Source organism: Polaromonas sp. (assembly GCF_029945685.1).
In the GTDB taxonomy this organism is placed as follows: domain Bacteria; phylum Pseudomonadota; class Gammaproteobacteria; order Burkholderiales; family Burkholderiaceae_C; genus Polaromonas.
In genome coordinates, this window is the sequence record NZ_JAQSDA010000011.1 from 97,126 (window position 1) to 152,104 (window position 54,979).

Genomic DNA, 54,979 nt, shown 5'->3' on the forward strand with positions numbered 1-54,979 from the left:
CAGCACACGAAGTGGCAAGCGTGGGGGCCCTATTCGCCAGCACCGTGGTCACGCGCGGTGTGGGACTGGCCGAGGTCTGTGCCATCGCTGCCAACACGGCGGTTGGGCGCATAGGCGCTGACCTGGCCGCCACCACCGAGCCGCCCTCGGCGCTTCAGCAGCGATCGCGCAAGTTGGTGCGCCAGCTCGGCGTGGCCGCGCTGCTGCTGGCCAGCGCCCAGGTGCTGCTGGGCTGGTGGTGGAACGACCGGCCGCTGCTGGAGAGCCTGCTCTCCGGCATTGCGCTGGCCATGGCCATCCTGCCGGAGGAAATCCCGGTCATCCTCACCGTGTTCCTGGCCTTGGGCGCGTGGCGCATCTCCCGGCACAAGGTGCTGACGCGGCGGGTCACCGCCGTCGAGGCGCTGGGCGCCATCACCGTGCTTGCGGTGGACAAGACCGGCACGCTGACGCTGAACCGCATGGCGGTGGCCGAGATCGCCACGGCCGACGCGAACTTCCGGCCGGAGGGTGCCGACAGCCTGGCCGAAGAATTCCACCCGCTGGTGGAATTTGCCATGCTGGCCACGCCTGGTGATCCGTTCGACCCGATGGAAAAGGCGATCCAGCACTTTGGCCACCAGTGGCTGGCCGGCACCGAGCATGTGCACGACGGCCGCGAGCCCGAGTTTGAATACGCGCTGTCGGGCGAGATCCTGGCCATGACACGTGTGTTTGCCAGTGACTACCCTGCGCAACACCTGCTGGCCACCAAAGGCGCGCCCGAGGCCGTGGCCGACCTGTGCCACCTCGACGTGGCGCAGCGTGATGCCATCGCCCGGCAGGTAGAAGCCATGGCAGAACGCGGTCTGCGTGTGCTCGGCGTGGCGCGCGGGCGCTGGAGCGGGCAGGCCACCGCACCGGACGCGGCGCCGCCCTGGCCGCCAAGCCAGCACGACTTTGATTTCGAGTTTCTCGGCCTGGTCGCCCTGGCCGACCCGCCGCGTCCCGAGGTGCCTGCCGCGCTGGCCGAATGCCGGCAGGTCGGCGTGCGTGTGATCATGATGACCGGCGACCACCCCGCCACGGCCCTGGCCATCGCGCGCCAGGTCGGCCTGTCGGAGCGCCCCGACTTCATCACCGGCGCCGAGATCGAAACCCTGGACGATGCCGCCCTGCGCCAGCGGCTGCGCCATGTGGACCTGTGCGCGCGCCTGAAGCCCCAGCACAAGCTGCGTCTGGTGCAGCTGCTGCGCGCCGATGGCGAGGTGGTGGCCATGACCGGCGACGGCGTCAACGACGCGCCCGCACTCAAGGCCGCCGACGTGGGTATTGCCATGGGTGAGCGCGGCACCGACGTGGCGCGCGAGGCTGCCGCGCTGGTGCTGCTCGACGACAGCTTTGCCCGCATCGTGGCCGCCATCCGCCAGGGTCGGCGCATTGACGACAACATCCGCAAGGCCACGCGGTTTGTGTTTGCCGTGCATGTGCCCATCATTGCGCTGGCGCTGGTGCCCACGCTGCTGCACTGGCCGGTGTTGCTGCTGCCGGTGCACATCGTGTTGCTGGAACTGCTGATCGACCCGGCCTGCTCCATCGTGTTCGAGGCCGAGCCGGAGGGCCGCGACCTGATGACGCGCCCGCCGCGCCCCGTTTCGGACTCGCCGTTTGGCGCTGTGCCGCTGCTGCAGGGCGTGTTTCAGGGCCTGGGCGTGGCCGGGGTGCTGCTGGCCGGGCAGACCTGGCTGGCGGGGCAGGGCTGGAGCGCCGCACATGGCCGTGGCGTGGTGTTCAGCACGCTGGTGCTGGCGGTGATGCTGCTGATTCTGGCCAACCGCGATCCGTCGCGGCCCGTGTTGCTGGGGGCCGCCGCCGCCAACCCCTGGTTGTGGCGCATGGCCGCCGGTGTGCTTGCGCTGCTGGTGGCGGTGCTCGGCCTGCCGTGGCTGCGGGACCTGATGGGCCTGGCCCTGCCGGGCGCCCGGGAACTGGTGCTCACCGCCGTGCTGCTGGCACTGAGTCTGGTCTGGCTGGAGCTGGTGCGGGTGCTGGGGCAGCTCCTGGGTCGTGCAGGCCCGCTGTCATGACCACCATGGTCAGGTCCGCGCCGGTATGCCCAGGCCTTTGACAACCGCCGGCCGCGCCACAAACGTTTCCAGCACACGCAGCACGTTCGGAAAGTCGGTGATGCCGACCAGCTCACCGGCCCCGTAGAACCCGATCAGGTTGCGCACCCAGCCGAAGGTGGCAATGTCGGCGATGGTGTAGTCGTTGCCCATGATCCAGTTGCGCCCCTCCAGGCGCTTGTCCAGCACACCGAGCAGGCGTTTTGCTTCGGCCACGTAACGGTCGCGCGGGCGTTTGTCTTCATACTCCTTGCCGGCAAACTTGTGGAAAAAGCCGAGCTGGCCGAACATCGGGCCGATGCCGCCCATCTGGAACATCAGCCACTGAATCGTTTCGTAGCGCCCTGCGGCATCAAGCGGCAAAAATTTGCCGGTTTTTTCGGCCAGGTAGATCAGGATGGCGCCGGACTCGAACAGGCCCAGCGGCTTGTCGCCCGGGCCGTCCGGGTCGAGGATGGCGGGGATCTTGTTGTTGGGGCTCAGCGAGATGAACTCCGGCGTGAGCTGGTCACTTGTCGCAAAGTCCACCAGATGCGCCTCGTAGGGCAGGCCGGTCTCTTCCAGCATGATCGAGACCTTGACGCCATTGGGCGTGGGCAGTGAATAAAGCTGGATGCGCCCGGGATGTTGCGCAGGCCATTTCCGGGTGATGGGGAAGGCGGAGAGATCGTTCATGGCGGGGTGGTACTGTGCAGGGTGGGCTGTTGTTTGAACGGCAACTGTAGCCCAAGCCCGCGACACGCGTATTGCGCGCGGCGGCAAGACCGCAGGCCGACCATCACCCCGCAGTCAAGCGACAGTCACCGAGCGGACGGGCCGCAAGCCGGGCGCCGGTTAGCATGAGGAATGCCTGAAGTCACTCCTTCCTCTTCGTCCGCCATCCCCGATGGTTTTGTTCCTGTGCGTGTTGGCGGCCCCTTTATCAAGGTCAACGGCCCGTTCTACGCACGGCTGGAAGGCCAGCGCCTGCTGCTGGGTTTTCGCGTCGAGGAACGGCACAGCAACCCGCTGCAGATGTGCCACGGCGGCATGCTGGCGTCGTTTGCGGACATGCTGCTGCCGTGCGCGGCGATGTACCAGAGCGACAGCGACAGGCGCTTTCTGCCGACCATCAGCCTGCAGATCGATTACCTGGCGCCGGCCATGCTGGGCGCCTGGGTGCAGGGCCAGGCCGACATCCTGCGCAGCACGCGCAACATGATCTTCATCCAGGGCCTGGTGACGGCCGACGGCGAGCCGGCCTTGCGCATCAGCGGCATCTTCAAGCAGGGCCCGCTGATTGGCGACGGCCAGGATCGCGATCCATTTTTTGCTACGAAGTTGATAGCTGCCGGCGCAAGCATTTAAAGGGCCAGGGCCGTTTTTTGCTTGAAATTATTCAGGCGGCCTCGGTCATCAGCCCGGCGGCGCGCTGCACCTCGATACGGATCTCCTCGGTCAACCGCGCCTTCAGTTCCATGAACACCGGCGTGGTCTTGACCGAGTAGTGGCGTGGATGGGCAATTTCTACCTTCAGGTCGCACTTGATGCGGCCGGGGCGGGCACTCATGACCACCACGCGGTTGCCCATGAAGATGGCTTCGTCGATGTCGTGGGTGACAAACAGCACGGTTTTTCGCTCGGCTTCCCAGATGCCCTGCAACAGTTCCTGCATCAGCTCGCGGGTCTGGTGGTCCAGCGCGCCGAAGGGCTCGTCCATCAGCAGCATGCGTGGATCGTTGGCCAGCGCGCGTGCCAGCGCGGTGCGCTGCTGCATGCCGCCCGAAAGCTGCTTGGGAAAATGGTTCTCGAAACCCGTCAGGCCCACTTTCTGGATGAAGGGTTGCGCAATCGCATGCTGCTCGGCCAGGGGCAGGCCTTTTTCGCGCAGGCCGAAGCAGACGTTCTCGAGGATGCTGAGCCAGGGAAACAGGGTGTAGCTCTGGAACACCATGCCGCGGTCGGCGCCGGGGCCGGTGACCGGCTTGCCGTCCAGCGTGATGTTGCCGGTGCTCGGTATGTCCAGGCCAGCCACCATGCGCAGCAAGGTGCTTTTGCCGCAGCCCGAGGGGCCGAGGATGGTGATGAAGTCGTTCTCGGCCACGCTGAGATCGGTAGCCTGCAGCGCGACCGTGCCGCCATTGGCGCCGGCGAAGGTCTTGGAGACCTGGGAAATTTCAAGAATGTTCATAAGGGCTTACAGCCTTGCCCAGGGGAAAAGTTTGCGGTTCAAGGCTTTAAATGCGAAGTCGGTGACAAGGCCAATCACACCAATCACGATGATGCCAAAGATGATCTGGTCGGTGGCCAGCAGCGCCTGGCTGTCGGTGATCATGTGGCCGATGCCGCTGGAGGCGCCGATCAGCTCGGCGACGATCACATAGGTCCAGGCCCAGCCCAGCACCATGCGCAGCGTCTCGGCAATCTCGGGCGCGCTGCTGGGCAGCAGCACCCGCGTGACGATGCCGCGGTCCCCTGCGCCCAGGGTGTAGGCGGCTTCGACCAGGTCGCGCCGGGTGTTACCCACGCTCACCGCGAACATCAGCACCAGCTGGAAAAACGAGCCGATAAAAATGACGGCGAGTTTTTGCGCCTCGCCGATGCCGGCCCAGAGGATCAGCAACGGAATGAAGGCCGAGGCCGGCAGGTAGCGCGCAAAACTCACGAAGGGTTCAAAAAAGGCCTCGACCGGCTTGTAGGCGCCCATCAGAACCCCCAGCGGCACGGCCAGCACGGCGGCGATCAGGAAGCCGCCCAGCACCCGCCACACCGTCATGCCGATGTCCTTGATGAAGCCCTGGTTGGCCAGCAGGTCGTAACCCGAGCGCACCATGGTCACCGGGTCGGCCAGAAAGGTCTTGGACACGTAGCCGCCGAAGGTGGCGAAGGCCCAGACCGCGAAGAACAGGATAAAAAAGGAAATGCCCAGCGCGATGCGGACACCGGGGGCGACAGGTTGGAGAGGGCGCATCGTTGTGTGTATTTGGGCCTGTCATGCCGGACTCGATCCGGGATCCATGACCCGAACACCTGCAATCAGGCACTCAGGCATGGATGGCGGGTCCAGCCCGCCATGACAAGTTGGTTATTTCAGGAAGCGGGTATCGGCCAGCTTGCTCATGTCGGGCAGGGCCTTGATCACACCGGCTTCGAGCAGCAGCTCGGCGGCTTCCTTGCTGAAGGCGGCGTGTTCACCGGCAAAAAACTTCTGGTTGGCGGCACGGTCCTGCCAGCGCAGGTATTTCTGGCTGGCTTCGAACTTGTCGGCCGGCTGCTTCACGTCGGCGCCCATGATTTCAAAACTCTTCTGCGGCTCCTTGCCGATCATCTCGAGCGCCTCGAAATAGCTGTCGGCCAGGGCCTTGGCGGCTTTCGGGTTGTCGGCCAGGAACTTGGGAGTGCAGCCCACGGTGTCCATGATCATCGGGTAGTCGAGGGTGGTGGCGATGATCTTGCCGGCTTCGGGCTTGGCACGTACGGCGCCGAGGTAAGGCTCGTAGGTCATGGCGGCGTCGATGCCGTCGGTGCCCGCAATCATGGCGTTGGCAGCGGCTTGCGGCTCCAGGTTGACGATCTTCACGTCTTTCGGGCTCAGGCCGTTTTTCTTGAGCATCCAGGCCAGCGTGAACCACGGGGCGGTGCCGGGCGCACTGGCAGCCACAGTCTTGCCCTTGAGGTCGCTGATTTTCGCGATGTTGGGTTTGACCACCATGCCGTCGGCACCGTAACTCTTGTCGAGCTGGAAGATCTGCGTGGTGGCCACGCCGTTGGCGTTCCAGACAATCCAGGTCTCCACCGTGGTGGCGGCGCACTGCACGTCGCCCGAGGCTATCGCGAGGTGGCGGTCTTTCTGTGGAATTTTCTTGATCGTCACGTCGAGGCCGTTTTTCTTGAAGATGCCAGCCTCCTTGGCCAGGGTCAGCGGCGCAAAGCCGGTCCAGCCCGACATGCCCAGCGTGATTTTGGTTTCCTGCGCCTGCGCGGACAGGCAGGCGAGGGCGACGAGGGACAGGGTAAGCAGCTTTTTCATGGGGACTCCTGGTTGACGGTGGAAGGGAAGGGTGGACGGAAGGTATGCAGTGTTCATGCCAGGGCCATGGGGGCCGGCGCGATATGGGCCAGTCGCAAGGCGTGCAACTCGGGCAGATCGGCATCGAGCGCCGCCGCCATGTCGCCGCTGGCCACCAGGTGCTGCACCGCCTCGATGTCGCGCGCCAGGCTGCGGTCTTCCATCATGGCCGGCGAAACGATGCGGATCAGGCGCAACACACGTTCGAGCGGCACCGAACTTTTGAGCGGCCGCAGGAATTCGATGCCCTGGGCTGCGGCCAGCAGTTCGATGCCCACGATGTAGGCGGTGTTGCGCAGCATGGGTTGCAGCCGGCGCGCCGCAAAGGTGGCCATGCTCACATGGTCTTCCTGGTTCGCCGAGGTCGGCAGGCTGTCCACGCTGGCCGGGTGCGCCAGCGACTTGTTCTCGGACGCCAGCGCCGCCGCCGTTACGTGCACGATCATGAAGCCGGAGTTGAGCCCCGCATCCGGCGTGAGGAAAGGCGGCAGGCGCGAGACCACGGTGTCGACCAGCATCGCGATGCGGCGTTCGGTGATGGCGCCGATTTCGGCAATCACCACCGCCAACGCGTCACAGGCCAAGGCTACGGGCTCAGCGTGGAAATTACCTCCGGAGAGCAGGCTGCCCTCGTCGGCAAACACCAGCGGGTTGTCGGTCACCGCGTTGGCTTCGATCATCAGCACCTGCGCGGCGTAACGGGTCTGGTCCAGGCAGGCGCCCATGACCTGCGGCTGGCAGCGCAGGCAATACGGGTCCTGCACACGGTCGTCGTTTTCAAGGTGGGAGCGGCGGATCTCGCTGCCGGCGGTCAGCGCACGGTAGGCGGCCGCGCAGGCGATCTGCCCCGGCTGGCCGCGCACCGCATGGATGCGCGGATCAAACGGGCCGTCGCTGCCGCGTGCCGCATCCAGTGTCAACGCGCCCGAGATCACCGCTGCTTCCAACAGGCGCTCTGTGGCAAAGAGCGCGTCAAGGGCCAGCGCGGTCGAGACCTGGGTGCCGTTGATCAGCGCCAGGCCTTCCTTGGCCGACAGCTCCAGCGGCTTCAGGCCGGCCTGCGCCAACGCCTTCGCAGCCGGCAGGCGCTCGTCCTGGTAGAACACCTCGCCCTCGCCAATCAGCGGCAGGCACAGGTGGGCCAGCGGCGCGAGATCGCCTGATGCACCGACCGAGCCCTGGCAGGGAATCACCGGGCAGATGCCGTGGTTGTTCAGATCGAGCAGCGCGTCGATGACCTCTTCGCGCACGCCCGAATAACCGCGTGCCAGGCTGGCGGCCTTGAGCAGCAGGATCAGGTGCACCACGCGCACAGGCAGCGGCTCGCCGACACCGACGGCGTGCGAGCGCAGCAGCTTGAGCTGCAGGATGGCCAAGTCTTTCTTTTCGATACGGGTATTGGCGAGTTTGCCGAAACCGGTGTTGACGCCGTAGACCGCCGCGCCGCCGCTGGCCGCCTGGTGCACCAGTGCGGCGCTGGCGCGCACACCGGCGCGGCAGGCGGCTTCGAGCCGCACCGGCGGGGGCACGGCCGCGCAAAGGCGGCGCAGCTGGGCCATGGACAGCTGGCCGGGAATCAGGAGTTCCTTGTTTGGCATGGGGTGGATGTCCGAACCAGGGCGGGTTCAGCCGATCATCGGCAGGTTCAGCCCGTTCTCTTTGGCGCTGGCCTTGGCGATGTCGTAGCCGGCATCGGCATGGCGCATCACCCCGGTGGCCGGATCGTTGAACAACACACGTGTTATGCGTTCGGCCGCCTCGGGCGTGCCGTCGCAGACGATGACCACGCCCGAATGCTGCGAATACCCCATGCCGACGCCGCCGCCGTGGTGCAGGCTGACCCAGGTCGCGCCGCTGGCGGTGTTGAGCAGGGCGTTGAGCAGTGGCCAATCGCTGACAGCATCGCTGCCGTCCTTCATGGCTTCGGTCTCGCGGTTCGGCGAAGCGACCGAGCCGCTGTCCAGGTGATCGCGGCCGATCACGATGGGGGCCTTGAGTTCGCCCGACCTGACCATCTCGTTGAAAGCCAGGCCCGCCAGGTGCCGTTCACCCAGGCCAATCCAGCATATGCGCGCCGGCAGGCCCTGGAAGCTGATGCGTTCTTCGGCCATGTCCAGCCAGCGGTGCAGCGGCTTGTTGTCGGGGAAGAGTTCTTTCATCTTCGCGTCGGTCTTGCGGATGTCTTCCGGATCGCCGGAGAGCGCCACCCAGCGGAAGGGTCCGACACCGCGGCAGAACAGCGGCCGGATGTAGGCCGGCACAAAGCCGGGGTAGTCGAAGGCATTCGCCACACCGAAATCCTTGGCGACCTGGCGCAGGTTGTTGCCGTAGTCAACGGTGGGAATGCCCATGGCGTGAAACGCCAGCATGGCCTTCACGTGGGTGGCACAGGATTCGCCGGCGGCTTGTGTGAGCGCCGCGTGTTGCGCCGGATCCTTTTGCGCGGTCTGCCATTGGGCGACGCTCCAACCGGCGGGCAGGTAGCCGTTGATGATGTCGTGCGCCGAGGTCTGGTCGGTCACCAGGTCGGGGCGCATGCCGCCGGCTGCGGCGCGGCGCGCCAGCTCGGGCACGATTTCGGCCGCATTGCCGCACAGGGCAATCGACACCGCGTCCTTGCGATCGGTGTGTTCCTTGATCATCGCCAGCGCTTCGTCCAGATCTTTGGCCTGCTTGTCCACATATTTGGTGCGCAGCCGGAAATCGATGCGCGACTGCTGGCACTCGATATTGAGCGAACAGGCCCCGGCAAAAGTCGCTGCCAGCGGCTGCGCGCCGCCCATGCCGCCCAGGCCGGCGGTCAGCACCCAGCGGCCGGCCAGATCTCCATTGAAATGTTGCCGGCCGGCTTCGACAAAAGTCTCGTAGGTGCCCTGCACGATGCCCTGCGTGCCGATGTAAATCCAGCTGCCGGCCGTCATCTGGCCGTACATCATCAGCCCGGCGCGGTCGAGCTCGTTGAAGTGTTCCCAGGTCGCCCACTTGGGCACCAGATTCGAGTTGGCAATCAGCACACGCGGAGCGCCGGTGTGGGTGCGGAACACACCGACCGGTTTGCCCGACTGCACCAGCAGGGTTTCGTCGGGTTTGAGCTTGCGCAGCGTGTCGAGGATGGCGTCGAAAGCCGGCCAGTTGCGCGCCGCCTTGCCGATGCCGCCATAAACCACCAGCTCGTCGGGGTTTTCGGCCACCTCCGGGTCCAGGTTGTTCTGGATCATGCGGTAGGCCGCTTCAATCTGCCAGTTGGCGCAGGACAGGGCGCTGCCGCGCGGGGCGCGCACCGGCCTGGCCTTGCTGTTGAGGAAAGGGGTGTGCGAAAGGTCTGACACGGGTGGCTCCTTCATGGCTGTCTTGCCGGGCGGGATGGGACACGCAAGATTCGTTCCGGCAAATGCTAGTTGTCTATACAACTTGTGTCAACTGGGGTAATCTAGGGCCATGGCAAAAGTTGTATTGCCTGCCTACGAGCAGGTCAAGGCCTTCATCAAGGCCCGTATCAGCGCCGGGACCTGGAAGCCGGGCGACCCGGTGCCCAGCGAGGCGGCGCTGGCGGCGCAGTTCGGCATCAGCCGCATGACGGCCAACCGCGCCCTGCGCGAACTGACGGCCGAGGGGATGGTCACACGCATCCAGGGTTCCGGCACGCGGGTGGCAGAGCTGCACCGCATTTCCTCGCGCCTGACGATTCGCGACATTCACGAAGAAGTGGTCGAGCGCGGCCATGTGCACACCACCCGGGTATTGATGGTGGAGGCCGAAAAGGCCAGCGTCGACCTGGCCCGATCGCTGGGGCTGCGCACCGGCACGCGCGTTTTTCACACCATGCTGGTGCATCTGGAAAACGGCGTTCCCATTCAGTACGAAGATCGCTACGTGAATCCGGCGGCAGCGCCCGATTTTCTGGAAACCGACTTCACCCGGACAACCCCGACCCACCACCTGCTGCAACATGCGCCGCTGACCGAGGCCAGTTATTCGATCGAGGCCTGCCTGCCCACGGCGCAGGAAGCCAGGCATCTGGGCATCAAACGCGGCGAGCCCTGCCTGGCCATGATGCGGCGCACTGTCAGTGGGGCCCACGTGGCCAGCGTCGCCCGGCTGATTTATCCCGGCACGCGTTACAGCTTTGCAGGACAATTTCAGGCATGAGTGGATATCCATTCCCCCCACGAACCCGTCAAGCGGAGGGCACCCCATGAGCTGGCAAATCATCCCCCTGGAAGAGGTGGCGCCCACGGCCTGGCGCAACGGCGGCGGCATCACGCGTGAACTGCTGGCCTGGCCTGTGGCGCAGGACTGGGACTGGCGCATCTCGGTGGCCGAGGTCGAAAAAAGCGGCCCCTTTTCGCCTTATGAAGGGGTGCAGCGCTGGTTTGCCGTGCTCGGTGGCGCGGGGGTGCGGCTGACCCTGGGGGAACAAGTGCATGAGCTCACGGCGCAAAGTTCGCCGCTGTGTTTTGACGGCGCCCAGGCCTGCGCCTGCGAGCTGGTCGACGGCCCCACCGAGGACTTCAACCTGATGCTCAAGGACGGGCGTGGCAGCGCGCGCCTGGTCCGTGTGCTGGGGGCGCTGGATGTCAAGGTCAAACCTGGCACACGTGTCGCCGTGTATGCCTGGGACGAGCCGGTGACCGTGCAGGTCAACAGGAAGTTTGTAACGGTGCCGCCGCACACCCTGGCCTGGCGCGCGCTGGCCGATGGCGCCTCGGTGCGTATCGAGGCAAGCACCGCACTGTGGATGGAAATGGCGCGATGACGGTGCAGCTCTGGACCCACTGTGACATTGCCACACTGCAGGCCGGTCATGCCGTGCCTTACGGCCTGATCAAAGACGGCGCGCTGCTTGTCGAAGATGGGCAGATCGCCTGGGTGGGCCGCCGCAGCGGGCTGCCGGCCGACCAGGCGGCACGTTGCACGCGTGAACACAACGCCGGCGGCGCGCTGATCACTCCCGGTCTGATCGATTGCCACACCCATATTGTTTATGCTGGTGACCGCGCCCAGGAGTTCGAGTTGCGCCTGCAGGGCGCGAGCTACGAAAACATCGCGCGCGCCGGCGGCGGCATCGCCTCGACGGTGAAAGCCACACGCGCCGCGAGCGAAGCGGAGCTGCAAGCGCAAAGCCTCAAACGGCTGCAGGCGCTGATCGCCGAAGGCGTGACCACGCTGGAGATCAAGTCCGGCTACGGCCTGGCGATCGAACATGAGCGCAAGGCCTTGCGCGTGGCGCGCGCGCTGGGCCGCAGCCAGCCGGCGGAGGTGCGCACCACCTTTCTGGGCGCCCACGCAATCCCCCCCGAGTTTGCCGGCCGTCCTGACGCCTACATCGACGAAGTGGTGCGCATGCTGCCGTTGCTGCATGCGGAAGGGCTGGTCGATGCGGTCGATGCGTTTTGCGAGCGCATCGCCTTCAGCGCGGTCCAGACAGAACGGGTGTTTCTGGCGGCCCACGCGCTCGGCTTGCCGGTCAAGCTGCATGCCGAGCAGCTCAGCGACAGCGGCGGCGCCCAGCTCGCGGCGCGTTATGGCGCCCTCAGCTGCGACCACCTCGAGTGGCTCAGCGATGCCGGCGCGGCCGCGATGGCCCAGGCCGGTAGCGTGGCGGTGCTGCTGCCGGGCGCGTTTTATTTCCTGCGCGAAACCAGGTTGCCGCCAGTGGCCCTGTTGCGCGAGCACGGTGTCCCGATGGCGATCTCCACCGACTGCAATCCCGGCAGCTCGCCTTGCAGCTCGCTGCTGCTGATGCTCAGCATGGCCTGCACGCTGTTCCGCCTGACCCCCGAGGAGGCGCTGGCCGGCGTGACGCGCCATGCGGCCAACGCGCTGGGGCTGGCCGACCGCGGCGTGATCGCTGCCGGCAAACGTGCCGACTTTGTACTCTGGGATGTTGCGCACCCGGCCCAACTGGCCTATGCCTTCGGCTCCAACCCACGCCTCCAGACTGTTTTCAAGGGTGACCTTGTATGAGTTATATCCTGCACCGGGGCAGCGCGCCCCTGCTGGTCAGCATGCCGCACACCGGCACCGAGATTCCCGCAGAGCTGCGCGGCGATTACGCCGAACGTGCCCTGGGTGTGGAAGACACCGACTGGCACCTGCAGCGGCTGTACGATTTCCTGCCCGCGCTGGGCGCCAGCGTGATCACGCCGCGGTATTCGCGTTATGTGATTGACCTGAACCGCCCGCCCGACGATGCGCCCATGTACCCTGGCGCGTCGAACACCGAGCTGTGTCCGACGCATTTTTTCAACGGCGACGCCCTCTACAAGGAGGGCCGGGCCCCCGATGCAGCCGAACGCCTGCGTCGGCGAGAAACCTACTGGCAGCCCTACCATGCGGCGCTGGCGCAAGAGCTCGCGCGCCTGAAGGCCGAGCACGGGTTTGCGCTGCTGTGGGACGCGCACAGCATCCGTTCCGAGATCCCCTGGCTGTTCGAGGGCCGCTTGCCCGATCTCAACATCGGCACCGCCAATGGTGCGGCGGCGGATGACTCCATCACCACCGCCGCGGCTGCCGCCTGTGCCGGCATCCCCGGTGTCAGCAGCATCGTCAATGGCCGCTTCAAGGGCGGCTACATCACGCGGCACTACGGCCGGCCGGACCAGGACGTCCATGCGGTGCAGCTTGAAAAGTGCCAGAGCCTGTACATGCAGGAAGTGGCGCCGTTTGCCTACGATGAGATGTTGGCGCACAGGATTCAACCCGTGCTGAAAAATCTGGTGACAAGCAGTCTGGCTGCTACCCACAAGTTGTATGCGCGGTGAAGTGACGCGTTACGTCGCGCCCCAGGCCTGGGTGGACGGCGCGTGGACGCAGGAGGTGCTGCTGGCGGTGGCGGCCGACGGCACCTGGGCCAGCATCGAACCCAACGCGGTGGAGCAAGCGCAGGCCGGCGCGCTGCGCCTGGCCGGGCCGGTGTTGCCGGGGCTGGTCAACGCCCACAGCCACGCTTTCCAGCGCGCCATGGCCGGGCTGACCGAGCGCTCGGCTGCAGGCCAGGACGACTTCTGGCGCTGGCGCGACCGCATGTACAGCGCTGCGTTGCGCATCGCGCCCGACCAGCTCGAAGCCGTGGCGGCGCTGCTGTACGCCGAGCTGCTGCAGGCCGGCTACACCCAGGTCTGCGAGTTCCACTACCTGCACAACGCCAGTGACGGCCAGCCGTATGCCGACCCGCTGGCCATGTCGCTGGCGCTGGTGCGTGCCGCGCAGCGCGTGGGCATGGGTCTGACCCTGCTGCCCACCCTGTACATGCGGTCCGGCTTCGCCGCCGCCGGCCTGCGCGAGGACCAGCGGCGTTTTGCCTCCACGCCCGATTCGGTGCTGCGTCTGGCCGAGGGCGTGGCGCGCCAGGGTGGCCGCCACGTCAACACTGGCCTGGCGCTGCACTCGCTGCGCGCCGTGGACGCGTCGGCGCTGCGCGAGGTGGCAGCGGCAGCCCATGCGGGCGGCATGGCGGTGCACATCCACATCGCCGAGCAGGTGCAGGAAGTGCAGGACTGCGTCGCCGCTTTGGGCGCCCGGCCTGTCGAGTGGCTGCTGGCCCATGCGCCGGTTGATGCGCGCTGGAACCTGGTGCACGCCACCCAGTCCACCGTGGCCGAACTGCAGGGTGTGCAGCGCAGCGGCGCGGCGATTGTGATTTGCCCGACGACGGAGGCCAATCTCGGCGACGGCGTGTTTGACCTGCCGGCTTACGCTGCGGCGGGCGGCCACTGGTCCATCGGTTCGGACAGCCATGTCACGCGCAGCTGGCAGGAAGAGCTGCGCCTGCTCGAATATTCGCAGCGGCTCACTCTGCGCCGGCGCAACATCGCGGGCCGCCTGCTGGCCGGCACCAGCAGCGCGGACAACCTGTTCAACGCCGCGCTGGCCGGCGGGCACGCCGCCACCTCGCTGCCGCTGGGCGGCATCGCGCCCGGCCAGCGCGCGGATTTTGTCGTCGTCGATACCACGTCGCCGGCGCTGCTGGGCATTGCGGCCGATCACCTGCTGGACGCTCTGGTGTTTTCGAGCCCGGACGCGCGTTTCAGCGAGGTGTTTGTGGCGGGGCAGCGCGTGGTCAGTGGCGGGCAGGTGGCCGGCTGGCCGCGCCTGGCGGGGGATTTCGTCCAGGCGATGAAGGCCTTGTGGGCTTGAGACTTGTGATTCCGCACGCGGTCCGGGATTCATGCCTGCAAACCGGATCCGCATGATCGTCACCATGGATTGCGGCTCAATCCGCCATCAAAAATCGGCGTCTGCGCGCCAGCCCCCGAAGATGCCGGCCACGCCTGTGTCGGCGCGTCACTATTAAATCAATAGCTGACACCGCAGGCGCAGAAAGGGCTGCCAGCCGATCTGGATGTCATACGGGCGCGTGACGCCTTAATGCCCGGCGAGCAGACTTTCAAGCGCCGCGCCCAGCGCCAGCAATTGCCTGTCCTGCCCACGGCGGCCGACCAGCATCAGCCCGACCGCCAGCGCGCCGCCGCGCGGCAGCGGCAGGCTCAGTGCCGGCAGGTCAAGGAAGTTGAAGACCGAGGGGTTGCGCAGCAGCAGGGTGTTGGTGCGCAAAAACACACCTTCGTCCTGCACATCGGCGATGCGCGGCGCCAGCAGCGGCACGGTGGGCAGCACCAGGGCATCGAGCTGTGCCATACGTGCATCGAAGGCCGGCAGCAGCGCGGCGCGCGCCTGCTGGATGCCGACATAACTCGCCGCATCCAGCGTCTGGCCACGGCGGATGCGGCCCAGCACGATGGGGTCGTAGTCGTCGGGCCGGCTGTCGACCCAGTCGCGGTGAATCCACGCGGCTTCGGCGGCCACCAGGGTGCCGCGCTCCTGGAGGTGAAAGGGTTGACTTAGCAGATCGTCAAGGGCTTCATCCCGGACCTGGGCACCGGCGCCTGCGAGCTGCGCCAGGGCCTGCTCGACCGCGGCCAGCACCTCGTCCTGCGCCTGGCTGAACAGCAGGCCGCGCGGCACGCCCAGGCGCAAGCCGCGTACATCGCGCCGTGGCAGAGGCTCATCGGTGATGCCGGCCAGCACGCTGTCGGTGGCGGCCGCGTCGGCCACGCTTCGGCACAGCGGCCCCAGCGTGTCCAGGGTGAAGGACAGCGGAAAGGCGCCTTCGCGCGTGACCCGCGCCTGGGTCGGCTTGAAGCCCACCAGGCCGTTGAGCGCCGAGGGAATACGCACCGAGCCGCCGGTGTCCGAGCCGATGGCGATGTCGGCCATGCCGCGCGCCACCGACACGCCCGCGCCCGAGGACGAGCCGCCCGGGATGCGGCTGACGTCCAGCGCGTTGCCTGGCGTGCCGTAGTGCGGGTTGATGCCGATGCCCGAGAAGGCGAACTCGGTCATGTTGGTTTTGCCGATGATCACGGCGCCGGCCGCACGCAGGCGGCTGACCACCACGGCGTCTTGGGCCGCCGGCGCGGCCTCGCGCAGCAGGGCCGAGCCGGCGGTGGTGGTTTCGCCGGCCACGTCGAACAGGTCCTTGATCGAGACGATGCGGCCGTCCAGCGCGCCCAGCGACTGGCCGCTAGCGGCGCGCCGGTCGGCGGCGTTCGCGGCCGTGCGGGCGGTCTCAAGGTAGAGCCGCGTGAAGATGCGCCGTCCTTCATCGCCGGCGGCAGCGATCGCGGCCAGCGCCGCCTCAAGTTTCTGGGTGGAAGAGGGGGTGTTCATGGGGCCTTACCTTAACGCATTGCGTTGGTGCTTGCTGTGCGGGGCGGACTGCGCAGCACTGCCGGTCGCTATGAAGTTGATAGCTGCTTGCGCGCGACTGGAAAGGGCTGGAGGTACTTTTTGCTTGCAAAAATAGGTTGCCAGCCCAAATACTGTTCATATACCGTTCGGGCTGAGCCGCCTGTCCTGAGTTCGGTCGAAGGGGTCGGAGCCTTGCAGCCCTTCGACAGCCTCAGGGTGAACGGAGCTAACCAAATAGCCTGTTGCAGCCTATCATCGCCGGATGAACGCCACCACCACCCCTGCCGCCGTCACCGAACTTTCCCTTCGTTCCCTGTTTGACGCCCAGCACAGCGCCAGCCGCGCCCAGGTCGAGGTGCCGCTGGCCTTGCGCCGGGACCGGCTGCAGCGCATGCGGCGACTGCTCGACGAACACGGCGCGGCGCTGGCGCTGGCCGTGCAGGCCGACTTCGGCGTGCGGTCGCCGCAGCTGACCGAAATTGCCGACATGTTTGTGCTGCGCACCTTGCTGTCGCACACGCTCAAACACCTGCCCAAGTGGGTCAAACCGGTGAAGGTGTCCACGCCGCTGTACCTGCAGCCGTCCAGCGCTTATCTGCAGCGCCAACCCGTGGGTGTGGTCGGGGTGATCTCGCCCTGGAACTACCCGGTGCAGCTGGCACTGGCGCCCGCCATCACGGCCCTGGCCGCGGGCAACCGCGTGTTGCTCAAGCCGAGCGAGCTGACACCGCGCACCTCGGCCCTGATGGCGCAGCTGATCGGCCAGGCCTTTGCCGCCGACGAGTTCTGCGTGGTCGAGGGCGACGCAGCGCTGGCGGCGGCCTTCACCCGCCTGCCGTTTGACCACCTGGTGTTCACCGGCTCCACCGCCACCGGGCGCAAGGTGGCCGAGGCCGCCGCCGCCAACCTGACGCCCACCACGCTGGAGCTGGGCGGCAAGTCGCCGTGTATCGTCGACGCCTCCAGCGACCTTGACAGCGTGGCCCTGAAAATCGCCCACGGCAAGCTGCTCAACGCCGGCCAGACCTGTATTGCGCCCGACTATGTGCTGGTGCCGCAGGGCAGGGAAGCCGCTTTTGGCGAAGCCTTCACGCGTGCGGTGGCCAAACTCTTTCCGACGATTGCCGGCAACCCTGATTACGCGGCCATCATCAGCCCGCGCCACCACGAGCGCCTGCAGGCCTTGCTGGCCCAAGCCGAAGGCGAGGGCGCGCGGCTGCAGGTGGTGAACCCGGGTGGCGCTGCGTCCGGAACCACCAGGCAGATGGCGCCGGTGCTGGTGTTCGGCGCCACACCGGCCATGAAACTGATGGACGAGGAAATTTTTGGCCCGGTGCTGCCGGTGTTGCCTTATGCCACGCTGGACGAAGCCATCCGCTTCATCAACGACCGGCCACGGCCGCTGGCCCTGTACTGGTTCGGCACCGACACGGCTGCGCGTGACGCGGTGCTGGCGCGCACCGTGAGCGGCGGCGTGACGGTCAACGACACGCTGATGCACATCGCCCACGACAACCTGCCCTTTGGCGGCGTTGGCGACAGTGGCTGGGGCGCCTACCACGGTGAAACCGGGTTTCTGCGTTTCACCCAGCAAAAGCCGGTGCTGGTGTCGTCGAAGTGGGCACGTGGCGACCTGTTCTACCCGCCCTATGGCAAACGCTTCGACCAGATCATGGGGCTGCTCAAACGCTGGTTGTAAGACAGCAGGGCGGTCGTTCCCGCAGCGGTCCTGTCGGGCAGGCGGGAAAGGGATAATCAAACAATGTTTTTGAAAGCACTTCCTTGAAAGCACTCATCACGACCCTGTGCCTGTGTGCCGCCATGGGCCTGGGCGGCCTGCCGGGCCGGGCGCAGGCGCAGCCGGTGGTGGTCGCGGCGTCGGACCTGAAGTTCGCGCTGGAGGAAGTGGCCGCCCTGTTCGAGAAGGAACAAGGGCAGAAGCTTCGCCTGGTGTTCGGCTCTTCGGGCAACTTTTACTCGCAGATACTGCAGGGTGCGCCTTTCCAGATGTATCTCTCGGCCGACGAAGATTTTGTCTTCAAACTGGCGGACGCCGGCAGGACGCGTGACCGCGGCCGGCTGTATGCGCTGGGCCGCATCGGCATCCTGGTGCCGCATGGCTCGGCCCTGAAGGCCGACAGCGAACTGAAGGATCTGGCGGCGGCACTGAAAGACGGGCGGCTGCAGAAGTTCGCCATCGCCAACCCTGATCACGCCCCTTATGGCGCCCGGGCCAGGGAGGCGCTGCAACACGCCGGCCTGTGGAGCCCGTTGCAGCCGCGGCTGGTGCTGGGTGAAAACATTTCCCAGACGGCGCAGTTTGCCAGTTCGGGCGCAGCCCAGGGCGGCATCATTGCGCAGTCGCTGGCGCTGGCGCCCAGCGTGGGCCGGCTGGGCACGTTTGCGCTGATTCCCGACAGCTGGCACCAGCCGCTGCGCCAGCGCATGGTGCTGCTGAAAAATGCCGAACCGGCCGCGCAGGCGTTTTACGCCTTCATCGGCACGCCGGCCGCGCAGGCCGTGATGGGCCGCTACGGCTTCGTGATGCCGAAAGAGTAAGCACAAGCCGCCGCCATGGACTGGTCCGCTCTTTTTCTCTCGCTCAAACTCGCCGCCGCCACGCTGGTGATCCTGCTGCCCGTCGGTGTGTTGACCGGGCGCTGGCTGGCCTACACCGGCTTTCGCGGCAAGGCCTGGGTCGAGGCGGTGGTGGTGTTGCCATTGGTGCTGCCGCCCACCGTGCTCGGGTATTACCTGCTGGTGTCGCTGGGCGGCGGCTCGCCCATCGGGCAGTGGGCGCGGCAGTGGCTCGGCGTCGAGTTGAGCTTCAACTTCCTGGGCCTGCTGATCGCCTCGCTCGTGTTCAACATTCCCTTCATGGTGCAGCCGGTGCAGCGCGCCTTCGAGGCCGTGCCGCGCAACCTGGCCGAAGCCGCCGCCGTCAGCGGCCTGGGCGGCTGGCAGACCTTTCGCCTGGTGGAGCTGCCGCTGGTCTGGCCTGGCGTGTTGTCGGCCATGGTGCTGACCTTTGTGCACACGCTGGGCGAGTTCGGCGTGGTGCTGATGGTGGGCGGCAGCATCCCGGGTGAAACCCGCACCATCGCCATTGCCATCTACGACCAGGTGCAGGGCTTCAACCTGGCGGCGGCCAACCAGATGTCGCTGGCTTTGCTGCTGCTGTCGCTGCTGGCGGTCGGTTTTTCCTTTGTCGCGTCGGCCCGGCTGGTGCGCCGTCCATGAGTGCACCGGCAAGCCGGGCGCTGGTGGTCGAGGTCGAGCAGGCCCAGCCCATGGCCCTGTCGGCGCAGTTTCGCTGCGCGCCGGGTGAGATGCTGGCCCTGGTGGGGCCGTCGGGTGCGGGAAAAACCTCCATGCTGCGCATCATGGCCGGGCTCATGCGGCCGGCGCAGGGGCGCGTGCTGGTGGGCGAGCAGGTCTGGTGCGACACGGCCGGCGGCGTGTTTGTGCCGCCGCAACAACGCCATGTTGGCCTGGTGTTCCAGAACTACGCGCTGATGCCGCACCTGAGCGCCCTGGACAACGTGGCGCTGGCGCTTATGCACCTGCCGCGCGAGCAGCGCCGCGAGCGCGCGCGGCGCTGGCTTGACCACGTGCGCCTGACACCCGGCCAGCAGGCGCGCCGACCCGCGCACCTGTCGGGCGGTGAGCAGCAGCGGGTGGCGGTGGCGCGGGCGCTGGCGCGCGAGCCGGCGCTGCTGCTGCTGGACGAACCTTTTTCCGCGGTGGACCAGATGAGCCGCCACGGCCTGTATGCCTTGCTGGCCGAACTGCGGCGCGAGCTGGACATCCCCATCGTTCTGGTCACACACGACCTCAACGAGGCGCGCCTGCTGTGCGACCAGCTGGTGGTGATTGACGCCGGCCGCGTGTTGCAGCAGGGCGCGCCGGCCAGCATCCACCGCGCGCCGCGCAACGCCCGCGTGGCCGACCTGGTGGGTATCCAGAACCGCTTTGACGGTGTGTGGCTGGGGCCCGACGCATCATCGGGCGAAACATCGGGCGAAACGTCGGGCGAGGGGGGCTGGGGCCTGCTGCGCTGGACCGACGGCATGCCGGGCGGCGCGACGGAGGAAGGGCGCAGCAGCGTGCTGCGCGTGCGCGACAAGGGCCGTCTGGCGCCGGGCCAGGCGGTGAGCTGGGTGATTCACGGCGAAGGCATTCACCTGCTCGACGCGCCGTCACAGGCGCCCGGTGACTTCTGCGCCAGTGTCGCCGAGCTGCGCCACCTGGGGGAAATCACGCTGGTGACCCTGCGGCTGGAGCAGTCCCCCGGCGCCTGCCTGCGGCTCACCCTGTCCGGGCCGCAACCCGCGCCGCTGGCGCCCGGCCAGCGCATCTGTGTGCGGCTGGACATGGCGCTGGTGCATGTGATGCCGGTGCGCAACGCCGGCTAGGCGCCGCGTCCCGGGCGAGGCCGTGCACGGGCTGCTACGCTCGGCTTCTGGCAGACACCTGAAAGGACGCCATGGCCTACACGCAGCCCCTGGCGGGCACCTCCACCGCGACGGGCACCGCGCCGGATGCCCCGGTCTGGCAATGGCTCGCCGACATCGTGCTCACGCTGCATGTGGCCGTTGTGGCCTTTGTGGTGGGCGGCCTGCTGCTGGTTCTGGCCGGCAACCTGCGGGGCTGGCGCTGGGTCAACGCCCTCTGGTTCCGGCTGGCGCACCTGGCGGCGATTGTGTTCGTGGTGGCGCAAACCTGGCTGGGCATGGTGTGTCCGCTGACCACGCTGGAGATGTGGCTGCGTGAGCGGGCCGGGGTGGCCGGCTACGGTGGCGGCTTTATCGAACACTGGTTGCAGCGCGTCCTCTACTACGAAGCGCCGTGGTGGGTGTTTGCCATCGGCTACTCGCTGTTCGGTCTGCTGGTGGTGGCTGCGTGGATTCGTTTTCCTCCCGAGCGCCGGAGACCTTCGCCCGAGAGCCGTCGCGGCAGCAGACCTTAGCTATTTTTTTGATAGCTGGCAGCGCCCGTTGCATCAGGGCGGATGCCGCTTTTGTTTCAAAAGCCCGGCTGCGCGCAGGGGGCGCCAGGCCGGTCCGTTATCGGGCTGCGCCGAACACCTTCACCCAGTAAATGCCTGCGCTGCTGTTGTTGTTCACTGCAAAGGCAGCGCCCATCTCGGTGTAGGCCGGTGACATCACGTTGGCGCAATGTTCCGGGCTTTGGAGCCAGTCCTGCATGGCGGCTTCGGCCATGGTGTGGCCGGCGGCGATGTTCTCGCCGATGGCGCGCCAGCGGTAGCCGCTGCTGCTGGCGCGTTCTTCCACATGGTTGCCATCACGGCCGGCGTGGTCGAAGTAGTTGTAGCGCGCCATGTCGGCGGCGTGGGCGGCTGCGACGGTCCGCAGTTTGGCGTTGAAATGAAGCGGGCGCGTTGCGGGGAAAGTCTCGTTGCCGCAACGGCGTGGTTGGGCGCGGGCCTCGTTGACCAGGGCCAGCACACGCGATTGCAGGTCATCGGCCTGCGCTGCGCCGGGCGGCATGAAGGGTGCGGCCACCACGATCCAGGTCTGGGCGGCATGGTGGTGAAAACCGGCTTCGGTCAGATCGGCCTGGGTCAGCACGCTGCATGAGCTGCCCAGGCTGGCCCGCGTCAGCAGGGTGGCGCCCGCGCCGCGCAGGATGATCTGCGCCCCGTTGACAGCGCGGTAACCAGCGCTTTTCAGCGCTTCGTCCAGCCGGTCACCACTGGCCAGGCGGGCCGCGGCGGCCGACAGGGCGGCGTTCTCGCGCAGGGGCGCGGCCTTGCCGGCTTGCCCTTCGCAGCCTTGCTGCCGCACGGCGTTGATGTCGCGCAACAGACCCGGTTGACGGTCGCTGTCCGACTGGGCCTGTACCGGTCCCGTGGCGGCCAGCAGGGCCAGCGCCAGACTCCCGGCGGCGTTCCGCCATGATTCACATTTTTTCGTCAGGGGGGTGCTGCCAGAGTTCATGCCGCATGGTAGCAACTTCGGCCTTCAAAGCCTGCCCCGGGGTTGTTCGAGGCCCGCAGGCTTCCTGTTTTGATAGCAGTCAGCGCCCGCCGGCAGGGGGCTCAGGCCGGTTTTTGATGCTCAGGAACGGCCGCTGGGGGCCGGTCGCCGGGCAGGTGTTCGGCCACCAGCTCCACCAGACTGGCAATGCGTGTGGGCCATTGGTCGGTTTCCGCGCCGGCCATGAAGTTGAGGCGGCAGCTGGCGCAGGAGACCACCACCGTGGCAGCGCCGGTGGTGTCGATCTGCTGGCGCTTGATTTCCCAGGCCTTGTGGCGCAGCGGGGCGGCGCGGTTGATCAGGAAGGCGCCGGCACCACCGCCGCAGCACCAGTTGAGTTCGGCCGTCGGCGCGGTCTCGCGGAACTCGCCGCCCAGCGCGCGGATGGCGGCACGCGGCTCGTCGATCACGCCGCCGTGGCGTGCCAGCTTGCAGGCGTCGTGGTAGGTGTAGGTCTGGCCGGCATCGCCAGGCTGCAGCTGCAGCCGGCCGCTCTGGATTTCGCGGCCGACAAATTCGGAGGCGGCCAGCACCTCGAAGGGCAGTGGTTCGCCGCCAGGCAGGCGCGCTTCCCAGCGCAGCGCCGGGTAGGCGTGGCCGCACTCGGGCAGGATCACGGTGTGCGCGCCTATGGCCAGTGCCTCCGCGATCAGCCGCTGGCTGGCCGCTTTCTGCAGGCCTTCGTTGCCCGACAGCAGGCCGAAGTTGGCCGCCTCGAAGCCGGCGCTGCGCAGCGTCCAGCGCAGGCCGAGCTGGTTGAGAATACGCGCCGTGGCCGCCAGCGCATCCTGGTACAGCAGCACGTCGATGACCGTGGTGACCAGCATCACGTCGGCGGCGGCTTCGTCCAGCGGAATGGGGATGCCTTGCGCGCGCAAGGCCTCCACGGTCTGGACGAGTTCGGCCGGACCGACGCCGAACACCGTGCCGCGCCCGGCCTGCTCCTGCGCCACCGCCATCAACTCCAGCGGCACCAGGCCGGCTTCGGACAGCGCCTCGCGCATGACGTTGACGCCGCGCGCGATGTTGATGCCCATGGGGCAGACCATGCTGCAGCGGCCGCATTCGGTGCACGCGTCGTACACCAGCTCCTGCCATTCCTGCAGGTCGGCCACGGTGATGTCGGGTTTGAACAGGCGATGCAGGGGGGCAAACGCCGAGGTCTCGCGCATGTGCACGCGCCGCAGCAGGTCGAGCTTGCGGGTCGGCGTGTACTTCGGGTCCTGGGTGCTCTGGTAGAAGTGGCAGGCCTCGGAGCAGTAACCGCAGTTGACGCAGGACTCCAGGTCCATGGCCAGCGCGCGGTCGGTCTTGCGGTGCATCACGGCCTTGGCCCGCGACAGCCGGGCGGCATCGGTGAGTTGCTCCGGCTGCGCCATCTCGCCCAGGTGGCGGATCGCCTCCTGGAATTGTTTGAAAACGGCCATGTCGATCATGTGCGTACTCCACGGCGTCCGAGAAAGCGGGCCAGCTGCATGCGGTTGGGCAGCACCAGAAAGGCGTGCATCAGCTTGCCGAAGGGAAACCACACCAGCAGCAGCTCCAGGCTCAGCAGGTGCACGGCCAGCGGGCCGCGGTACAGCGGGCTGGCTTGCGCGAGCAGGGCCGACGAGGGCTCACCCACGACGGCCATGCCGGTCATCAGGGGCAGCATGGTCAGCGCCCAGGTCAGCATGTCGTCGGCGCGGGATATTTTCTTGAGCACCGGGTCGGTGAGCCGGAACAGCAGGGCGATGAGCAGCGACACGATGGTGGCCGCAGCGGCGATGTAGATCGCCATGTCGGGCAGTGCCGGCCAGCCCAGGCCGGTCAGGCGGCGGATGAAGGCAATGTGCGGCGCGTAGCCGAAGAAGACCAGGGCCAGTCCGATGTGAAAGACGTAGGGGTTGATCGTCACCAGCGTGGCGCTGGGATGAAAGCCGCGGTGCGGCGCCATGCGCAAAAGGCTGGCCCTGAGAGCATCGGTGGTGCCGAAGGCCTCGCGAGCCGGTGCCGGCCGGCCTGCGGGCGCCGGCAGGCGCCACAGCGAAAAAAGCCGCCATGCCACGCCAACCCCAAAAACGGCGATGGCGACCGCGAGCAGGGGGCCGCGCGCCCAGTCGAGCAAATCCATGGTGTCCTGCCTTTTGTTAGGTTGTGTGTTGTGTCGGCGGGGAAAGGGTTCAGGCTAGCGCTCCGGCTGCGGCGCTGACTTGATGCATGTCAAGGAGGTGACACGCGGCCGCTCAGGGCTTAAGTGCTATTGAACCAATAGCGCATGATGCACAAATCTTGAGGGCTAGTACTGCAGCACGGAAGCAGCGAAACAAAATGAAAGTGATGACTTCGTGCCCAGGGCAAGGCGCAAGCCGCAGCGAAGACTGTGCGCCTTCGCAAGGGTTGCAACGCCGCCATGGGTGCGAAGGCGCGCTTTCATGTTTCGATATTTTCGGGTTGCACTAGGCATGAACGGTCTTCAAAAAGGCGATGAGTTCCCGGTTGACTGTTTCTGGTTGCTCCTGCTGAACCCAGTGGCCGCAGTTCGGGATCAAGACTGTTTTGGCAAGCTTGGGAACCGTGGAGGCGAGACGGTCAAAGTTCGCACGGGTGCTGCGCAACACCGGGTCCTCCGCGCCAGCGATGAACAAGGTGGGTTGGACGATGGTCGCGCCGGCGAATTGCTCCATTTGCGACCAGTTGACGTCGAGGTTTCGATACCAGTTCAAAGGACCAGTCAAACCGTTGCGCGTAAATTCGGCAACGTAAAAATCGAACTCCCTGGGGCTCATCCAGGTTGGAGGGCGTTTAGGGTCAATCAGGGTATCCATCAAACCAGCGGGATTTGTGTGTGCAACCCGCCGCGTGAGTTCTGCCACTCCCTCTGCCGAAGCCGAGTAGTAAAACGCCCGTAGAAATGCCGATATGTTGGGATTGAGTTCGGCCTCGGCAACACCTGCTTGCTGAAAGTAAACGATGTAGTTGAATCTGCCGCCGACGGCACGGCGCAGCCCTGCCACGGGTGGTGTGCTGCCGCGCTGGTTGTAGGGCACGCTCAAGGTCGCCAGGGCATGAAACCTTTGAGGAGCCAGCAGGGCGGCGTTCCATGTGAGGACTGCACCGAAATCATGCCCTACCAGAACGCATTGCTTTTCCTGGAGTACGTCCAGAAGTCCCGTTAGATCGGACGTGAGTTCTCTGATGGCGTAGGCATCAACCTGTTGGGGTCCGCCGGTGCGGCCATAGCCTCGCAGATCAGGGGCGACGACCCGGTAGCCGGCGGAGGCAATTGCAGGGATTTGATGGCGCCACGAATACCATGACTCGGGAAAACCGTGGCACAGCAGAACCAGCGGCCCTTGGCCCTGTTCAACGTAGTGGAGTTGAATCCTGCCAAGGTCGGCTGTCTTGCTGGTCCAGGCGCCCGGCGGCAAGTCGGCCTGGGGCTGCGCTTGCGCCGATGCGAACCCCGGGAAAAACGAGGCAAGACCTGCAAGCTTGACTATTTCCCGCCGACTGAGTCCAGCGCTTTGTTTTGGTCGATTGGTGATCAACATACAGTTTTCCCTGAGGAGTGAAACACATGAAGCCTAACGCTCAGAAACCCGCGTCGCAAGATCCTCGATCTGAAGGGACTGCAACTCCAGAGGACTGCAATGTGCCTTGAATCTGCCAGCCCACAATGCACCTGCATTGCACGCTGCTATGAAGTTGGTAGCAGCTTGTATCGGCTATTTTGGGCTACAGCCCGTTTTTGTTCTGAAAATGGCTCGGCGACTGGCCCATGGCGGCCTTGAACATGGCCGAAAACGCGCTGTCGCTGGCATAGCCGCTGGCGGCGGCCACCTGGCTGACGGACTGGCCGCGCGCCAGCAGGGGCAGGGCGTGGGCCAGGATGGCCTGCTGGCGCCACTGCTGGTAGCTCAGGCCGAGCTCATCGCGAAACAGCCGCGCCACCGTGCGTTCGCTGGCGCCTATGGCCCCGGCCCACTCGGCCAGCGTGGCGCGTTCGGACGGGGCGCGCAGCACCGCCTCGCACAGGGCGCGCAGGCGCTTGTCGCCGGTCTGCGCATTCGGCAGGGGCACGCCCAGCGCCTGGGTGTCGGCGTGGATCAGTTCGTCCAGCACCAGGCGGGTCAGCAACTGCTCACGAGTCTGGCTCAGCGGGCCTGCGTCGAGCGCGTGGATGGTTTCACGCAGCAAGGCGGAGACGACGATCACACGGCAGCCTTGCCAGTTCTCAGGTGTGGCGCTGGCGTCGATGTACAGCGTGCGGAACTCCGCCGCCTCGAGCACGGTGATGTGGTGCCGCGCGCCCGGCGCTATCCACACCGCGCGTGAGGGCGGCACGATGTAGGTGACTTCATCGGCCTTGTGGTGGCCCTGCTCGGCCGTGACCTGCACGATGCCGCTGGCGCAGTAGGCCAGTTGCGCCCAGGCATGGGCATGCGGCTCGAAATGGGTGTCCACCGGCATGGAGCGCGCCCGCACGCGCACCGGACGCTCGCGGCTGGGCGTGAAGGGGTCGGTGTCGCCGACCGGCATGAAGTGGAGCCGGGAGCTGCGTGCCATGGAGGAATGATGAAACCGTGGTTTGTCTGAAATTCGCCGAAGAATGGCTTTTTGTCGCATTTCAGAAGTCAGCGCCGATACTACGATGGCGCCATGAATACATCAAGCACCCATGCGGGCCCCGGCGTGGTTCCCCTGCGCAGCGACGCCAGCGTGATTGGCCTGGTCGGGCTGGCGCACCTGATCAGCCATTTCAGCCAGCTGCTGCTGGCGCCGCTGTTCCCCTGGCTCAAGGACGAGTTCAGCGTCAGTTATGCCGAGCTCGGTTTTCTGATGACCATCTTCTTTGTCGTCTCATGCGCGGTGCAGGCGCTGTCGGGTTTTGTGGTGGACCGCTTCGGCCCGCGACCTATCCTGTTTGCGGGCCTGAGCCTGCTGGGCATCGCGGCCTTTGGTTATTCGGTCAGCACCAGCTACTGGATGATGGCCGGCTTTGCGGCGCTGGCCGGTGTCGGCAATGGCGTGTTCCACCCGGTGGACTACACGCTGCTCAACCGCAAGGTCAGCGCGCCGCGTCTGGGCCACGCCTACAGCGTGCACGGGATCACCGGCAGCCTGGGTTGGGCGCTGGCGCCGGCGCTGGTGGTGACGCTGACGTTTGCGTACTCGTGGCGGGTGGCGCTGGCGACGGCCGGTGTGCTGGCGTTTGCCGTGCTGGCCGTGCTGGTGCTGCATCGCGACAAGCTGACAATCCGGATTGCACCGCCCGTCCAGGGCGCGCCGGCGGCCGACAGCTCGCTGGGTTTTCTGAAGATTCCGGCGGTATGGATGTGTTTTGCCTTTTTCTTCTGGTACGCGATTGTGCTCAGCGTGGTGCAGGCCTTTGCGCCCGAAGCCGCACGCCAGCTGCACAAGGTGCCGCTGGCCCTGGTGGCGATGTGCCTGACGACTTACATGGTGTGCAGCGCGGGCGGCATGGTGCTGGGCGGTTTCCTCGCGTCGGACCCGGCGCGCTGCGAGCGCATTGTGGGTGCCGGCTTCGGGTTGGCGGCGGTGGTGGCGCTGTTGCTGGCCCTGGGCAGTTTTCCGGCCTGGATGGTGCCGGTTCTGTTTGGCGCCATGGGGTTTGCCTCGGGCATCGCCGGGCCGTCGCGCGACCTGCTGGTCAAACGCTCGACGCCCGACAACGCCTCGGGCCGCGTCTACGGCGTGGTCTACGCGGGCCTGGACATCGGGCAGGCGGTTTCGCCGCTGATCTTCGGCGTGATGATGGACCACGGGCAGTTCCGCGGCGTGTTGCTGGGCCTGGCGCTGATGCAGGGCGTGCTGATTGCCAGCGCCTTCAATGTGCGGCGGGTGCGCCGCACGCCGCTCGGGCAGGCGCCCGGGACCGTAGCCGGCTAACGCGTCGCTGGTGCCGGTCCCGGCAGCCACAGTGGCTTGAGGCCTTTGGGTCCGAGGGCTTGAAACACCCGGTCCGGCCGGTCGCTGACAATGCCGTCCACACCCAGATCCAGCATGTTGGCGATGTCGGACGGCTCATTGACCGTCCAGGCCAGCACCTGGAGTCCCAGTGCCTGCGCCTCTTTCACCTTGGCGGCGGTGAGGTCGCGGTGAAACGCCGACCAGGTGTGGCCGCCGGCCGCCTTGATCATCCGGGGGACCGACCCATGGTCCCGGTAACGCAGCCCGGCGGTCCAGGGCGACGCCTCTGCCTGGTCGGCACCGATGTTGTCAAAGCCGCGCTGCTGCATGCTGAGGTACACGGTGGGGATGTCTGGCGCCTCCTGCTGCACGGTTTTCAGGGTGCGCCAGTCGAAGGAGAGGATGGAGGTGCGTGGGGCCAGCTTCGCGTCCCGGACCGCAGCCACCACGGCGCGCGCAAACACCTCGGGGCTGGACGTGAACTCGGGGGCCAGCGGCGACACCTTGGTTTCAATCGCAAAACGCACCTGCGTGTTGCCCGACTTTTTCACCATCTCAAACAGGTCGGACAGGCGCGGAATCCGCGCGCCGTCGACAGGACGCTGTTCGGGGTAGGGCTTCGCATACGCCGAGCCCGGCTTGATGCGCCCCACGTCATAGCGGCCCAGTTCCTCAAAACTCAGGCTGGAAATCGCCGGGCCGTGCGAGGCGAGGAAGTTGCCGTCCGGGCCGCGGGTGATGTCCGGGTTCAGCCTGGGGTCGTGCGAGATCACCAGGACGCCGTCGCGCGTGATCGCAATGTCCAGCTCCAGCGTGGTCACGCCCAGGCTCAGCGCCAGCGCAAAGGACTCGAGGGTGTTTTCCGGCGCCAGGGCGCGCGCGCCGCGGTGGCCCTGCACGTCGATGGTGCGCTCTGCAGGCTGGGCCACCGCGGCGGCCGGCAGGCACAGGCCAGCCAGCAGCGCCAGCAGGACGGTCCCGACGCGGGTGCAAGCATGGGGTGAAAAACGCTGGAATCTCATGTCGTCTCCTGGTGCAGGTCGGGCCGGGCATCGGCAGCGCAAGTTTAGGGCTGGTCAGGTCGTCCTAGCGAAACGGCCGGCTCAGAAAAGGCGAGCCGGCCAGGCCGAAACGCCAGGGCTGGTCCACCGCTTTGGAAATGCCGATGCGCGGGCCGCTGACGATCCTGCGCTTCAGGGGCGCGGGCAACAGCCCGAAAGGCGGTGCGGTCACCGGCAGGCCGTTGTGCGCGTGGGTGATGCCCAGGGCCTGACCCACGCGGCCGGGCCCGGCGCAGAGCAGGCGCACGTCGTCCAGCCCGCGCCGCGCACGCATGGTGTCCAGCCCGGCCACCGGTTCGATGGCGCGTATCAGCACCCCCGCGCCGTGGCCTTCCTCGCGGCAGACCAGGTTCAGGCACCAGTGGATGCCGTAAGAGCGGTACACATAGGCATGGCCGGGCGGGCCGAACATGGCGGCGTTGCGCGCTGTCCGCCCGGCAAAACTGTGCGAGGCCGGGTCGTCGCGGTCATAGGCCTCGGTTTCCACGATGATCCCGCCCACGCCATCGACCAGCAGCGTGGCGCCTATCAGCCGGCGCGCGACGGCCGGTGAGCTCAGGGAGAAATCAATGGATGCGATCGGCACGGCAGCGGTTCAGGCGGGAGCGCCTATTTTGCACCGCCGACCCGGCTGCGCCGCTTCTCGCTGTGCAGCACATACAGGCCCGAGGCGATCAGCAGCGCGATACCGCTCCAGGCCACGTTGTTGGGCGCCTCGCCCCACACCGCGTAGCCCAGCACCAGCGCAAACAGCAGGCCGCTGTAGCGAAACGGTGCCACCAGCGTCATCTCGCCGTGCCGCATGCTGCTGATGATGAAGTAGTAGCCGCCGGTCAGGAACACCGAGGCCAGGCCCAGGAGCCCGAGTTCGAACAGGCCAAAGGGCTGCCAGCCCTGCAGCAGCGAACCCACGCCAGACACCACGGTGACCGCTACCGCAGTGGCCAGCGTGATCAGGATGGACGGGATACCGGCGTGAATGCGCCGCGTCATCAGGTCGCGCGCTGCATGAAACAGCGTGCCCAGCAGGCAGACCAGCGCCCAGCTGTTGAAGCCTTCCGCACGCGGCTGGATCACCAGCAGCACACCGAGAAAGCCGACACCAACGGCCAGCCAGCGTGCGCCGCGCACTCGCTCGGCCATGAAGAACGCGGCAAACACCGTCATGAACAGCGGCGCCGCCAGGTTGATGGCGGTGGCGTTGGCGATGGGCAGGTGAAACAGCGACCCCAGGTAAAGCATGGTGGCCGCCGCATCGACCAGAGCCCGGCCTGCGACCCAGCCGCGCGTGGCTTCGCGCATGCGGGCGGTGGCGCCCAGTGCATGGGCGACGGCCAGCACCAGCAGCACCGACATGAGGCCGCGGATGAAGATCAGCTGCGCGCCGGGCATGCCCTGGCTGGCGAACTTCACGAGAGCGTCGTTGGTCACGAAGCAACCCATGGCGCCCACCATGCAGACAATGCCGCGGCGGTTGGCGGCGGCGTGGGACAGGCTCATGCCCTGCTTATACCCTGACCAGACCGCGCCTACACCGCGCTGCGGTGCCGGGCGATGCAGGTGTCCAGCACTTCGGCTGAATCGCGTTGCCACCAGTTGCCGGTGGAAAATATCTCCACTTCGCTGTAGCCGGCGAAGCCCTGGGCCTCGATCCAGCCGCGGATTTTCGGGATGTCGATGACGCCGTCGCCCATCATGCCGCGGTCTTCCAGCAGGTGGGCGGTGGGTGTCAGCCAGTCGCAGACGTGGAAGGCCATCAGCCGCTTCTTGCCGGCGCGCTGGATTTGCGCTTCGAGTTTCGGGTCCCACCAGACGTGGTAGACGTCAACCGCCACGCCCAACGCGCCGCTACGCGACGGATCAAGCGCGTCGCAGACATCGAGCGCCTGCTCCAGGGTGTTGATGCAGGCGCGGTCGGCGGCGTACATCGGGTGCAGCGGTTCGATCGCCAAGGGCATGTTGGCGGCCTTGGCGTACTCCAGCAGTTCGGCCATGCCGTCGCTGACCTGGTGGCGCGACAGCGCGATGTCCTTGTGCGCGGCTTTTCCGGCCAGCGCGCCGGGCAGACCGCCGACCACCAGCACCAGGCAGGCGGCGTTGAGCTCACAGGCCTCGTCCACCGCGCGGCGGTTGTCGTCGCGTGCGGCCTTCAGGCCGGCCGCATCCACGGCCGGGAACATGCCGCCGCGGCAGTAGCCCGACAGTTCCAGCCCGTGGCTTTTGACGAGTTTCGAGATGGCCGGCAGGCCGGCGGCGGCCACCTGGTCGCGCCAGGGTGAGATCGCACGGATGCCGCGCTGTGCGCAGGCTTCGATGATGGCGGTCAACGGCTGCTCGACACCGCGGCTTTTGCGGATGGTCGCGGTGTTGATGGAGAGCCAGCGGTGGTCGATGGAGAAGTCGCGCATGGAAATTACCTTTATCCCGTTCGCCCTGAGCTTGTCGAAGGGCTTGCATGAAAGTCGGAGAAGGCTTCGACAAGCTCAGCCGGAATGGATCCGGGCCTCAGATGCCGTGCATGGCCAACAGCGTTTTCATGCGCCGTACCGCCAACTCGGGATGCTCGAGCAGGTTCGCCGCATCGGCCAGCCGGAACAGCTCGGCGAAGTGCTGCAAGGAGCGTGTGCCCTGCTGGCCGCCGACCATGGTGAAGTGGCTCTGGTGGCCGTTGAGCCAGGCCATGAAGACCACGCCGGTTTTGTAAAAACGCGTGGGCGCGGCAAAGATATGGCGTGACAGCGGCACGGTGGGGCCGAGGATGGCGTGAAACTTCTCCACGTTGCCCTGCGCGAGTTCACCGAGGGCGGCGCTGGCGGCCGGTGCAATCGCGTCGAAGATGCCCAGCAGTGCATCGCTCTGGCCGTGAAACAGTTCGCTGCCGAAGCCGTCACCGGCGATCAGCTCGGCGTAGTTGAAGTCGTCGCCGGTGTACATGCGCACGCCGGCGGGCAGGCGCCGGCGCATGGCGATTTCCTTGTCCTTGGCCAGCAGGGAGATCTTGATGCCGTCAACCTTGTCCGGGTGCGCGGCAATGATGCCCAGCGCCGTGTCCATGGCAGCATCGACGTCATTGGTGCCCCAGTAGCCGGCCAGCGCCGGGTCAAACATGTCGCCCAGCCAGTGCAGCACCACGGGTTGTTTGGCTTGACTCAGGATGCGGTCGTAGACGCGTTCGTAGTCGGCCGGTGATTTGGCAACGCGCGCCAGCGCACGGCTGGCCATCACAATGAGTTTGCCGCCCAGCTTTTCAATGGCGGCCATCTGTTCTTCGTAAGCGGCGATGACTTCATCGACGGTTTTCACGTTTTCCAGCACCAGGTGGTCGGTACCGCAGCCGGATGCGACCAGGGCACCGGGCACGTCCTTCGCCGCTTCCAGCGAGCGGCGGATCAGCTCCAACGAGGTCGGCCAGTCCAGGCCCATGCCACGCTGCGCCGTGTCCATGGCCTCGGCCACGCCCAGGCCCAGCGACCACAGGTGGCGGCGGTAGGCGATGGTGCAGTCCCAGTCGATGGCGCAGTTCACCCAGGGATCGTTAACGGCCAGCGGATCGGCCACCACGTGCGCCGCCGAGTAGGCGATGCGGTTGAACTTGATGCCCGCCGCGGGCTTCACGGGTGTTGCGCCTTGCAGCGTGTAGGGCTGCAGCTGGCCCGTGACGACGGGCAGGGTAAGGGTCAAAGCCATGAAATCTACCTCTTGATGTAACTGGTCATATCTCGTCCCCTCTCCCTTTGGGAGAGGGTTAGGGTGAGGGTCTGCGGCCTTACCCTCACCCCTGCCCTCTCCCAGAGGGAGAGGGTGTCAATCCGATGAGGGGCTGTTTTGTTCATAAAAGATGCCTCCAGCCCTTATCCGGAAGGCGCAAGCAGTTATCAAACTTGTAGCGGATCGACATCCACCCAGCGGCGTTCCTTCCAGCTTTCGAGCGCGGCCTCGACCAGCTGCACGCCCTTGGCGCCTTCAGGCAGGGTCCATTTGTAGGGCTCGTTTTCGACCACATGGCGGATGAAATGCTCCCACTGGATCTTGAAGCCGTTGTCGTAGGTCTGGGTGTCCGGGACCTCCTGCCACTGGGCGGAGAAATTCATCGTCTGTTTTTCGTCCGGGTTCCAGACGGGACGTGGCGTGTTGACGCGCGACTGGGCCTTGCAGGCGCTCAGGCCGGCAACCGCCGAGCCGTGGGTGCCGTCGACGTGGAAGGTGACCAGGTCCTCCCTGTTCACGCGGGTGGCCCAGGACATGTTCATCTGCGCGATCACGTTCTCGCCGTTGTGGCCGATCAGCTCGGCGGTGGCGTAGGCGGCGTCGTCGGCCGTCGCCTGGTAGGGCTTGCCGGCTTCGTCCCAGCGCTCGGGGATGTGGGTCGCGCCAATGCAGGAGATGGACTTGACCTCGCCAAACAGGTTGTCCAGCACATAGCGCCAGTGACACATCATGTCCAGGATCATGCCGCCGCCGTCTTCGGTGCGGTAGTTCCAGCTCGGCCGCTGGATACGCTGCAGGTCGCCTTCGAACACCCAGTAGCCAAATTCCAGCCGTACCGACAGCATCTTGCCGAAGAAGCCGGCGCGGCGCAGCATGTCGAGCTTGCGCAGGCCGGGCAGAAAGAGCTTGTCCTGCACCGCGCCGTGTTTCAGGCCGGATTTTTCAGCCAGACGCGCGATCTCGACGGCTTCGTTGAGGTTGGTGGCGATCGGCTTTTCGCAGTACACATGTTTGCCGGCGCGAATCGCCTTGGCCAGCAGGGTGGGGCGCATCTGTGTGGTGCCGGCGTCGAAGAAGATGCTGTCGTCCGGGTTGGCCAGCGCCTGGTCGAGGTCGGTGCCCCAGCGTTCGATGTTCCAGGTCTCGGCCAGGGCCTCGATTTTTTCGGTGTTACGGCCGATCAGGATCGGGTCGGGCATGACCTTGTCGCCGTTGGAGAGCGTGACGCCGCCTTGTTTGCGGATCGCGACGATGGAGCGGATCAGGTGCTGGTTCATGCCCATGCGCCCGGTGACGCCGTGCATGATGATTCCTAGTCGGTGGGTGGCCATGGGGTTCCTTGGAGAGGGGGTGGGGAATGCGGCGGCCGCACCGGGCCGGTCTGGTCAAAGCGCAAGGGCTTGAACCGACCGGCGCAGGCGCGCTCCGGCCGCGGGGAAATTACTGGGGAGCGGGCGACAGGCCGGCGGCTTTCACCAGCACGGCGTTGCTCTTGATCTCGTCCTTGATGTAGCTGTCGAACTGCTCGGGCTTCATGGTCCAGGCTTCGGCGCCCAGCGCGGCAAAACGCTCCTTGACTTCGGGGGTGGCCAGGGCTTTGACCACTTCGTCGTGCAGGCGGTTGACGATGTCGCGCGGCGTCTTGGCCGGGGCCATCATGCCAATCCAGAAGTTGAACTCGGAGCCGGGAACGCCGGCTTCGGCGGTGGTCGGCACCTGGGGCAGGGCGCTGGCGCGTTTGGGCGAACCGACGGCCAGGGCCACCAGCTGGCCGTTCTTGATCTGGCCGATCACCGGCGCGATCGGCGAGAAGTAGTAGTCAACGCGGCCGGACATGACTTCCGTCACGGCTTCACCTGAGCCTTTGAACGGGATGTTGGTGGCTTCGATTTTGGCGGCGAGCTTGAATTTCTCGGCATTCAGGTGGGTGGCGCTGCCCTGGCCGGCGGAAGCGAAGTTCATGCTGCCGGGCTTGGCGCGCGCGGCGGCCAGCAGCTCCTGCAGCGTCTTGATGTTTTTGGACGGCGATATGACCAGCACGTTGGGGGTGCTGGAGATCGGTGTCACGCCGGCAAAGTCGCCGAGGGTGTCGAAGGGCAGCTTGGCGAAGGTGGAGGGGCTGACGGTGTGCGAGGACGAATGGATCATGATGGTGTAGCCATCGGGGGCGGCGGTGGCTACGGCCTGCTGGCCGATGGTGCCGCTGGCGCCGCCGCGGTTGTCGATCACCAGGGTCTGGCCCATGCTCTGGCCCATCTTGTCGGCGATGGCGCGGGCAATGATGTCGGTCGTGCTGCCGGCGGCAAAGGGCACGATGACCCGGATCGGCTTGGTCGGGTAGGCCTGTCCTGAGCTGGTCGAAGTGGCGCCTTGGGCACTGGCGGCCAGCGGCGAGAACGCGGCCAGGACGGTAAGGGAAGTGAGCGAAGCCAGCGCGGCGCGGCGTGCAAAAGTCATGGTTGTCTCCTGAAGGGCATTTGGAAGAAACGGAAGTCCGGCGACTCAAACAGGCCGGAGTTTACGCCTAATTCACCGTTAAGTGAATTAAGAATTGTAAGAACAATGGCGAGCCCGCGTCAACGCGGTGCCGCTTCAGTTTCTAAGGACATACCCGAGGATCACTTCACACATGTGCGACAGGCGTTCATGACGCGCCTTGGGGGTCATCAGGTCACGCCCGAAAATGGCCGACAGGGTGTGGTTGTTGGAGAGGTAGAAATACGCCATGCCAGCAATCGACACGTAGAGCTGCAGCGGGTCGATGCCGCCGCGGAACAGTCCTTCGGCGCGCCCGCGTTCCAGGATGTCGGCGAGCGTCTCGATCAGCGGCGAGTTGGTTTCGCGGGCCCGGCTGGACATCGCCAGATGCCTGCCCTGGTGCAGGTTTTCACTGTTGAGCAGCGTCAGGAACTCCGGGTGTTCGAGGTAATACTCCCAGGTGAATTCGGTGAGCCGCCGGATGGCCTGGGCTGGCGGCATGCCCTGCAGGTGCAGTCTGGTTTCCGCCTCGCGGATGTGCGCGTAGGCCTGTTCCAGCACCGCCAGGAACAGCTCGTCCTTGCTCTTGAAGTAGTAGTAGATCAGGCGTTTGTTGACGTCCGCGCGTTCGGCAATGCGGTCCACCCGCGCACCGCCCAGGCCGTGCTGCGCAAACTCGTCGCGGGCTGCCAGCAAGATGGCCTGCTGCGAACGGTCGGCGTCGCGCGAGCGGGGTTCGGCAGGTTTGACGGTTGTGCTTTTGGGGCTTGGCATGGCGGATAATTTAACTGTTTGGTGAATTAAGGCAAGAGTTTCGGCTGCGGAGCGCATTGGCTGACAGCACGGCGCCAAGCGTACCTCCATAATGAAGCAGGGACCGGCCAGCCGCGCCGGTGCCGACATGCAAGGAGATGGTCATGACCAATTCGGACACCCCCAAAGACGGTGACTTCACACACTGGGTTGATGAGAAAGCCGAGGCGCTGAAGTTCACGCTGGGCGAAAAATTTCCGGTGCCCCCGACCGAGCTGCATTCACCTTCCGTGCATGTAGAGACCGGCCGGCAGAAGCTGGAAGAAGTGTTGCTCGAGCACGAGCAGCCCACGCCGGAGTTCCTGGAGGAATTGCGGGCGCTGGAGGAGGCGCCGCCGCTGAGCGAGGAAGAGCTGGCCCGCCAGGCGCTGGAGGCCGGCGGCGCCGACGGCGACAACACCACCCCCGAATAACCGCAACGCGCGGTGACAAGCGCGCGGGTTTCCCTCCAGGCAGGGGCCGCGGATCTGGCTCCGCCAGTCCGCAGGCGCAGCGGCCCCCGAGGGGCTGGAGCCTGCGGCACCAGAGCTGCCTGCGCAGCTTTGGACAGGCGACAGAAGCGAAACCCCTGGCGAGCGGCGGCCTGCAAGGCCTCGGGCGCTACACGAAGTGAGCAACCGTGGGGGCTCTATTCCGGCGGCACAATGAGGACATGACACAACAACTTGCCGGCCATCTTCTTGTTCAATGCCTTGTGGCCCAGGGCGTCACCCATGCTTTCGGCGTGCCGGGTGAAAGTTACCTCGCGGTGCTCGACGGTTTTCATGCCTGCCGCGAGCAGATCAGTTTCATCACGAATCGGCAGGAGGGCGGTGCCGCCTTCATGGCCGAAGCCCACGGCAAGTTGACCGGCCGGCCCGGCATCTGCTTCGTGACGCGCGGTCCCGGCGCCACCAACGCCTCCATCGGTGTGCACACGGCGTTCCAGGATTCCACGCCCATGATCCTGTTTGTCGGCGACGTGGCCAGCGACACGCGCGACCGCGAAGCTTTCCAGGAGCTCGACTACAGCAGTTTCTTCGGACCTTCGACCAAAGGCATGGCCAAACGGGTGGAGCGTATTGACGATGCGCGGCGCATTCCAGAGTACGTGGCGCGTGCGTTTGCGACCGCCATGAACGGCCGGCCCGGTCCGGTGGTGCTGGTGCTGCCCGAAGACATGCTGACGCAGAGGGTGGACGCCGAGCCGCTGCCGCGTGTGGAAGCGGTCGAGGCCTGGAGCGACCCCGGCTCGCTACGCACGCTGCGTGAAATGCTGCTGCAGTCCGAGCGCCCGCTGGTGATTGCCGGGGGCGGCGGCTGGACGCCGCAGGCCGCGCAGGCGCTGCAGCGGTTTGCCGAAAACTGGTCGCTGCCGGTGGGCAATGCCTTTCGTTTCCAGGATACCTTCGACAACCACCATCCGCTGTATGCCGGTGACGTCGGCATCGGGCTGAACCCCAAGCTCGCCGCGCGTATCAAGGAGGCCGACCTGATCCTGGCGATCGGCCCGCGCCTGGGCGAAATGACCACCGGTGGCTACACGCTCATCGAATCGCCGCGGCCCAAACAGAAACTGGTGCATATCCACGCCAGCGCCGAGGAACTCAACCGCGTGTTCCAGGCCGACCTGGCGATCAACGCCACCATGAATGCCGCGGCGCGTTCGCTGGAAGTCCTGACCGCGCCCGTCTCCGTGCCCTGGCAGGCCTGGGCCGAGTCCGCCAATGCGGACTACCGCGCCAACATCGATCCGGCCAATGGCGGCGTGGTGCTGCCCGGCAGCATCGACATGCCGGCCATCGTCGCCACCCTGAAGAAACTGCTGCCGGAAGACGCCGTGCTGACCAACGGCGCCGGAAACTTTGCGAGCTGGGTGCACCGCTTCTTCCCGCATCACGGGCTGGTGAAAGGACTGAAGACACAGTTGGCACCGACGGTGGGCGCCATGGGTTACGGCGTTCCGGCCGGCATCGCTGCCAACATCGTGTCCGGCCGCACCGCCTTCACGATTGCCGGCGATGGCGACTTCCTGATGAACGGCCAGGAACTCGCGACAGCGGTACAGCATGGCGCCAAAAGCATCATCGTGCTGCTCAACAACGGCATGTACGGCACCATCCGCATGCACCAGGAGCGCGAGTACCCGCGCCATGTCAGCGGCTCGCATCTGCAGAACCCCGACTTCTGCGCACTCGCGCGCGCCTACGGTTACAGCGCGACACGCATCACGCGCACGGACGAGTTCGAAGCCGCACTGCGTCAGGCGCTACAGGGCACACAAGGGGCGCTGATCGAGATCATGCTGGACCCGGAAGTCATCAGCACGCGCGGCACCTTGAGCAGTATTACCAACGCAGCGCAGCGCTGACCCGGCAAGTTCCGCTTGGAGTGGGGGGCTGCATTTTCAAGCAGGGGCCGCGGATCTGGCTTTGCCAGTCCGCAGGCGCAGCGGCCCCCTCGGGGGGCAGGGCGCTACACGCAGTGAGCAACCGTGGGGGCTAAAAAAAAAGGGCCACTTGCGTGGCCCTTTCTACGGGGTCCTGTCCCGCGCGAACGCGGGGCAAGCCCTTTGCGTCGAGTTACTTGACGTGCTTGCCGATCAGGCCAGCCATTTCGAACATCGACACTTGCGCCTTGCCGAAAACGGCACGCAATTTTTCGTCGGCGTTGACCATGCGCTTGTTGATCTTGTCCTGCAGACCCTTGGCCTTGATGTAGACCCAGAGCTTGCGCACGATCTCGGTGCGGGGCAGCGCAGCAGCGCCAACCACAGCCGACAAGGCGGGGCTCAGTGTCAGTGGCTTCATGAAAGCTGCATTGGGCGTACGCTTTTTGGCGGGCGCTTTTTTTGCAGGGGCTTTCTTGGCCACGACCTTTTTTGCAGGGGCTTTCTTCGCCACTACTTTTTTAGCCGGTGCTTTCTTCGCAGGGGCTTTTTTCGCTGGAGCTGCTTTTTTCGCAGCTACTTTCTTTGCCGGTGCAGCCTTTTTTGCGGCTGCTTTTTTTGCCGGTGCTTTTTTTGCAGTTGCCATGATTGATTTTCCTTCTAGAAGTTGATAAATCACCAATGCAGATAACTACTCTTCACTGGCAAGGGGGATGCTACTGGAGAAAACAGCGGTTTCATAGGGAAAACGCAATTTTTTTGGGTCTGGATGTTGCAGATTTACTTCGACAGGATCCAAAACGTCGCACCCCGGGCGGCGCTGCGCGTGCTCTCTCTCATGCCGCGCCGCCTGCCGTGGGTGAAAAAGCAGGCGGAAAAGGCTGCGCTGCGAGGCGTGGAACGTGCTCACCCAGCACCGGAGGAAGCTGGCTTAACACCGCGCCAGCACACAGCATTTGCCCCGCAAGGTCCCCGGCTGCACGGTATGCTTGCGGCAGTTTTTCTTTGCATGTTCACCGCAGCCCGCTCCCTGAAAGGACAACGCCCATGACCAGCCCTTCCGTTCCCGCGCACTTTGCCACCTGTGATTTGTGCGACGCTCATAAAAACGACAGCTCGGGTCGATTTCGCGTGCTGCCCCCTGTGTTCCGGCCTTTTGGCGGTGTTTCCCGCTTCTGCGGGCCGGTCGTCACCCTCAAATGTTTTGAAGACAACTCGCTCGTCAAGGCCGCAGTGGATGGCAGCGGCCTGGTGGAAACACCCTTGGGTCGCGTGCCCGCCGTGCTGGTGGTCGATGGAGGCGCCTCGCTGCGCCGCGCGTTGCTGGGCGGCAACCTCGGCGCAGCCGCTGCGAAAAACGGCTGGGCGGGGGTGGTAGTTGACGGCTGCGTGCGCGACGTCGCCGAACTCGCGCAATGCCAGGTCGGCATACGCGCGCTGGCTTCGATGCCCCTGCCTACTGAGAAACGCAACGAAGGGCAGGCCGGCGTGGCGGTACAGATCCAGGGCGTGTGGGTGTACCCCGGCGACTGGCTGTATGCCGATGAGGACGGCATCGTCGTGATGCCGGCGCCGTTGCAGGCCTGATCACCGGATTTTCAGCCGTGCGGCTTCAGACCCAGGCGGCTGAATCGTGACGCGCCTTCGGTGGTGACCTGCACCACGCGCGAGTGTTTCTTGCGCGCGATCCAGCCCTGCTGCGTGAAGTGGCTGGCCAGCGCCGCGCCGAGCGCGCCGCCCAGGTGGTCCCGGCGCTCCGACCAGTCCAGGCAGGTGCAGGCGAACTGGCGGCGCCTGCTGCGCAGCTCGGGCAGGTCCAGCCCCAGGGCCCGCAGGGCTTTCTCGCCGGCTTGCGTCACCAGCAGCTGTCGGGCATCGCCGGTGTCGCCCTCCAGCCAGCGTCTGCGCAGCAGCATGGCCAGCAAGCCGGTGCCCAGGCTGCCGGCGAGGTGGTCGTAGCAGAAGCGGGCCTGGCGTATCGGCTCAAGCAACGCCGGAGACTTTCCGCTTTTGCGTTTCGGCGCCACACGCATCAGCGACTCGACCAGCTGCGCCACCTCCGGCGAGGCAAAGCGGAAATACTTGTGGCGGCCCTGCGCGGTGGCGGCCACCAGGCCGTCATCGAGCAGGCGCTGCAGGTGGGTGGTGGCCGTCCCTGGCGCGATGCCTGCGCCCAGCGCGAGCTCCTTGGCTGTCAGCGCGCGGCCTTCCATCAGCAGCACCAGCATGCGAATGCGGCTGGCGTCGCCGATGGTGGCGGCGATGCGGGTGATGTCGGGTTCTGCAGGCATGGTTCGATGTTAGCCAAACTGTTGGCGCTGGACAAGGACGGCGCCGCTGGGGACACTGGGCCCATGTCTTTTCCCCATGATGCCGCCGCTGAGTCCGTTTTTCCCCGTGACGCCGTGGAGGCGGTGACCCACCCCGACCCTTATCCCTTCTACCGCCAACTGCGGCAGGAGCGCCCGCTGTTTTTCGACACCCGCCTCGGCCTCTGGGTGGCCAGCAGCCATGCGGCCGTCAGCGCGGCACTGGTCCATCCGGCGCTGCGTGTGCGCCCGCCGGCCGAGCCGGTGCCGCGGGCACTGCAGGGCGGGGCAGCCGGCGAGGTCTTCGCGCAACTGGTGCGCATGACGGACGGTGACTTCCACGCGGTCCACAAGCCCGGGGTGGCGCGGGCGGCACGGCGCTGGGCGCTGGCCGACGTGGCACGCGCTGCCGAAGACGCCGCGCGCGACCTGCGGCCACGCCTGCCGGTCAATGAGTTCACTGCCGCTTTGCCGGTGCAGACCATGGCTCGGCTGCTCGGTGTACCGGAAGGACAACGTGAGGCCACCTGCCGCTGGGCCGCGCAGTTCACGCAGGGCATCGCGCCAGGCGCCGACGCGCAGGCCGTGGCGCTGGCCAACGCGGCGGCCGCGGCGCTCATGGCGCAGGGACGGGCGCAGGGCCTGTCAGCGGTGCAGGCCGCCAACCGCATCGGCTTCATGCAGCAGGCCCTCGATGCGGGCAGCGGCCTGCTCGGCCATGTGGCACTGCATCTTACGCAGGACGCGCAACAGGCGGCGGCTGCCGACGCATCACCTGAAGCCATGTGTGCGCTGGTGCGCGAGGTCGAGCGTTGCGCCGCGCCCATCCAGAACACCCGGCGTTTCGCGGCCGAAGCGCTGACACTGCGGGGCCAGCCGATAGCGGCGGGCCAGGCCCTGCTGCTGGTGCTGGCCAGCGCTAACCGTGACGAGACCCTCAACACGCAGCCCGATCGTTTTCATGTACACCGTGAGGGTGGCCGGAGCGTCGGTTTCGGTGCTGGCCTCCATGCCTGCCCTGGCGCCGCAATTGCTATTGAAATGGTAGCTGCCTGCGCTTTATGGATGAGGGCTGCAGGCCAGTTTGATGCTTATTTCGGGCGCTGCATCGGGTTCCGGCCACTGCCGAATGCGCGCATTCCTGTTTTTGAACAATGAAGGAGACGTTCCATGGTGTCGGTTATTTTTGAAGTCTGGCCCGATCCGGCGCACCGGGAGGGTTACCTGAACTGGGCCGCCGAGCTCAAGACCGAGCTGCTGAAGATGGAGGGGTTCATCTCGATCGAACGCTTCCAGAGCCTGAGCGAGCCCGACAAGCTGCTCTCGCTGCAGTTCTGGCGCGACGAATCCTGCCTGCAGGCCTGGCGCAACCTGGAGGCGCACCGCGCCGCACAGGCGGCGGGAAGGTCCACCATGTTCAGGGATTACCGGCTGCGGATTGCCGAGGTGATCCGCGACTACGGCTTGAAGGAACGGGACGAAGCGCCGGCCGATTCACGCCAGGCGCATGGCTGATGGCCTGAGGGGCTACAGGCTGCTCAGGCCCTTCCAGAGCATGTAGGCCGCCAGCACATACAGGATGCTGGCAAAAACGCGCTTGAGCTTGCTCACGGGCAGCTTGTGCGCCAGCCTGGCGCCCACCGGTGCGACGAAAAAGCTGCAGATCGCAATCACCACCAGCGCCGGCAGCCAGATGTAGCCGAAGGAAGCGGGGGGCAGGCCCTGCACCGACTGCCCGCTGATCACGTAACCGAGCACATTGGCCACCGCAATCGGAAAGCCCAGCGCCGCCGAGGTGGCCACCGCGTTATGGATGGCGACGTTGCACCAGGTCATGAACGGCACGCTGATGAAGCCGCCGCCGGCGCCCACCAGCCCCGACAGGAAACCAATGCCGCCGCCGGCCGCAAACTGGCCGGCCGTGCCCGGCATCTGGCGCGTGGGCTTGGGCTTCTTGTCCAGAAACATCTGGGTTGCAGAGAAGCTCACAAACAGGCCGAAGAAGATCGCCAGGTAAGAACCCTTGAGCAAGGCAAACACACCCAGGCTGCCGATGATGCTGCCGACCACGATGCCTGGGGCCAGGCGTCGGACGATGTCCCAGCGCACCGCGCCGCGTTTGTGGTGGGCACGCACGCTGGAGATGGAGGTGAAGATGATGGTGGCCATCGAGGTGGCGATCGCCATCTTGACGGCCAGGTCCGGCGCCACACCGCGCTGGGCCATGATGATGGTGATGAAGGGCACCATCAGCATGCCGCCGCCTATGCCCAGCAGGCCCGCAAGAAAGCCGGTGCCGACGCCCAGCAGGGCAAGTTCAAGAATGAGCAGGGGTTCGAAGGTCATGCGGCGTAAGGGCAGGCTGCTTGCCGGAGCAAGCGGGTTGGACGGGAATGACGGCGGGGGTGTCGACGGGTGAAAAGAGGTGTCTGCGAATACCACCGGGCCGTCATCCTGAACCAGGGTTCAGGTGGGCGAGGGCAGTCAGGTTTCGGGTTCGTCTGACGCGAGACGATCACGCCTGCCTGACAATTTACCAAGCCCGTGCTCTAAGAGCATTGGTACAAGGAAATATAAAGCCCGATGTGTACCGCAGACGCTTTGATTGTAGGCGTTTGGCGCGCGCCGCGCTGGCCTGGGGCAACGGCAGGTGCCCCGCTGATGGACCGCGTTAAAGCAGGCGGCCGTCCACGCCCAGTGCGTTGTCCAGGCGTTGCAGCAAGGCCGCCAGTTGCGGCTGCGCTGCGGCTTCGGCTGCCGACACGCCCGTGCCGTGGGATCTGGCCGGGGCGGCGGCCGGCGCCGGGGTGCTGTGCGCCGCCTTCAGCGCATTGGCCTCCAGCTCGGACAGCTCGAAAGCCAGGTTCAGCGCGGCCAGCACGGCGATGCGGTCACGCGCCTTGATTTTTCCGGCGTCGCGGATCTTGCACATGGCCGCGTCGACCTTTTCCACGGCGTCGAGTAGCCTGGCCTCGCCGCCCTCGGGGCAGCCGAGCAGGTAGCTCTGGCCCATGATCTGTACGTCAAGCTGTTTCATGAATCCGACCCCACGGGTGTCCTGCCATGGGCCGGACCGGCCGCCGACATCGGCGCCGACGAATCCGGCAGGCGTTCGAGCAGGGCATCGACCCGGGCGCGGGCGGCGCTCAGGCGCGAGCGCAAGGAGTCGCGCTCCTGCGTCAACTCATGCACCTGCTCGGTGAGCAGGGCATTGGTGCGCTGCAACTCCTCGTAGCGCAGGAGGAGCCGCTCGACGCGTTCGGCGATCTGGTCGATGTGGGTAGGGTTCGACATGTCAGCGCCGATTGTAGGGTTTGGACAGTTCTGGCGCGTAGAATCTTGCCTGTTGGTGCTCGCGGTGTGGTTCACACGCTGCAGTTCAACGGGAAGCAGGAGGGAATCAAGGCCATCCGCACCGGGTCAGCCCGGGCCGATTGCGCCGAAATTTTTAACCTGCGCTGCCCCCGCAACGGTAAAACGGACGAATGTCGCACCCCTGATTCAGACTCGGGGCACATTCAGCTTTCGTCATCAGCCACTGAGCGTTCTGAACACGCGCTTGGGAAGGCGATGAGAGCAGTTCCGTCAGCCCGGATACCGGCCAACAAGGTGAACGCGCGCGTCTTTCATTGGACCGGGCGTTTTTAACGCTCATGCACTGGCGGGGAAGCCGGTGAGGGCCTTTTGTTGAATGTTTCTTCTCATGAAAACCTGTGTATCACATGCACGCTCCGCCGCGCTTTCGCTGATGGTCGCTGCCGCATGGCCTGCTTTTTCCCAAACCGCTTCATCCCCGCAACTGCGGGAGACCGTGGTCACCGCCACGCGCACGGCGCAGCCCCTTTCCGATCTGGTGGCCGATGTCACCGTGCTTGACCGCGCCGCCATAGAACGCAGCGGCGCTGCCGGCCTGGCCGATGTGCTGGCGCGTGTACCCGGCATCGAGATGGCGCGCAATGGTGGTCCCGGCAGCACCACCAGCGTGTTCCTGCGCGGTGCCGAGTCACGTTTTACCGCGGTGTATATCGACGGCGTCCGGATCGATTCCCAGGCCACCGGCGGCGCGGCCTGGGAGACCATTCCGCTCAGCCAGATCGATCGCATTGAGGTCCTGCGCGGCCCGGCCGGAGCCGTCTACGGTTCCGATGCGCTGGGTGGCGTGATCCAGCTGTTCACCCGCAGGGGCGAGGGGCCGCCGGCGCCGGCGGTCGGCATCGGCTTTGGGTCCCACGGCACGCAAAAAGCCGATGCCAGCATCAGCGGCAGCAGTGGCACATTCGATTATTCGCTGGGCCTGTCCGACGAAAGCAGCAAGGGTTTCAACTCGCGCCCGACGGCGGGCCAGAATCCCGACCGGGACGGCTACGAGAGCCGGTCGGCCAACGCCCGCATCGGCTTGCAGGTCGATCCGGCCCACCGGCTGGAGATCACGGCGCTGGCAAGCGACATGAACTCGCAATACGACAGTGCCACAAGGTTTGTCGACGAGCGCAACCTGCACAGCCTGCAGGCGCTGGGGCTGAACTGGCAGGCGCAATGGACGCAGGCCTACAGCACCAAGCTGAGCGTGACCGACTCACGCGACCGCTACGAAACCACGCCGTCGCCCTACCTGACCATCACGCAGTTGAATGGCTACCTGTTCCAGAACGAGCTTCGTCTGGGCAGTCATTTGCTGACCGCCGCGCTGGAGCGAAAAGTCGATCATCTGGAAAATGCGCCCATCAACCGAAGCCGTTCGCAGGATGCACTGGCCCTGGGATATGGTTACCGCAGCGGCCGGCACACGCTGCAGCTGAACCTGCGCAACGACCAGGACAGCGAGTTCGGCGATCACAACACCGGCAGCGCTGCCTGGGGTTTGGCCCTCACGCCGCAGTGGCGGGCCACCGCGTCGGCCGGCACCGCATTCAGGGCGCCCACGCTTTACCAGCGTTTCAGCGTCTATGGCGTGTCCAGCCTGCAACCCGAAAGCAGCCGCAACCTGGAGCTGGGTCTGCGTTATGCCGAAGGCGCCAGCAGTTTCGGCGTGGTGGTGTACCGCAACAGGGTCAATGACCTCATCACCTTCTCCACGCCGGGGCGCTGCGCGTCCGGTCTGGGCTGCTATTCCAACACGGCCCGCGCCGAATATGCCGGGGTGACTTTCTCGGGCGCCCACAAGCTCGGCGAGGTCAACCTGCATGCCTCGCTCGATGTACAGAACCCCCGCGATCTTTCGACCGGCAGGCAGCTCGCGCGCCGCGCCCGGCATCACGCCAGCCTGGGGGCCGACACCCACATCGCTTCCTGGACAGTAGGCGCCGAGGCACAGCTTTCGGGACGTCGCAATGACAGTGCCAGCAATACCGTGGTGCTCGCGGGTTACGGCCTGATCAACCTCCATGCCAGCACGCCGGTGGCGAAGGACTGGACCTTCCTCGCGCGTGTGGACAATCTGGCCGACAAGACCTACCAGCTTGCCAACACCTATGCGACGGCGGGGCGCAGCCTCTATGTCGGCCTGAAGTGGGCGCCGAAGTAAGCCCGCTGGAAAAACACCATGTCTGCACCTTCCTGCCCTGCTGTCCTCATCGCCGCGCCGGCTTCCGGCCAGGGCAAGACCACGGTCGCGTGTGCGCTGGCGCGCCTGCACGCGCGCCAGGGGCGGCGGGTGCGGGTCTTCAAGTGCGGGCCGGATTTTCTCGACCCCTGCTGGCTGGCTCTGGCCAGCGGCGCGCCGGTGCACCAGCTCGACCTGTGGATGACCGGCGAGGACGACTGCGCCCGGCGCCTGCAGGCCGCCGCGCAGGAAGCCGACCTGATCATTGTCGAAGGCGTGATGGGGCTGTTCGACGGGCAACCGAGCGCGGCCGATCTGGCGCAGCGTTTCTGCCTGCCGGTGCTGGCCGTCATTGACGCCGGGGCCATGGCCGGCACCTTCGGCGCACTGGCCTGGGGCTTGCAGCATTACCGGGACGGCCTGCGGTTTGCCGGCGTGCTGGCGAACCGGGTGGCCTCCGACAGCCATGCGCTGATGCTCCAGGAAAGCCTGCGTGAGCCGGATCACTGGCTGGGCGCCCTCATGCGCAGCAGTGCCATGGCGTTGCCCGAGCGGCATCTGGGCCTGGTGATGTCCGATGAGCTCGGCGACGCCATGCAGCGACTGGACGCTGCGGCCGATGCGTTGGCCGCCACCCCGCTGGGCCAGATGAGCGGGGACGACTTGCAGGCCTGGGCGGTTCCATTCAAGGCGCCGGATCTGCCGGGGTTTCCGGCCGGTGTACTGGAGGGCCGCACGGTGGCCGTGGCGCGCGACGCCGCGTTCTGCTTCATTTACGCAGCCAATCTCGATTGCCTGCGCGAGCTCGGTGCGCAGCTGGTGTTTTTTTCGCCGCTGGCCGACGCCGCCTTGCCGGACTGCGACGCACTCTGGCTGCCCGGTGGTTACCCCGAGTTGCATCTGGAGGCCCTGGCGGCCAACAGCGCGATGAAGGACAGCCTCGCTGCGCATGTGCGCGCCGGCAAACTGGTCTGGGCCGAGTGCGGCGGCATGATGGCGCTGTTTGAGGAGTTGCACACCGTCGATGGTGATCGCCACGCGATGTGGGGTGTGCTGCCCGGCAGCGTCAGCATGCAAAAACGCCTGGCCGCGCTGGGCCCGCAGCAGCTGCGTTTGGCCGGCGGCACCCTGCGCGGCCACACCTTCCATTACTCAACCTGCACCACGCCGCTGCAGCCCGCCACTCGCACCGAAGCGGCGCCGGGGCGCCAACTGCGCGGCGAGGGCGAGGCGCTGTATGTCTCGGGTTCGGTCCGCGCCAGTTATTTCCACGCCTGGTTCGCGTCCAGCCCGGCAGCGACAGCCCGGCTTTTTTCAGCGGAGCCGCAGCCATGAACCACGGCCCGCAGCGCATCGTCTGCATGACCGAGGAAACCACCGAGTGGCTGTACCTGCTGGGCGAGGAGAGCCGCATCGTCGGCATCTCGGGCTACACGGTGCGGCCGCCGCGAGCCCGTGCCGAGAAGCCCCGGGTCAGCGCTTTCACCAGCGCCAAAATCGACAAGATTCTGGAACTCAAACCCGACTGCGTGTTCGGCTTCTCGGACCTGCAGGCCGACATTGCGGCCGAGCTGATCCGCAAGGGCGTGCAGGTCACGGTGTTCAACCAGCGCAGCATCGCGGAAATTTTCTCGATGATGTACCAGGTGGCGGCCATGGTCGGGCAGGGCGAGCGCGGCCTGCAGCTGATGCAGGCCATGCAGGACAGGCTGGCCGCCATCGCCCAGGTGGCGGCCGGCCTCAAGCGCCGGCCCCGCGTGTTTTTTGAAGAATGGGACGAGCCGCACATCAGCGCTATCGCCTGGGTCTCCGAGCTGCTGGGCGTGGCCGGCGGTGACGACTGTTTTCCCGAACTGGCGCGCATGGCCATGGGCAAGGGCCGCATCATTGCCGATGGCAGCGAGATCGTCGCGCGCAACCCCGACATCATCATCGGCTCCTGGTGCGGCAAGAAGTTCCGGCCCGAAAAAGTCGCGGCGCGCCCCGGTTGGGAGAACGTCAACGCGGTCAAAAATGGGCAGCTGTTCGAGATCAAGTCGGCGGACATCCTGCAGCCCGGGCCGGCCGCGCTGACCGACGGGGTGGAGCAGCTGCACCGCATCGTCATGCAATGGAGCATGACCCATGACTAAACTGTCCGTGGCGCACAGCGAACTGATCCTCGGCGGGCAGCGCAGCGGAAAGTCGCGCCGTGCGGAGATGCTGGCACAAGGCTGGCTCGCGCAGTCCCCCGCGCATCGTGCGGTGCTGATCGCCACCGGCCAGCCCTGGGACGATGAAATGCGCGAACGCATCGCGCGCCACCGGCAGGACAGGGCCGAGCGGGTGCCCGGCATGACCACGGTCGAGGAACCGCTGCAGCTCGCCCAGGCCATCACGGCGCACGGTAACGCGCAGACCCTGGTGGTGGTCGATTGCCTGACGCTGTGGTTGACCAACTGGCTCATGCCGGTCGAGGTTTCAGAGAAAAATATGGCTGCAGCCCAATACCCACAAGCGCCAGCAGCTATGCTTTTGGAAGCAACCGAAAAAAGTCCCGGGCCACTGGTGCTGGTCGGCAACGAGATCGGGCTGGGCGTGATTCCGCTCGGGCCCGAGGTGCGCGCCTTTGTCGATGCGCTGGGCCGGCTGAATCAGGAGGTGGCGCAGGCCTGTGAGCGCGTGACCCTGATGGCTGCCGGTTTGCCGCTGGTTTTGAAAGGCCCGCCATGAACTTTCCTTCCTGCTCCCTCGCCCTCTGGCAGAGGGTCGGGGTGAGGGCGGCGCTGCTGCTTTCGCTGACTTTTCTGGCCGTGGCGCCAGCCCGCGCCCTGCAACTGACGGATGACCGCGGTGTCAGCGTGAGCTTCGCGCAAAGCCCGCAGCGCATTGTCAGCCTGCTGCCTTCGCTGACGGAGAGTGTCTGCGCGATGGACCAGTGCCAGCGCCTGGTCGGTGTGGACCGATATTCGAACTACCCCGCCAGCGTGCGCAGCCTGCCGGTGCTGGGCGGCGGGCTGGACCCCAACATCGAAGGCATCGTGGCCTTGCGGCCCGACGTGGTGCTGCTGGCCACGTCTTCGCGCGCCAGCCAGCGCCTGGAGTCGCTGGGCATCAAGGTGGTGGCGCTGGAGCCCAGGAGCCACGCCGACGTGCGGCGTGTGCTCGAGAAAATCGGTGTGTTGCTCGACATTCCCGAGGCGCAGGGCGTGGACCGCCTGTGGCGCACCATCGATGCCAGCATCTCGGCGGCGGCACAGTCGCTGTCGCCCCGGGCCAGGCGCGCGCGGGTGTATTTTGAAGTCAGCCGCGGGCCCTATGCCGCGGGCGAGTCCTCCTTCATCGGCGAGACGCTGACCCGACTGGGCGTGAAAAACGTGGTGCCGGCGGCACTGGGTCCCTTCCCGCGGCTCAACCCCGAATTCGTGGTGCGCGCCAACCCCGACGTGATCATGGTCGGCAACCGCAGCATGCAGGCCATGGCGTCTTATCCCGGCTGGGGCAGCATCAAGGCCGTGAAGGAGCAGCGCATCTGCGTGTTCGGCGTGGTGGAGTCCGACGTGGTCGTGCGGCCCGGCCCGCGCATGGCCGAGGCGGCCCGCCTGATGGCCCGTTGCCTCGAAGACAAGGCGCCGGCCGCACCATGAGTCCGCGGTTCCCCAACCAGCACCGCCTGCCCCTGCTGCTGGCCGGCGGCCTGCTGCTGGCCAGCGCGGCCTTGCTGCTGCTGGGTGTGAGTGTGGGCAGCACCGGTTTTGAAAGCGTGCGCAACATGTGGCACGACGCGCAGGCCCTGCAGATCGTGCGCGAGATCCGGCTGCCACGCACCGTGGGCGCCTGGCTGGCCGGCGCCTTGCTGGGCCTGGCCGGCGCGGTGGCGCAAGGCCTGTTTCGCAATCCGCTGGCTGACCCTTACCTGTTGGGCAGCGCCTCGGGCGCCTCGCTGGGGGTGGCCCTGGCCATGGCGCTGTTTGGTATTTCGCCGCTGGCAACACACTGGCTGGCACGCATCGGGCTCACCGGCGCGGCCTTTGTCGGCGCGGTGCTGGCCGTGCTGCTGACCCTGCTGCTGGCCAAGGGCGTGCAGCACACGCTGCGCCTGCTGCTGGCCGGCGTGATTGTCGGCGTGGTGCTGGGCGCCATCACCTCGCTGATCCTGCTGCTCACGCCCGAGATCATGCAGGCCATGCAGTCCTTCATGCTGGGCAGCACCGGTTTTGTCGGCTGGACCGCCTGTGCCGTGATGGCGGCGGTACTCGCCTTCAGCGTGCTCGCCGCCTGGATGATGAGCCATGTGCTCGACGGCCTGGCGCTGGGTGAAGCCACCGCACAAAGCCTGGGCCTGCGCCTGCCGCAGATGCGGGTGGCGCTGGTGGCGGTGCTGGCGCTGGCCACCGGCACCGCCGTGGCGCAGACCGGCTTGATCGCGTTTGTCGGCCTGGCCGCACCGCACCTGGTGCGCTCCGTCGTCAAGACCACCCACGGCCGGCTGATTGTGCTGGCTGCCCTGATGGGGGCGGTGCTGCTCACGGCGGCCGACATCCTGGCGCGCTGGCTGGTGGCACCGCAGGAACTGCCGGTGGGGGTGCTGACGGCGGTGCTGGGTGGCGGTTACCTGCTCTGGCTGATGCACCGGCACACCGGACGGGGAGCCGGGCTGTGATGCCAACCACTTCATCAGTTGCTATGGATTCAATAGCTATTGACGCCCGCGCCATAAGGGCCAGCCTCGGACATGTCGAGGTATTGCACGACATCTCGCTGACGCTGCCCGCTGGCCGATGGACCAGCATCGTCGGGCCCAACGGCGCCGGCAAGTCCACCCTGCTCAAGGTGCTGGCCGGCCTGCTGCCGCGCCACGGCGAGGTGGCCTTGCTGGGCCAGCCGCTGGCCAGCCTGCGCGGCCGCCAGCGTGCGCAGCAGCTGTCCTGGCTGGGCCAGAACGAAAGTTCGGCCGACGACCTGACGGCCTACGACGTGGCCATGCTGGGCCGCCTGCCGCACCAGGCCTGGCTGGCCGCGCCCAGCGCCGCCGACCATGCCGCCGTCGAACGCGCGCTGCGCGCCACGCAGGCCTGGGACTGGCGCGCCCGCGCCTTGGGCCAGCTCTCGGGTGGCGAGCGCCAGCGCGTGTTGCTGGCGCGTGCGCTGGCCGTCGAGGCCCAGGTGCTGCTGATGGACGAGCCGCTGGCCAACCTCGACCCGCCCCACCAGACCGACTGGCTGCTGATGGTGCGTGCCCTGGTGGCCGAAGGGAAAACCGTGGTCAGCGTGCTGCATGAAATCTCGTTTGCGCTGCAGGCTGATGAACTGGTGCTGATGAACCAGGGCCGCATCGCGCACCAGGGCGCCTGCGGCGACGCGGCCACGCATCGCGCGGTTGAAAAAGTATTTGAGCAGCGCATCGCGGTGCACCAGCTGGCCGGCCAGTGGCTGGCCGTGCCCAGACTCTGAAAGACCCCAACATGCAAATCGAAACACCTCCAACAGACAAGCCCTACGACAAACCCGAGGGCGAACGCCGCGGCCTGCTGATTGTCAACACCGGCGACGGCAAAGGCAAAAGCACGGCCGCGTTTGGCCTGGCGCTGCGCGCGCACGGCCGCCACCATGTGCATGGCAAGTCCGTGAAAATTTTCCAGTTCATGAAGGTGCCGAGCGCCCGTTTCGGCGAACACCGCATGTTCGAGCAGCTCGGCATTCCGATCGAAGGCCTGGGCGACGGCTTCAGCTGGAAAAGCCAGGACCTGGAGCATTCGGCCCAGCTGGCGCGCCAGGGTTGGGAAAAAGCCAAAGCGGCCATTTTGAGCGGCGACAACTTCATGGTGGTGCTCGACGAGCTGACCTACCCGCTGATCTACGGCTGGATGCCGCTCGACGATGTGCTGCAGACCCTGAAGGACAGGCCGAAGGAGGTGCATGTGGTCATCACCGGCCGGCGCTGCCCGCCCGAACTCATTGAACTGGCCGACACCGTGACCGAGATGAGCCTGGTCAAACATGCGTTCAAGGCGGGCATCCCGGCCCAGCGCGGCATCGAAGACTGAAGATGCTGCTGGCCTGGGACAGTTTTCAGGCGGTGCACAGCCTGGCCGCGCTGGCTGCCTGCGTGGCATGGGTGCTGGCCTTCGTGCTGGTGTTGCTGCTGGCGCTGTGGATTGACGCGCGCTGGGGCGAGCCGCGCGCGGCCTGGCACCCGGTGGTGGCCATGGGGTATTACCTCGAGGTGTGCGGACGTGTCATTTCTTCCTTGCCGCCGGCGCCGGCCTTGGTGTCCGGTGCCCTGGCCTGGTGGCTGGGCGTGGGGGTGGTGGGCGCCCTGGCCTGGGGACTGCAGGCGCTGGCTTTTGCGCAGGTCGCGCGCCTCGTCGCAGCGCCCGGCCCGGAGACAGCGCTGGCCCTCTTGCTGGTGCTGCTGCTGATGGGCTGGTTGCTCAAGACCCTGCTGTCCTGGCGCATGTTGCATGACGAGGTCGGCGCGGTCGAGGCCGCGCTGCAGCAGTCGCTGGCGGCCGGGCGCGAGCGCCTGTCGTGGCTGGTCAGCCGCGACACCGCGCTGCTCAGCGACAGCGAGGTGCGCGAAAGCGCGATTGAGTCCCTCGCCGAAAACCTCAACGACTCGGTGGTGGCGCCCATCTTCTGGTGGGTGCTGTTCGGCCTGCCCGGCGCCGCCATCTACCGTTTTGCCAACACCGCCGATGCGATGTGGGGTTACCGCGGCATGCACCGTGGCCAGCACTGGGAATGGGCTGGCAAGTGGGCGGCGCGTGCCGACGACGTGCTGTCCTGGCTGCCGGCGCGCCTGACGGCCTGGCTGCTGGCCGGGGTGGCGCGCGGCCTGCCGCCCGGTGCGTTGCGCCGGGAAGCCGCCAAAACCCCGTCGCCCAACAGCGGCTGGCCGATGGCGGCCATGGCCCTGGCCCTGGGCGTCAGCCTGCGCAAGCCCGGTATCTACACGCTCAACGCGGCGGGGCGGCCGCCTCGGCCCGCCGACACGGCTCTGGCCCGGCGTTATGCATCAAAAGCGGTGGTTGCCCTTGTGCTGTTTGCGGAGACAGCTATTCTTTTGATAGCGATGGGGCTGGCATGGACGCTGACCCCATGAGTCACGGCGCGCCGGCTTTCAGGCGGGTGCACGGCGGCCCCGACGCTGCCGGTGTGCCGCTGTTTGATTTTTCAACCAACAGCCATGCCTGCGGACCCTGCCCGCGGGCGCTGGCGGCGGTGCAGCAGGCCGACGCCGGCCGCTACCCCGATGCCGCTTACGAGACCTTGCGCCGGCAACTCGCCGCCTTCCACGGGGTTGATGTGCAACGTGTGCTGCTGGCCGGCAGTGCCAGCGAGTTCATCTTCCGCATCACCGCGCTGGCGGTGCAGCGCGGCGCCACGGCGGTCTGGTTGCCGCCGCACAGTTATGGCGACTACGCGCAGGCGGCGCAGGCATGGAAGCTGCCGGTGGTGGCGCAGCCGGCGCTTGCGCAACTGCGCTGGGCCTGCGACCCGTCGAGTCCGCTGGGTACGGCCCAGTCCCGGCTGGCGGAACTTGCTGAAGGGGCGGCGCTGTGTGTGCTGGATCGCGCCTACGAACCGCTGCGGCTTGAAGGCGCGCTGGCGCTGTCCGACGCGGCACTGCAAGCCTTCTGGCAACTCTGGACACCGAACAAGGCACTGGGTCTGACGGGCGTGCGTGCCGCCTATGTGATTGCGCCACCTGATGCCGGCGATGTTGTGGTGCAGCTCGACACCCTGGCGCCGTCGTGGCCGGTCGGTGCGCATGGCGTGGCCATGCTGCAGGCCTGGACCACGCCCGAGGTACAAACCTGGCTGGCCGCCAGCCTGGCCACGCTGCGCGAATGGAAAGCCCGGCAAATGGCGCTGTGCGAAGTCATGGGGTGGACCTGTTTGCCCAGTGCTGCGAATTTTTTCTGCGCACGGCCGATGCTGCCGCCAGGCATGAGTCTGGCGCAGGCATTGACCGAACTGCGGGGGCAGGGCATCAAGCTGCGCGACACCACGTCCTTCGGTCTGCCGGGGCAGGTGCGGCTGGGCGTGCTGGCGCCGGCGGCGCAGGACGCATTGCACAATGCGTGGCAACACATCATCAGGAAAGCAACATGACGGCCAAAAGCGTGATGGTTCTGGGCACCACCAGCGGCGCCGGCAAAAGCTGGCTGACCACGGCGCTGTGCCGCTACTACGCCAACCAGGGCCTGAAGGTCGCGCCCTTCAAGGCGCAGAACATGAGCAACAACGCAAGAGTTGTAGCCCCCACGCTCCGCACTGGCGTGTCGTCGCTGCCCCCCGAGGGGGCGAATTTTCCTTGGGGCGGCCCGGCGGAAAATTGGTCTGCCGGTGGCGAGATCGGCAGCGCGCAATATTTTCAAGCGCTGGCGGCAAAAGCCGTCCCTGAAGTCCGCATGAACCCGCTGCTGCTCAAGCCCGAGAAAGACACGCACAGCCAGGTGGTCCTGATGGGGCAGGTCAACGCCGAACTTTCACGCATGGCCTGGCGCGGGCGCAGCGCCTCGGTCTGGCCGGTGATTGCGCAGGCGCTCGACGAACTGCTGGAAGAAAACGACGTCGTCGTGATCGAAGGCGCGGGTTCGCCGGCCGAAATCAACCTCAAGGACAGCGACATCGTCAATATGCGCGTGGCACTACATGCCAACGCTGCCTGCCTGCTGGTCACCGACATTGACCGCGGCGGCGCTTTTGCGCACCTGTACGGCACCTGGGCCATGCTGGATGAGGGAGAGCGAAAGCTGATCAGGGGTTTCGTGCTGAACAAGTTCCGCGGTGACGCCAGCCTGCTCGCCCCCGGCCCGCAGATGCTGCAGGACTTGACCGGTGTGCCCACGGTGGCAACCTTGCCGATGTGGTGGCAACACGGCCTGCCCGAAGAAGACGGCGTTTTTGATGATCGCAGCAAAGCCTCCGGTGCGGTGACCCGAACGGTGGCCGTG

Annotated in this window: 55 protein-coding genes and 1 riboswitch (1 of these 56 cut by a window edge); of the genes, 30 read left to right on the forward strand and 25 right to left on the reverse strand. The window is 66.3% G+C overall.

Annotated features, from left to right (window positions below; translation table 11 throughout):
- On the forward strand, positions 1–2,066 hold a 2,066-nt coding region (locus PSV26_RS08435; RefSeq protein WP_300569757.1), incomplete at its 5' end, for a cation-translocating P-type ATPase.
- 9 nt (positions 2,067–2,075) lie between these two features.
- Here the strand turns inward: PSV26_RS08435 and PSV26_RS08440 are convergent.
- Positions 2,076–2,780, reverse strand: coding sequence for a glutathione binding-like protein (locus PSV26_RS08440; RefSeq protein ID WP_300569760.1), 705 nt, complete (start codon positions 2,778–2,780; stop codon positions 2,076–2,078).
- Positions 2,781–2,951: 171 nt separating this feature from the next.
- Between PSV26_RS08440 and PSV26_RS08445 the strand changes: the two genes are divergently transcribed.
- On the forward strand, positions 2,952–3,452 hold the full coding sequence (locus PSV26_RS08445; RefSeq protein WP_300569763.1) for a PaaI family thioesterase: 501 nt from the start codon (positions 2,952–2,954) through the stop codon (positions 3,450–3,452).
- Between the two features lie 31 nt (positions 3,453–3,483).
- On the opposite strand, the gene PSV26_RS08450 is transcribed toward PSV26_RS08445, so the two are convergent.
- The 5 genes from PSV26_RS08450 to hutU form a co-directional block, all read right to left on the reverse strand.
- Positions 3,484–4,275: an ABC transporter ATP-binding protein gene (locus tag PSV26_RS08450; protein ID WP_300512535.1), complete on the reverse strand. Its 792-nt coding sequence runs from the start codon at positions 4,273–4,275 to the stop codon at positions 3,484–3,486.
- 6 nt (positions 4,276–4,281) lie between these two features.
- The gene (locus PSV26_RS08455; RefSeq protein ID WP_300512533.1) at positions 4,282–5,055 is read right to left on the reverse strand and encodes an ABC transporter permease; all 774 of its coding nucleotides are present in this window, start codon (positions 5,053–5,055) and stop codon (positions 4,282–4,284) included.
- A gap of 114 nt (positions 5,056–5,169) precedes the next feature.
- Positions 5,170–6,114 carry an ABC transporter substrate-binding protein gene (locus tag PSV26_RS08460; protein WP_300569766.1) on the reverse strand — a complete coding sequence of 315 codons (945 nt, stop codon included), beginning with the start codon at positions 6,112–6,114 and terminating at the stop codon, positions 5,170–5,172.
- A gap of 53 nt (positions 6,115–6,167) precedes the next feature.
- The gene (gene hutH, locus PSV26_RS08465; protein WP_300569768.1) at positions 6,168–7,751 is read right to left on the reverse strand and encodes a histidine ammonia-lyase; all 1,584 of its coding nucleotides are present in this window, start codon (positions 7,749–7,751) and stop codon (positions 6,168–6,170) included.
- A gap of 27 nt (positions 7,752–7,778) precedes the next feature.
- Positions 7,779–9,497, reverse strand: a complete 1,719-nt coding sequence (hutU, locus tag PSV26_RS08470; RefSeq protein ID WP_300569771.1) for a urocanate hydratase — start codon at positions 9,495–9,497, stop codon at positions 7,779–7,781.
- A gap of 94 nt (positions 9,498–9,591) precedes the next feature.
- On the opposite strand from hutU, the gene hutC reads away from it, so the two are divergent.
- The 5 genes from hutC to PSV26_RS08495 are packed head-to-tail and all read left to right on the forward strand — an operon-like array spanning position 9,592 to position 14,292.
- Positions 9,592–10,302, forward strand: a complete 711-nt coding sequence (gene hutC / locus PSV26_RS08475) for a histidine utilization repressor (RefSeq protein WP_300569774.1) — start codon at positions 9,592–9,594, stop codon at positions 10,300–10,302.
- A 46-nt stretch (positions 10,303–10,348) separates the two neighbouring features.
- Positions 10,349–10,909, forward strand: coding sequence for a HutD family protein (locus tag PSV26_RS08480; RefSeq protein WP_300512523.1), 561 nt, complete (start codon positions 10,349–10,351; stop codon positions 10,907–10,909).
- A complete protein-coding gene (gene hutI / locus PSV26_RS08485) occupies positions 10,906–12,120 on the forward strand; it encodes an imidazolonepropionase (RefSeq protein ID WP_300569777.1) in 1,215 nt (404 codons plus the stop codon). Before PSV26_RS08480 ends, hutI begins: the two co-directional genes overlap by 4 nt.
- A complete protein-coding gene (gene hutG / locus PSV26_RS08490; protein ID WP_300512521.1) occupies positions 12,117–12,917 on the forward strand; it encodes an N-formylglutamate deformylase in 801 nt (266 codons plus the stop codon). The genes hutI and hutG overlap by 4 nt, the downstream gene beginning before the upstream one ends.
- Positions 12,907–14,292 (forward strand): formimidoylglutamate deiminase, encoded by a 1,386-nt coding sequence (locus PSV26_RS08495; protein ID WP_300569780.1) that lies wholly within the window; start codon positions 12,907–12,909, stop codon positions 14,290–14,292. The genes hutG and PSV26_RS08495 overlap by 11 nt, the downstream gene beginning before the upstream one ends.
- 228 nt (positions 14,293–14,520) lie before the next feature.
- Here PSV26_RS08495 and PSV26_RS08500 read toward each other — a convergent pair whose 3' ends face one another.
- On the reverse strand, positions 14,521–15,825 hold the full coding sequence (locus PSV26_RS08500) for an amidase (RefSeq protein ID WP_300569782.1): 1,305 nt from the start codon (positions 15,823–15,825) through the stop codon (positions 14,521–14,523).
- A gap of 283 nt (positions 15,826–16,108) precedes the next feature.
- Between PSV26_RS08500 and PSV26_RS08505 the strand changes: the two genes are divergently transcribed.
- From PSV26_RS08505 to PSV26_RS08525, 5 genes are all read left to right on the forward strand, one after another.
- Positions 16,109–17,545, forward strand: coding sequence for a coniferyl aldehyde dehydrogenase (locus tag PSV26_RS08505; RefSeq protein ID WP_300569785.1), 1,437 nt, complete (start codon positions 16,109–16,111; stop codon positions 17,543–17,545).
- Positions 17,546–17,628: 83 nt separating this feature from the next.
- Positions 17,629–18,405, forward strand: coding sequence for a molybdate ABC transporter substrate-binding protein (gene modA, locus PSV26_RS08510; protein WP_300569788.1), 777 nt, complete (start codon positions 17,629–17,631; stop codon positions 18,403–18,405).
- A gap of 15 nt (positions 18,406–18,420) precedes the next feature.
- Positions 18,421–19,086, forward strand: a complete 666-nt coding sequence (gene modB, locus PSV26_RS08515; RefSeq protein ID WP_300562509.1) for a molybdate ABC transporter permease subunit — start codon at positions 18,421–18,423, stop codon at positions 19,084–19,086.
- Positions 19,083–20,261, forward strand: a complete 1,179-nt coding sequence (locus PSV26_RS08520; RefSeq protein ID WP_300569791.1) for an ABC transporter ATP-binding protein — start codon at positions 19,083–19,085, stop codon at positions 20,259–20,261. Before modB ends, PSV26_RS08520 begins: the two co-directional genes overlap by 4 nt.
- Before the next feature lie 71 nt (positions 20,262–20,332).
- Positions 20,333–20,815: a DUF2784 domain-containing protein gene (locus tag PSV26_RS08525; RefSeq protein WP_300512512.1), complete on the forward strand. Its 483-nt coding sequence runs from the start codon at positions 20,333–20,335 to the stop codon at positions 20,813–20,815.
- 97 nt (positions 20,816–20,912) lie between these two features.
- Here the strand turns inward: PSV26_RS08525 and PSV26_RS08530 are convergent, their stop codons facing one another.
- The 5 genes from PSV26_RS08530 to PSV26_RS08550 form a co-directional block, all read right to left on the reverse strand.
- Entirely contained in the window at positions 20,913–21,806 is an 894-nt protein-coding gene (locus PSV26_RS08530) for a CAP domain-containing protein (RefSeq protein ID WP_300569794.1), read from the reverse strand.
- 101 nt (positions 21,807–21,907) lie between these two features.
- Positions 21,908–23,281: a (Fe-S)-binding protein gene (locus PSV26_RS08535; RefSeq protein WP_300512509.1), complete on the reverse strand. Its 1,374-nt coding sequence runs from the start codon at positions 23,279–23,281 to the stop codon at positions 21,908–21,910.
- Positions 23,278–23,958, reverse strand: coding sequence for a hypothetical protein (locus PSV26_RS08540; protein ID WP_300512507.1), 681 nt, complete (start codon positions 23,956–23,958; stop codon positions 23,278–23,280). Before PSV26_RS08540 ends, PSV26_RS08535 begins: the two co-directional genes overlap by 4 nt.
- A gap of 325 nt (positions 23,959–24,283) precedes the next feature.
- Positions 24,284–25,378 carry an alpha/beta hydrolase gene (locus PSV26_RS08545; RefSeq protein WP_300569797.1) on the reverse strand — a complete coding sequence of 365 codons (1,095 nt, stop codon included), beginning with the start codon at positions 25,376–25,378 and terminating at the stop codon, positions 24,284–24,286.
- A 184-nt stretch (positions 25,379–25,562) separates the two neighbouring features.
- A complete protein-coding gene (locus PSV26_RS08550) occupies positions 25,563–26,393 on the reverse strand; it encodes a helix-turn-helix transcriptional regulator (protein ID WP_300569799.1) in 831 nt (276 codons plus the stop codon).
- A 93-nt stretch (positions 26,394–26,486) separates the two neighbouring features.
- On the opposite strand from PSV26_RS08550, the gene PSV26_RS08555 reads away from it, so the two are divergent.
- Complete coding sequence (locus PSV26_RS08555; protein WP_300569802.1) at positions 26,487–27,737, forward strand: MFS transporter; 1,251 nt, start codon at positions 26,487–26,489, stop codon at positions 27,735–27,737.
- Here PSV26_RS08555 and PSV26_RS08560 read toward each other — a convergent pair.
- The 8 genes from PSV26_RS08560 to PSV26_RS08595 all read right to left on the reverse strand — a co-directional run bounded on the left by PSV26_RS08560 (position 27,734) and on the right by PSV26_RS08595 (position 35,779).
- Positions 27,734–28,780, reverse strand: a complete 1,047-nt coding sequence (locus PSV26_RS08560; RefSeq protein ID WP_300569804.1) for a glycerophosphodiester phosphodiesterase — start codon at positions 28,778–28,780, stop codon at positions 27,734–27,736. The two genes, PSV26_RS08555 and PSV26_RS08560, sit on opposite strands and share 4 nt — an antisense overlap.
- A 64-nt stretch (positions 28,781–28,844) precedes the next feature.
- Complete coding sequence (locus PSV26_RS08565) at positions 28,845–29,405, reverse strand: DNA-3-methyladenine glycosylase (protein WP_300512501.1); 561 nt, start codon at positions 29,403–29,405, stop codon at positions 28,845–28,847.
- 23 nt (positions 29,406–29,428) lie between these two features.
- The gene (locus PSV26_RS08570; protein ID WP_300569807.1) at positions 29,429–30,319 is read right to left on the reverse strand and encodes a DMT family transporter; all 891 of its coding nucleotides are present in this window, start codon (positions 30,317–30,319) and stop codon (positions 29,429–29,431) included.
- Positions 30,320–30,348: 29 nt separating this feature from the next.
- Positions 30,349–31,227, reverse strand: coding sequence for a sugar phosphate isomerase/epimerase (locus tag PSV26_RS08575; protein WP_300569810.1), 879 nt, complete (start codon positions 31,225–31,227; stop codon positions 30,349–30,351).
- Positions 31,228–31,324: 97 nt separating this feature from the next.
- Positions 31,325–32,506: a dihydrodipicolinate synthase family protein gene (locus PSV26_RS08580; RefSeq protein ID WP_300512498.1), complete on the reverse strand. Its 1,182-nt coding sequence runs from the start codon at positions 32,504–32,506 to the stop codon at positions 31,325–31,327.
- Positions 32,507–32,694: 188 nt separating this feature from the next.
- Positions 32,695–33,858 (reverse strand): Gfo/Idh/MocA family oxidoreductase, encoded by a 1,164-nt coding sequence (locus PSV26_RS08585; RefSeq protein ID WP_300569813.1) that lies wholly within the window; start codon positions 33,856–33,858, stop codon positions 32,695–32,697.
- Between the two features lie 109 nt (positions 33,859–33,967).
- Positions 33,968–34,984: a tripartite tricarboxylate transporter substrate binding protein gene (locus PSV26_RS08590; protein WP_300512495.1), complete on the reverse strand. Its 1,017-nt coding sequence runs from the start codon at positions 34,982–34,984 to the stop codon at positions 33,968–33,970.
- A gap of 135 nt (positions 34,985–35,119) precedes the next feature.
- Positions 35,120–35,779, reverse strand: a complete 660-nt coding sequence (locus tag PSV26_RS08595) for a TetR family transcriptional regulator (protein ID WP_300512494.1) — start codon at positions 35,777–35,779, stop codon at positions 35,120–35,122.
- A 143-nt stretch (positions 35,780–35,922) separates the two neighbouring features.
- Between PSV26_RS08595 and PSV26_RS08600 the strand changes: the two genes are divergently transcribed.
- The gene (locus PSV26_RS08600; RefSeq protein ID WP_300512493.1) at positions 35,923–36,231 is read left to right on the forward strand and encodes a hypothetical protein; all 309 of its coding nucleotides are present in this window, start codon (positions 35,923–35,925) and stop codon (positions 36,229–36,231) included.
- Positions 36,232–36,470: 239 nt separating this feature from the next.
- Positions 36,471–38,168 carry a thiamine pyrophosphate-binding protein gene (locus PSV26_RS08605; RefSeq protein WP_300569816.1) on the forward strand — a complete coding sequence of 566 codons (1,698 nt, stop codon included), beginning with the start codon at positions 36,471–36,473 and terminating at the stop codon, positions 38,166–38,168.
- A 211-nt stretch (positions 38,169–38,379) separates the two neighbouring features.
- On the opposite strand, the gene PSV26_RS08610 is transcribed toward PSV26_RS08605, so the two are convergent.
- The gene (locus tag PSV26_RS08610; protein ID WP_293594691.1) at positions 38,380–38,832 is read right to left on the reverse strand and encodes an SWIB/MDM2 domain-containing protein; all 453 of its coding nucleotides are present in this window, start codon (positions 38,830–38,832) and stop codon (positions 38,380–38,382) included.
- Positions 38,833–38,955: 123 nt separating this feature from the next.
- Between PSV26_RS08610 and PSV26_RS08615 the strand changes: the two genes are divergently transcribed.
- Together PSV26_RS08615 and rraA are read left to right on the forward strand one after the other, a co-directional pair.
- Positions 38,956–39,237 carry a hypothetical protein gene (locus tag PSV26_RS08615; RefSeq protein WP_300569818.1) on the forward strand — a complete coding sequence of 94 codons (282 nt, stop codon included), beginning with the start codon at positions 38,956–38,958 and terminating at the stop codon, positions 39,235–39,237.
- Positions 39,234–39,773: a ribonuclease E activity regulator RraA gene (rraA, locus tag PSV26_RS08620; RefSeq protein WP_300569819.1), complete on the forward strand. Its 540-nt coding sequence runs from the start codon at positions 39,234–39,236 to the stop codon at positions 39,771–39,773. The genes PSV26_RS08615 and rraA overlap by 4 nt, the downstream gene beginning before the upstream one ends.
- Positions 39,774–39,784: 11 nt before the next feature.
- On the opposite strand, the gene PSV26_RS08625 is transcribed toward rraA, so the two are convergent.
- On the reverse strand, positions 39,785–40,477 hold the full coding sequence (locus tag PSV26_RS08625; RefSeq protein WP_300569821.1) for a winged helix-turn-helix domain-containing protein: 693 nt from the start codon (positions 40,475–40,477) through the stop codon (positions 39,785–39,787).
- Between the two features lie 63 nt (positions 40,478–40,540).
- Here PSV26_RS08625 and PSV26_RS08630 point away from each other — a divergent pair, with 63 nt between their 5' ends.
- Positions 40,541–41,653, forward strand: a complete 1,113-nt coding sequence (locus tag PSV26_RS08630) for a cytochrome P450 (protein ID WP_300569823.1) — start codon at positions 40,541–40,543, stop codon at positions 41,651–41,653.
- 12 nt (positions 41,654–41,665) lie between these two features.
- Complete coding sequence (locus PSV26_RS08635; protein ID WP_300569826.1) at positions 41,666–42,010, forward strand: antibiotic biosynthesis monooxygenase; 345 nt, start codon at positions 41,666–41,668, stop codon at positions 42,008–42,010.
- Positions 42,011–42,022: 12 nt separating this feature from the next.
- Here PSV26_RS08635 and PSV26_RS08640 read toward each other — a convergent pair whose 3' ends face one another.
- From PSV26_RS08640 to PSV26_RS08650, 3 genes are all read right to left on the reverse strand, one after another.
- The gene (locus tag PSV26_RS08640; protein WP_300569828.1) at positions 42,023–42,841 is read right to left on the reverse strand and encodes a sulfite exporter TauE/SafE family protein; all 819 of its coding nucleotides are present in this window, start codon (positions 42,839–42,841) and stop codon (positions 42,023–42,025) included.
- 325 nt (positions 42,842–43,166) lie between these two features.
- Positions 43,167–43,532, reverse strand: a complete 366-nt coding sequence (locus PSV26_RS08645; RefSeq protein WP_300512483.1) for a cell division protein ZapA — start codon at positions 43,530–43,532, stop codon at positions 43,167–43,169.
- The gene (locus PSV26_RS08650) at positions 43,529–43,789 is read right to left on the reverse strand and encodes a cell division protein ZapB (protein ID WP_096669070.1); all 261 of its coding nucleotides are present in this window, start codon (positions 43,787–43,789) and stop codon (positions 43,529–43,531) included. Before PSV26_RS08650 ends, PSV26_RS08645 begins: the two co-directional genes overlap by 4 nt.
- 36 nt (positions 43,790–43,825) lie before the next feature.
- A riboswitch (cobalamin riboswitch) is annotated at positions 43,826–44,116 on the forward strand.
- Positions 44,117–44,198: 82 nt separating this feature from the next.
- Here PSV26_RS08650 and PSV26_RS08655 point away from each other — a divergent pair.
- The 11 genes in view from PSV26_RS08655 to PSV26_RS08705 are tightly spaced (at most 23 nt apart) and all read left to right on the forward strand, a layout consistent with a single transcriptional unit that may run on beyond the window.
- Complete coding sequence (locus PSV26_RS08655; protein WP_300512482.1) at positions 44,199–46,019, forward strand: TonB-dependent receptor; 1,821 nt, start codon at positions 44,199–44,201, stop codon at positions 46,017–46,019.
- An 18-nt stretch (positions 46,020–46,037) separates the two neighbouring features.
- The gene (locus PSV26_RS08660; protein ID WP_300569831.1) at positions 46,038–47,372 is read left to right on the forward strand and encodes a cobyrinate a,c-diamide synthase; all 1,335 of its coding nucleotides are present in this window, start codon (positions 46,038–46,040) and stop codon (positions 47,370–47,372) included.
- Positions 47,369–48,169, forward strand: coding sequence for a cobalamin-binding protein (locus tag PSV26_RS08665; RefSeq protein WP_300569834.1), 801 nt, complete (start codon positions 47,369–47,371; stop codon positions 48,167–48,169). The genes PSV26_RS08660 and PSV26_RS08665 overlap by 4 nt, the downstream gene beginning before the upstream one ends.
- Positions 48,162–48,749, forward strand: a complete 588-nt coding sequence (gene cobU, locus PSV26_RS08670; RefSeq protein ID WP_300569836.1) for a bifunctional adenosylcobinamide kinase/adenosylcobinamide-phosphate guanylyltransferase — start codon at positions 48,162–48,164, stop codon at positions 48,747–48,749. The genes PSV26_RS08665 and cobU overlap by 8 nt, the downstream gene beginning before the upstream one ends.
- Entirely contained in the window at positions 48,746–49,663 is a 918-nt protein-coding gene (locus PSV26_RS08675) for an ABC transporter substrate-binding protein (protein ID WP_300569839.1), read from the forward strand. Before cobU ends, PSV26_RS08675 begins: the two co-directional genes overlap by 4 nt.
- A complete protein-coding gene (locus tag PSV26_RS08680) occupies positions 49,660–50,679 on the forward strand; it encodes an iron ABC transporter permease (RefSeq protein WP_300569842.1) in 1,020 nt (339 codons plus the stop codon). Before PSV26_RS08675 ends, PSV26_RS08680 begins: the two co-directional genes overlap by 4 nt.
- A 23-nt stretch (positions 50,680–50,702) precedes the next feature.
- Positions 50,703–51,470, forward strand: coding sequence for an ABC transporter ATP-binding protein (locus tag PSV26_RS08685; protein ID WP_300569843.1), 768 nt, complete (start codon positions 50,703–50,705; stop codon positions 51,468–51,470).
- Between the two features lie 11 nt (positions 51,471–51,481).
- The gene (gene cobO, locus PSV26_RS08690) at positions 51,482–52,063 is read left to right on the forward strand and encodes a cob(I)yrinic acid a,c-diamide adenosyltransferase (protein WP_300512474.1); all 582 of its coding nucleotides are present in this window, start codon (positions 51,482–51,484) and stop codon (positions 52,061–52,063) included.
- 2 nt (positions 52,064–52,065) lie between these two features.
- A complete protein-coding gene (gene cbiB / locus PSV26_RS08695; RefSeq protein ID WP_300569845.1) occupies positions 52,066–53,121 on the forward strand; it encodes an adenosylcobinamide-phosphate synthase CbiB in 1,056 nt (351 codons plus the stop codon).
- The gene (locus PSV26_RS08700) at positions 53,103–54,134 is read left to right on the forward strand and encodes an aminotransferase class I/II-fold pyridoxal phosphate-dependent enzyme (protein WP_300569847.1); all 1,032 of its coding nucleotides are present in this window, start codon (positions 53,103–53,105) and stop codon (positions 54,132–54,134) included. The genes cbiB and PSV26_RS08700 overlap by 19 nt, the downstream gene beginning before the upstream one ends.
- Positions 54,131–54,979, forward strand: partial view of a cobyric acid synthase gene (locus tag PSV26_RS08705; RefSeq protein WP_300569849.1) — the 5' portion only. 714 nt of this gene lie beyond the right edge of the window; only the first 849 of its 1,563 coding nucleotides appear in the window; the start codon lies at positions 54,131–54,133; its stop codon lies beyond the right edge, outside the window. The genes PSV26_RS08700 and PSV26_RS08705 overlap by 4 nt, the downstream gene beginning before the upstream one ends.

Bases quoted from the DNA above. Each gene is read 5' to 3' on its own strand.
- PSV26_RS08440 (WP_300569760.1), bottom strand. From the start codon at position 2,780: ATGAACGATCTCTCCGCCTTCCCCATCACCCGGAAATGGCCTGCGCAA.
- PSV26_RS08445 (WP_300569763.1), top strand. From the start codon at position 2,952: ATGCCTGAAGTCACTCCTTCCTCTTCGTCCGCCATCCCCGATGGTTTT.
- PSV26_RS08450 (WP_300512535.1), bottom strand. From the start codon at position 4,275: ATGAACATTCTTGAAATTTCCCAGGTCTCCAAGACCTTCGCCGGCGCC.
- PSV26_RS08455 (WP_300512533.1), bottom strand. From the start codon at position 5,055: ATGCGCCCTCTCCAACCTGTCGCCCCCGGTGTCCGCATCGCGCTGGGC.
- PSV26_RS08460 (WP_300569766.1), bottom strand. From the start codon at position 6,114: ATGAAAAAGCTGCTTACCCTGTCCCTCGTCGCCCTCGCCTGCCTGTCC.
- hutH (WP_300569768.1), bottom strand. From the start codon at position 7,751: ATGCCAAACAAGGAACTCCTGATTCCCGGCCAGCTGTCCATGGCCCAG.
- hutU (WP_300569771.1), bottom strand. From the start codon at position 9,497: ATGAAGGAGCCACCCGTGTCAGACCTTTCGCACACCCCTTTCCTCAAC.
- hutC (WP_300569774.1), top strand. From the start codon at position 9,592: ATGGCAAAAGTTGTATTGCCTGCCTACGAGCAGGTCAAGGCCTTCATC.
- PSV26_RS08480 (WP_300512523.1), top strand. From the start codon at position 10,349: ATGAGCTGGCAAATCATCCCCCTGGAAGAGGTGGCGCCCACGGCCTGG.
- hutI (WP_300569777.1), top strand. From the start codon at position 10,906: ATGACGGTGCAGCTCTGGACCCACTGTGACATTGCCACACTGCAGGCC.
- hutG (WP_300512521.1), top strand. From the start codon at position 12,117: ATGAGTTATATCCTGCACCGGGGCAGCGCGCCCCTGCTGGTCAGCATG.
- PSV26_RS08495 (WP_300569780.1), top strand. From the start codon at position 12,907: ATGCGCGGTGAAGTGACGCGTTACGTCGCGCCCCAGGCCTGGGTGGAC.
- PSV26_RS08500 (WP_300569782.1), bottom strand. From the start codon at position 15,825: ATGAACACCCCCTCTTCCACCCAGAAACTTGAGGCGGCGCTGGCCGCG.
- PSV26_RS08505 (WP_300569785.1), top strand. From the start codon at position 16,109: ATGAACGCCACCACCACCCCTGCCGCCGTCACCGAACTTTCCCTTCGT.
- modB (WP_300562509.1), top strand. From the start codon at position 18,421: ATGGACTGGTCCGCTCTTTTTCTCTCGCTCAAACTCGCCGCCGCCACG.
- PSV26_RS08520 (WP_300569791.1), top strand. From the start codon at position 19,083: ATGAGTGCACCGGCAAGCCGGGCGCTGGTGGTCGAGGTCGAGCAGGCC.
- PSV26_RS08525 (WP_300512512.1), top strand. From the start codon at position 20,333: ATGGCCTACACGCAGCCCCTGGCGGGCACCTCCACCGCGACGGGCACC.
- PSV26_RS08530 (WP_300569794.1), bottom strand. From the start codon at position 21,806: ATGAACTCTGGCAGCACCCCCCTGACGAAAAAATGTGAATCATGGCGG.
- PSV26_RS08535 (WP_300512509.1), bottom strand. From the start codon at position 23,281: ATGATCGACATGGCCGTTTTCAAACAATTCCAGGAGGCGATCCGCCAC.
- PSV26_RS08540 (WP_300512507.1), bottom strand. From the start codon at position 23,958: ATGGATTTGCTCGACTGGGCGCGCGGCCCCCTGCTCGCGGTCGCCATC.
- PSV26_RS08545 (WP_300569797.1), bottom strand. From the start codon at position 25,378: ATGTTGATCACCAATCGACCAAAACAAAGCGCTGGACTCAGTCGGCGG.
- PSV26_RS08550 (WP_300569799.1), bottom strand. From the start codon at position 26,393: ATGGCACGCAGCTCCCGGCTCCACTTCATGCCGGTCGGCGACACCGAC.
- PSV26_RS08555 (WP_300569802.1), top strand. From the start codon at position 26,487: ATGAATACATCAAGCACCCATGCGGGCCCCGGCGTGGTTCCCCTGCGC.
- PSV26_RS08560 (WP_300569804.1), bottom strand. From the start codon at position 28,780: ATGAGATTCCAGCGTTTTTCACCCCATGCTTGCACCCGCGTCGGGACC.
- PSV26_RS08570 (WP_300569807.1), bottom strand. From the start codon at position 30,319: ATGAGCCTGTCCCACGCCGCCGCCAACCGCCGCGGCATTGTCTGCATG.
- PSV26_RS08575 (WP_300569810.1), bottom strand. From the start codon at position 31,227: ATGCGCGACTTCTCCATCGACCACCGCTGGCTCTCCATCAACACCGCG.
- PSV26_RS08580 (WP_300512498.1), bottom strand. From the start codon at position 32,506: ATGGCTTTGACCCTTACCCTGCCCGTCGTCACGGGCCAGCTGCAGCCC.
- PSV26_RS08585 (WP_300569813.1), bottom strand. From the start codon at position 33,858: ATGGCCACCCACCGACTAGGAATCATCATGCACGGCGTCACCGGGCGC.
- PSV26_RS08590 (WP_300512495.1), bottom strand. From the start codon at position 34,984: ATGACTTTTGCACGCCGCGCCGCGCTGGCTTCGCTCACTTCCCTTACC.
- PSV26_RS08595 (WP_300512494.1), bottom strand. From the start codon at position 35,779: ATGCCAAGCCCCAAAAGCACAACCGTCAAACCTGCCGAACCCCGCTCG.
- PSV26_RS08600 (WP_300512493.1), top strand. From the start codon at position 35,923: ATGACCAATTCGGACACCCCCAAAGACGGTGACTTCACACACTGGGTT.
- PSV26_RS08605 (WP_300569816.1), top strand. From the start codon at position 36,471: ATGACACAACAACTTGCCGGCCATCTTCTTGTTCAATGCCTTGTGGCC.
- PSV26_RS08610 (WP_293594691.1), bottom strand. From the start codon at position 38,832: ATGGCAACTGCAAAAAAAGCACCGGCAAAAAAAGCAGCCGCAAAAAAG.
- PSV26_RS08615 (WP_300569818.1), top strand. From the start codon at position 38,956: ATGTTGCAGATTTACTTCGACAGGATCCAAAACGTCGCACCCCGGGCG.
- rraA (WP_300569819.1), top strand. From the start codon at position 39,234: ATGACCAGCCCTTCCGTTCCCGCGCACTTTGCCACCTGTGATTTGTGC.
- PSV26_RS08625 (WP_300569821.1), bottom strand. From the start codon at position 40,477: ATGCCTGCAGAACCCGACATCACCCGCATCGCCGCCACCATCGGCGAC.
- PSV26_RS08630 (WP_300569823.1), top strand. From the start codon at position 40,541: ATGTCTTTTCCCCATGATGCCGCCGCTGAGTCCGTTTTTCCCCGTGAC.
- PSV26_RS08635 (WP_300569826.1), top strand. From the start codon at position 41,666: ATGGTGTCGGTTATTTTTGAAGTCTGGCCCGATCCGGCGCACCGGGAG.
- PSV26_RS08640 (WP_300569828.1), bottom strand. From the start codon at position 42,841: ATGACCTTCGAACCCCTGCTCATTCTTGAACTTGCCCTGCTGGGCGTC.
- PSV26_RS08645 (WP_300512483.1), bottom strand. From the start codon at position 43,532: ATGAAACAGCTTGACGTACAGATCATGGGCCAGAGCTACCTGCTCGGC.
- PSV26_RS08650 (WP_096669070.1), bottom strand. From the start codon at position 43,789: ATGTCGAACCCTACCCACATCGACCAGATCGCCGAACGCGTCGAGCGG.
- PSV26_RS08655 (WP_300512482.1), top strand. From the start codon at position 44,199: ATGAAAACCTGTGTATCACATGCACGCTCCGCCGCGCTTTCGCTGATG.
- PSV26_RS08660 (WP_300569831.1), top strand. From the start codon at position 46,038: ATGTCTGCACCTTCCTGCCCTGCTGTCCTCATCGCCGCGCCGGCTTCC.
- PSV26_RS08665 (WP_300569834.1), top strand. From the start codon at position 47,369: ATGAACCACGGCCCGCAGCGCATCGTCTGCATGACCGAGGAAACCACC.
- cobU (WP_300569836.1), top strand. From the start codon at position 48,162: ATGACTAAACTGTCCGTGGCGCACAGCGAACTGATCCTCGGCGGGCAG.
- PSV26_RS08675 (WP_300569839.1), top strand. From the start codon at position 48,746: ATGAACTTTCCTTCCTGCTCCCTCGCCCTCTGGCAGAGGGTCGGGGTG.
- PSV26_RS08680 (WP_300569842.1), top strand. From the start codon at position 49,660: ATGAGTCCGCGGTTCCCCAACCAGCACCGCCTGCCCCTGCTGCTGGCC.
- PSV26_RS08685 (WP_300569843.1), top strand. From the start codon at position 50,703: ATGGATTCAATAGCTATTGACGCCCGCGCCATAAGGGCCAGCCTCGGA.
- cobO (WP_300512474.1), top strand. From the start codon at position 51,482: ATGCAAATCGAAACACCTCCAACAGACAAGCCCTACGACAAACCCGAG.
- cbiB (WP_300569845.1), top strand. From the start codon at position 52,066: ATGCTGCTGGCCTGGGACAGTTTTCAGGCGGTGCACAGCCTGGCCGCG.
- PSV26_RS08700 (WP_300569847.1), top strand. From the start codon at position 53,103: ATGGACGCTGACCCCATGAGTCACGGCGCGCCGGCTTTCAGGCGGGTG.